At 53.2% G+C, this 57671-nt stretch carries 52 protein-coding genes, 7 tRNA genes and 4 pseudogenes (2 of these 63 cut by a window edge); 29 read left to right on the forward strand and 34 right to left on the reverse strand.

Features of this window, described 5'->3' with window-relative positions; translation table 11 throughout:
- The 6 genes in view from ACJ69_RS11970 to prmB are tightly spaced (at most 60 nt apart) and all read right to left on the reverse strand, a layout consistent with a single transcriptional unit that may run on beyond the window.
- On the reverse strand, positions 1–260 hold the 5' portion of the coding sequence (locus ACJ69_RS11970; protein WP_029740204.1) for a YfcL family protein. Its footprint begins 19 nt before the window's first position; 260 of the gene's 279 nt are visible here — the first part of the coding sequence; its start codon is at positions 258–260; the stop codon falls past the left edge of the window.
- Between the two features lie 13 nt (positions 261–273).
- Entirely contained in the window at positions 274–819 is a 546-nt protein-coding gene (locus tag ACJ69_RS11975; protein WP_029740205.1) for an elongation factor P hydroxylase, read from the reverse strand.
- Positions 819–1628, reverse strand: coding sequence for a sulfite exporter TauE/SafE family protein (locus ACJ69_RS11980; RefSeq protein WP_038417370.1), 810 nt, complete (start codon positions 1626–1628; stop codon positions 819–821). The genes ACJ69_RS11975 and ACJ69_RS11980 overlap by 1 nt, the downstream gene beginning before the upstream one ends.
- The gene (mepA, locus tag ACJ69_RS11985; protein ID WP_059347098.1) at positions 1628–2452 is read right to left on the reverse strand and encodes a penicillin-insensitive murein endopeptidase; all 825 of its coding nucleotides are present in this window, start codon (positions 2450–2452) and stop codon (positions 1628–1630) included. Before mepA ends, ACJ69_RS11980 begins: the two co-directional genes overlap by 1 nt.
- A gap of 2 nt (positions 2453–2454) precedes the next feature.
- Positions 2455–3540: a chorismate synthase gene (gene aroC, locus ACJ69_RS11990; RefSeq protein WP_059347099.1), complete on the reverse strand. Its 1086-nt coding sequence runs from the start codon at positions 3538–3540 to the stop codon at positions 2455–2457.
- A 60-nt stretch (positions 3541–3600) separates the two neighbouring features.
- On the reverse strand, positions 3601–4533 hold the full coding sequence (gene prmB / locus ACJ69_RS11995; protein WP_008502612.1) for a 50S ribosomal protein L3 N(5)-glutamine methyltransferase: 933 nt from the start codon (positions 4531–4533) through the stop codon (positions 3601–3603).
- Positions 4534–4678: 145 nt separating this feature from the next.
- Here prmB and smrB point away from each other — a divergent pair, with 145 nt between their 5' ends.
- The gene (gene smrB, locus ACJ69_RS12000; RefSeq protein ID WP_033146105.1) at positions 4679–5230 is read left to right on the forward strand and encodes an endonuclease SmrB; all 552 of its coding nucleotides are present in this window, start codon (positions 4679–4681) and stop codon (positions 5228–5230) included.
- Positions 5231–5276: 46 nt separating this feature from the next.
- Here smrB and sixA read toward each other — a convergent pair whose 3' ends face one another.
- The 4 genes from sixA to ACJ69_RS12020 all read right to left on the reverse strand — a co-directional run bounded on the left by sixA (position 5277) and on the right by ACJ69_RS12020 (position 9991).
- The gene (gene sixA / locus ACJ69_RS12005) at positions 5277–5762 is read right to left on the reverse strand and encodes a phosphohistidine phosphatase SixA (RefSeq protein ID WP_032659231.1); all 486 of its coding nucleotides are present in this window, start codon (positions 5760–5762) and stop codon (positions 5277–5279) included.
- A 209-nt stretch (positions 5763–5971) separates the two neighbouring features.
- Entirely contained in the window at positions 5972–8119 is a 2148-nt protein-coding gene (gene fadJ / locus ACJ69_RS12010; RefSeq protein WP_059347100.1) for a fatty acid oxidation complex subunit alpha FadJ, read from the reverse strand.
- Entirely contained in the window at positions 8119–9429 is a 1311-nt protein-coding gene (gene fadI / locus ACJ69_RS12015) for an acetyl-CoA C-acyltransferase FadI (RefSeq protein ID WP_059347101.1), read from the reverse strand. Before fadI ends, fadJ begins: the two co-directional genes overlap by 1 nt.
- A 277-nt stretch (positions 9430–9706) precedes the next feature.
- Positions 9707–9991 (reverse strand): YfcZ/YiiS family protein, encoded by a 285-nt coding sequence (locus tag ACJ69_RS12020; RefSeq protein ID WP_024907659.1) that lies wholly within the window; start codon positions 9989–9991, stop codon positions 9707–9709.
- A 372-nt stretch (positions 9992–10363) separates the two neighbouring features.
- Here ACJ69_RS12020 and fadL point away from each other — a divergent pair, with 372 nt between their 5' ends.
- Entirely contained in the window at positions 10364–11686 is a 1323-nt protein-coding gene (gene fadL, locus ACJ69_RS12025) for a long-chain fatty acid transporter FadL (protein WP_032659239.1), read from the forward strand.
- Positions 11687–11730: 44 nt separating this feature from the next.
- Here fadL and mlaA read toward each other — a convergent pair whose 3' ends face one another.
- Positions 11731–12483, reverse strand: a complete 753-nt coding sequence (gene mlaA / locus ACJ69_RS12030) for a phospholipid-binding lipoprotein MlaA (RefSeq protein ID WP_023312585.1) — start codon at positions 12481–12483, stop codon at positions 11731–11733.
- A gap of 315 nt (positions 12484–12798) precedes the next feature.
- Between mlaA and ACJ69_RS12035 the strand changes: the two genes are divergently transcribed.
- The 11 genes from ACJ69_RS12035 (at position 12799) to ACJ69_RS25275 (ending at position 20862) form a co-directional block, all read left to right on the forward strand.
- Positions 12799–13728 carry a formate/nitrite transporter family protein gene (locus ACJ69_RS12035; protein ID WP_029740160.1) on the forward strand — a complete coding sequence of 310 codons (930 nt, stop codon included), beginning with the start codon at positions 12799–12801 and terminating at the stop codon, positions 13726–13728.
- Positions 13729–13803: 75 nt separating this feature from the next.
- A tRNA-Arg gene (locus tag ACJ69_RS12040) sits at positions 13804–13878 on the forward strand.
- Positions 13879–14063: 185 nt separating this feature from the next.
- Complete coding sequence (locus ACJ69_RS12045; RefSeq protein WP_054830123.1) at positions 14064–15341, forward strand: tyrosine-type recombinase/integrase; 1278 nt, start codon at positions 14064–14066, stop codon at positions 15339–15341.
- Positions 15342–15432: 91 nt separating this feature from the next.
- On the forward strand, positions 15433–15678 hold the full coding sequence (locus tag ACJ69_RS25265; protein ID WP_153251355.1) for a hypothetical protein: 246 nt from the start codon (positions 15433–15435) through the stop codon (positions 15676–15678).
- A gap of 28 nt (positions 15679–15706) precedes the next feature.
- Positions 15707–16404 (forward strand): IS1-like element IS1A family transposase gene (locus ACJ69_RS12050; protein WP_103215986.1). Its coding sequence is split into 2 segments (ribosomal slippage): positions 15707–15956 and positions 15956–16404, totalling 699 coding nucleotides; the frame shifts between segments, so codons are not numbered across the junction.
- 65 nt (positions 16405–16469) lie between these two features.
- Entirely contained in the window at positions 16470–17840 is a 1371-nt protein-coding gene (locus ACJ69_RS12055) for a hypothetical protein (protein WP_059347102.1), read from the forward strand.
- Positions 17841–18818, forward strand: coding sequence for a DUF6708 domain-containing protein (locus ACJ69_RS12060; protein ID WP_059347103.1), 978 nt, complete (start codon positions 17841–17843; stop codon positions 18816–18818).
- 59 nt (positions 18819–18877) lie between these two features.
- Positions 18878–19051, forward strand: a complete 174-nt coding sequence (locus tag ACJ69_RS25270) for a hypothetical protein (RefSeq protein WP_155616778.1) — start codon at positions 18878–18880, stop codon at positions 19049–19051.
- Between the two features lie 73 nt (positions 19052–19124).
- Entirely contained in the window at positions 19125–19856 is a 732-nt protein-coding gene (locus ACJ69_RS12065) for a DUF6708 domain-containing protein (RefSeq protein ID WP_320204345.1), read from the forward strand.
- Positions 19857–19858: 2 nt separating this feature from the next.
- Positions 19859–20125, forward strand: coding sequence for a PAAR domain-containing protein (locus ACJ69_RS12070; RefSeq protein ID WP_032659264.1), 267 nt, complete (start codon positions 19859–19861; stop codon positions 20123–20125).
- A complete protein-coding gene (locus ACJ69_RS25275) occupies positions 20125–20862 on the forward strand; it encodes a hypothetical protein (protein WP_153251352.1) in 738 nt (245 codons plus the stop codon). Before ACJ69_RS12070 ends, ACJ69_RS25275 begins: the two co-directional genes overlap by 1 nt.
- On the opposite strand, the gene ACJ69_RS12080 is transcribed toward ACJ69_RS25275, so the two are convergent.
- A protein-coding gene (locus tag ACJ69_RS12080; protein ID WP_103215986.1) for an IS1-like element IS1A family transposase occupies positions 20797–21494 on the reverse strand; the annotation gives its coding sequence in 2 pieces (ribosomal slippage) (positions 20797–21245 and positions 21245–21494; 699 coding nt in all). The genes ACJ69_RS25275 and ACJ69_RS12080 overlap by 66 nt on opposite strands.
- Positions 21495–21544: 50 nt before the next feature.
- Positions 21545–22513 (reverse strand): toxin VasX, encoded by a 969-nt coding sequence (locus ACJ69_RS12085; RefSeq protein ID WP_407027168.1) that lies wholly within the window; start codon positions 22511–22513, stop codon positions 21545–21547.
- 6 nt (positions 22514–22519) lie between these two features.
- Here ACJ69_RS12085 and ACJ69_RS12095 point away from each other — a divergent pair.
- Positions 22520–23727, forward strand: a protein-coding gene (locus tag ACJ69_RS12095; protein ID WP_116799391.1) for an IS3 family transposase whose coding sequence is annotated in 2 segments (ribosomal slippage) — positions 22520–22841 and positions 22841–23727 — 1209 coding nt in all. Because the reading frame shifts where the segments join, the coding sequence is not laid out codon by codon here.
- Here ACJ69_RS12095 and ACJ69_RS25280 read toward each other — a convergent pair.
- The 12 genes and pseudogenes from ACJ69_RS25280 to ACJ69_RS25505 all read right to left on the reverse strand — a co-directional run bounded on the left by ACJ69_RS25280 (position 23719) and on the right by ACJ69_RS25505 (position 37217).
- The gene (locus ACJ69_RS25280; protein WP_153251350.1) at positions 23719–24075 is read right to left on the reverse strand and encodes a toxin VasX; all 357 of its coding nucleotides are present in this window, start codon (positions 24073–24075) and stop codon (positions 23719–23721) included. The genes ACJ69_RS12095 and ACJ69_RS25280 overlap by 9 nt on opposite strands.
- A gap of 1 nt (position 24076) precedes the next feature.
- Positions 24077–24937, reverse strand: coding sequence for a DUF4123 domain-containing protein (locus tag ACJ69_RS12100; RefSeq protein ID WP_054830072.1), 861 nt, complete (start codon positions 24935–24937; stop codon positions 24077–24079).
- Positions 24938–24946: 9 nt separating this feature from the next.
- A complete protein-coding gene (locus ACJ69_RS25980; RefSeq protein ID WP_407027169.1) occupies positions 24947–25603 on the reverse strand; it encodes a DUF2345 domain-containing protein in 657 nt (218 codons plus the stop codon).
- A pseudogene (locus tag ACJ69_RS12105) lies at positions 25600–27319 on the reverse strand (type VI secretion system Vgr family protein); the annotation flags it as partial. The gene ACJ69_RS25980 and the pseudogene ACJ69_RS12105, both read right to left, overlap by 4 nt.
- Positions 27316–29970 (reverse strand): type VI secretion system ATPase TssH, encoded by a 2655-nt coding sequence (gene tssH, locus ACJ69_RS12110; RefSeq protein WP_059347108.1) that lies wholly within the window; start codon positions 29968–29970, stop codon positions 27316–27318. The gene tssH and the pseudogene ACJ69_RS12105, both read right to left, overlap by 4 nt.
- 158 nt (positions 29971–30128) lie before the next feature.
- The gene (gene hcp / locus ACJ69_RS12115) at positions 30129–30620 is read right to left on the reverse strand and encodes a type VI secretion system effector Hcp (RefSeq protein ID WP_023325816.1); all 492 of its coding nucleotides are present in this window, start codon (positions 30618–30620) and stop codon (positions 30129–30131) included.
- A 5-nt stretch (positions 30621–30625) separates the two neighbouring features.
- Positions 30626–32332, reverse strand: a complete 1707-nt coding sequence (locus ACJ69_RS12120; protein WP_059347109.1) for an OmpA family protein — start codon at positions 32330–32332, stop codon at positions 30626–30628.
- On the reverse strand, positions 32329–33018 hold the full coding sequence (tssL, locus tag ACJ69_RS12125; RefSeq protein ID WP_054830071.1) for a type VI secretion system protein TssL, short form: 690 nt from the start codon (positions 33016–33018) through the stop codon (positions 32329–32331). Before tssL ends, ACJ69_RS12120 begins: the two co-directional genes overlap by 4 nt.
- Positions 33015–34357 (reverse strand): annotated as a pseudogene (tssK, locus tag ACJ69_RS12130) (type VI secretion system baseplate subunit TssK). The gene tssL and the pseudogene tssK overlap by 4 nt, the downstream one beginning before the upstream one ends.
- A gap of 14 nt (positions 34358–34371) precedes the next feature.
- A complete protein-coding gene (gene tssC / locus ACJ69_RS12135; protein ID WP_029741365.1) occupies positions 34372–35916 on the reverse strand; it encodes a type VI secretion system contractile sheath large subunit in 1545 nt (514 codons plus the stop codon).
- A gap of 32 nt (positions 35917–35948) precedes the next feature.
- Complete coding sequence (gene tssB, locus ACJ69_RS12140; protein WP_059347110.1) at positions 35949–36446, reverse strand: type VI secretion system contractile sheath small subunit; 498 nt, start codon at positions 36444–36446, stop codon at positions 35949–35951.
- A 633-nt stretch (positions 36447–37079) separates the two neighbouring features.
- Positions 37080–37217, reverse strand: coding sequence for a hypothetical protein (locus ACJ69_RS25505; RefSeq protein ID WP_162791110.1), 138 nt, complete (start codon positions 37215–37217; stop codon positions 37080–37082).
- A gap of 12 nt (positions 37218–37229) precedes the next feature.
- On the opposite strand from ACJ69_RS25505, the gene lpxP reads away from it, so the two are divergent.
- Both lpxP and ypdK read left to right on the forward strand, forming a co-directional pair.
- The gene (gene lpxP / locus ACJ69_RS12145; protein WP_029741363.1) at positions 37230–38150 is read left to right on the forward strand and encodes a kdo(2)-lipid IV(A) palmitoleoyltransferase; all 921 of its coding nucleotides are present in this window, start codon (positions 37230–37232) and stop codon (positions 38148–38150) included.
- A gap of 358 nt (positions 38151–38508) precedes the next feature.
- Positions 38509–38580: a membrane protein YpdK gene (ypdK, locus tag ACJ69_RS25285; RefSeq protein WP_099458937.1), complete on the forward strand. Its 72-nt coding sequence runs from the start codon at positions 38509–38511 to the stop codon at positions 38578–38580.
- 52 nt (positions 38581–38632) lie between these two features.
- On the opposite strand, the gene alaC is transcribed toward ypdK, so the two are convergent.
- Positions 38633–39871, reverse strand: coding sequence for an alanine transaminase (gene alaC / locus ACJ69_RS12150; RefSeq protein WP_023308710.1), 1239 nt, complete (start codon positions 39869–39871; stop codon positions 38633–38635).
- A gap of 388 nt (positions 39872–40259) precedes the next feature.
- On the opposite strand from alaC, the gene ACJ69_RS12155 reads away from it, so the two are divergent.
- Positions 40260–41966, forward strand: coding sequence for a sensor histidine kinase (locus ACJ69_RS12155; protein ID WP_059347111.1), 1707 nt, complete (start codon positions 40260–40262; stop codon positions 41964–41966).
- Positions 41967–41969: 3 nt separating this feature from the next.
- Entirely contained in the window at positions 41970–42695 is a 726-nt protein-coding gene (locus ACJ69_RS12160; protein ID WP_023308712.1) for a LytR/AlgR family response regulator transcription factor, read from the forward strand.
- A gap of 35 nt (positions 42696–42730) precedes the next feature.
- On the opposite strand, the gene glk is transcribed toward ACJ69_RS12160, so the two are convergent.
- Positions 42731–43696 (reverse strand): glucokinase, encoded by a 966-nt coding sequence (gene glk, locus ACJ69_RS12165; RefSeq protein WP_059347112.1) that lies wholly within the window; start codon positions 43694–43696, stop codon positions 42731–42733.
- A 205-nt stretch (positions 43697–43901) separates the two neighbouring features.
- Between glk and ACJ69_RS12170 the strand changes: the two genes are divergently transcribed.
- A complete protein-coding gene (locus ACJ69_RS12170; protein ID WP_029741361.1) occupies positions 43902–45137 on the forward strand; it encodes an ion channel protein in 1236 nt (411 codons plus the stop codon).
- On the opposite strand, the gene ipdC is transcribed toward ACJ69_RS12170, so the two are convergent.
- Positions 45138–46796 (reverse strand): indolepyruvate decarboxylase, encoded by a 1659-nt coding sequence (ipdC, locus tag ACJ69_RS12175; protein ID WP_059347113.1) that lies wholly within the window; start codon positions 46794–46796, stop codon positions 45138–45140.
- Between the two features lie 185 nt (positions 46797–46981).
- Between ipdC and mgrA the strand changes: the two genes are divergently transcribed.
- Together mgrA and ACJ69_RS12185 are read left to right on the forward strand one after the other, a co-directional pair.
- Positions 46982–47980: an L-glyceraldehyde 3-phosphate reductase gene (gene mgrA, locus ACJ69_RS12180; RefSeq protein ID WP_054830073.1), complete on the forward strand. Its 999-nt coding sequence runs from the start codon at positions 46982–46984 to the stop codon at positions 47978–47980.
- A gap of 127 nt (positions 47981–48107) precedes the next feature.
- Complete coding sequence (locus ACJ69_RS12185; protein ID WP_054830070.1) at positions 48108–48464, forward strand: DUF2502 domain-containing protein; 357 nt, start codon at positions 48108–48110, stop codon at positions 48462–48464.
- 32 nt (positions 48465–48496) lie between these two features.
- Here the strand turns inward: ACJ69_RS12185 and ACJ69_RS12190 are convergent.
- A pseudogene (locus tag ACJ69_RS12190) lies at positions 48497–49734 on the reverse strand (Nramp family divalent metal transporter).
- Between the two features lie 348 nt (positions 49735–50082).
- Here ACJ69_RS12190 and ACJ69_RS12195 point away from each other — a divergent pair.
- Positions 50083–51270 carry a NupC/NupG family nucleoside CNT transporter gene (locus ACJ69_RS12195; RefSeq protein WP_008501591.1) on the forward strand — a complete coding sequence of 396 codons (1188 nt, stop codon included), beginning with the start codon at positions 50083–50085 and terminating at the stop codon, positions 51268–51270.
- A gap of 43 nt (positions 51271–51313) precedes the next feature.
- Here the strand turns inward: ACJ69_RS12195 and ACJ69_RS12200 are convergent.
- The 3 genes and pseudogenes from ACJ69_RS12200 to ACJ69_RS12210 all read right to left on the reverse strand — a co-directional run bounded on the left by ACJ69_RS12200 (position 51314) and on the right by ACJ69_RS12210 (position 53912).
- Positions 51314–53506 (reverse strand): annotated as a pseudogene (locus ACJ69_RS12200) (EAL domain-containing protein).
- Between the two features lie 213 nt (positions 53507–53719).
- Positions 53720–53795 (reverse strand) — tRNA-Ala (locus tag ACJ69_RS12205).
- 41 nt (positions 53796–53836) lie between these two features.
- Positions 53837–53912: transfer RNA gene (locus tag ACJ69_RS12210), tRNA-Ala, on the reverse strand.
- Positions 53913–54129: 217 nt separating this feature from the next.
- Here ACJ69_RS12210 and ACJ69_RS12215 point away from each other — a divergent pair.
- Both ACJ69_RS12215 and ACJ69_RS12220 read left to right on the forward strand, forming a co-directional pair.
- Positions 54130–54492: a YfeC-like transcriptional regulator gene (locus ACJ69_RS12215; RefSeq protein ID WP_029742102.1), complete on the forward strand. Its 363-nt coding sequence runs from the start codon at positions 54130–54132 to the stop codon at positions 54490–54492.
- A 1-nt stretch (position 54493) separates the two neighbouring features.
- The gene (locus ACJ69_RS12220) at positions 54494–54877 is read left to right on the forward strand and encodes a YfeC-like transcriptional regulator (RefSeq protein ID WP_059347114.1); all 384 of its coding nucleotides are present in this window, start codon (positions 54494–54496) and stop codon (positions 54875–54877) included.
- A 51-nt stretch (positions 54878–54928) separates the two neighbouring features.
- On the opposite strand, the gene gltX is transcribed toward ACJ69_RS12220, so the two are convergent.
- The gene (gene gltX, locus ACJ69_RS12225; RefSeq protein ID WP_029742100.1) at positions 54929–56344 is read right to left on the reverse strand and encodes a glutamate--tRNA ligase; all 1416 of its coding nucleotides are present in this window, start codon (positions 56342–56344) and stop codon (positions 54929–54931) included.
- A gap of 258 nt (positions 56345–56602) precedes the next feature.
- Here gltX and ACJ69_RS12230 point away from each other — a divergent pair.
- From ACJ69_RS12230 to ACJ69_RS12250, 5 genes are all read left to right on the forward strand, one after another.
- Positions 56603–56678: transfer RNA gene (locus ACJ69_RS12230), tRNA-Val, on the forward strand.
- Between the two features lie 41 nt (positions 56679–56719).
- A tRNA-Val gene (locus ACJ69_RS12235) sits at positions 56720–56795 on the forward strand.
- Between the two features lie 29 nt (positions 56796–56824).
- Positions 56825–56900 (forward strand) — tRNA-Val (locus ACJ69_RS12240).
- 4 nt (positions 56901–56904) lie between these two features.
- Positions 56905–56980: transfer RNA gene (locus tag ACJ69_RS12245), tRNA-Lys, on the forward strand.
- A gap of 186 nt (positions 56981–57166) precedes the next feature.
- On the forward strand, positions 57167–57505 hold the full coding sequence (locus ACJ69_RS12250; RefSeq protein ID WP_029740388.1) for a FlxA-like family protein: 339 nt from the start codon (positions 57167–57169) through the stop codon (positions 57503–57505).
- On the opposite strand, the gene ACJ69_RS12255 is transcribed toward ACJ69_RS12250, so the two are convergent.
- On the reverse strand, positions 57502–57671 hold the end of the coding sequence (locus ACJ69_RS12255; protein WP_059347833.1) for a LysR family transcriptional regulator. 766 nt of this gene lie beyond the right edge of the window; only the last 170 of its 936 coding nucleotides appear in the window; the start codon falls outside the window, past its right edge; it ends in the stop codon at positions 57502–57504. The genes ACJ69_RS12250 and ACJ69_RS12255 overlap by 4 nt on opposite strands.

The raw sequence follows: 57671 nt of genomic DNA on the forward strand, positions 1-57671 counted from the left end.
TGGAACAAAGTGTCCCACATGCCCAGCACCAGCGACTGGTCGCGCGGAGAGAGCTCCCCGGCCAGAATGGCTTTTTCCAGGCTGCGAGTGACTTCAGCGTGAACGGCGTCGGCAGAGTGATCGTCACCCGCTTCCAGCTCGGCTACCGCGAGCGTCAGGTGACCACGCAGATAACCGCTGGCGAACAGCTCATCATCACTGGCGTGTTCCACCATGTCATCAATTAACGCCAGAATGCGTGATTCAAATTCTGCGATCATCTTCTTTCCTCTGTTAAAGATCTTCCGGCCAAGGGAAGCATTCCGCCGTGATAACCGGCGTGTGGTAATAATTCTGTAAGGCCTCGATCAGGCGTGCCGGACGTTCCGGGATGCCTTTCTCAAGATATTCCATCACCTGCGCGTGAACGCGGCGCTGGAAGACGATACGGTCCGGCTCGAAGTCGCCTTCGAGGTTGTCACAGCTGACGTTGAACGGGAAACCCGCCGCGACGCAGAATAGCCATTCCAGCGCCTGCGGCTTCACTTCCACATCCTCAAACTGCCCCTGAGTAGCGGCATCACGTCCGTCCGGGCAGTACCAGTAACCGAAGTCCACCAGCTCGCGCCGCGCTTTCCCCGCAATGCACCAGTGCGAAATCTCGTGCAAACCGCTGGCATAAAAGCCGTGGGCAAAGACGATGCGGTTATACGGAACCTCTTCATCAGCAGGAAGATAGATCGGTTCGTCGTCGCCTTTAATCAGACGGGTATTAAAATCGTCAGCAAAACAGCCGTCGAAAATCTCAATCAGCTGTTCGTATTTATGCGTACTGTTCATTAGTGCATCCCCAACCAGGTGAGGATCTCCTGTCCATGGCTGTCATAAAGAAGTTTGGCGCTCATTACGGCCGAGACGATGACGATCATCGGGCGAATAAGTTTTTGTCCTTTGCTTAACACCAGTCGCGAGCCCGCGCGCGCGCCCAGGAACTGCCCTGCCATCATCACAAATCCGGTTGCCCAGATGACCTTACCGCCGATGATAAACAGCAGCAGACCGCCGACGTTTGAGGTCGCGTTGAGCACTTTGGCATGGGCGGTGGATTTGGCGAGGTTAAACCCGGCCAGCGTCACGAACGCCAGCGCATAAAATGAACCCGCCCCCGGCCCGAAGAAACCGTCGTAAAAACCCACGCTGCCCCCGGCAATCAGGGCAAACGGCAGGCCGTACAGGCGACGCTGGCGGTCTTCTTCACCGAGCTTTGGCATCAGCAGGAAGTAAAGCCCGATGCAGATGACCAGAATCGGCAGGATCTGGCGCAAAATATCGGACTGCACGTGCTGAACCAGCAGCGCGCCCGACGTGGAGCCGATAAAGGTCATCAGGATATTGAGCTTCTGATCGGCCAGGCTTACCACCTTACGGCGGATAAAATAGAGCGACGCCGAGAGCGAGCCGCCGCAGGCCTGAAGCTTATTGGTAGCAAGCGCCTGCGCCGGGCTCATGCCCGCCGCCAGCAGAGCGGGCACGGTTAACAACCCGCCGCCGCCCGCGAGCGCGTCGATAAAACCGGCCAGCATGGCCACAAAGAACAGCACCACCAGCAGCAGCGGTGACACCATAAACAGATCGACGAAATTATCCATTAAAGTACATGCTCATCCAGTAGCGCCTGGCAGGAAGGCGGCAACGGAGGCGGTGTCTTCTTCTCAGGCTTAGAGGTTCCAGGTTTTGCCGGCTCAAACCAGCTTTGCAGTTCCGCACCGCAGCCATCGCCTGGCGGTGGTAGCGGCTGATCTTCACATTCGAGGCTATTCGCCGGGCAGCGCAGACGAACGTGCATGTGCGCACGATGCTGGAACCACGGGCGCACTTTGCGCAGCCAGTCGCGATCGGTTCCGGCGTCCAGGCAGAGCTGCTGCTTGATGGCAGGGTTAACGAAAATCCGCGTGACGTCGTTATCTTCAGCCGCCAGCTTGATCATGCTGGAAACATCTCGCGTCCAGAGTGATGGCACAACGCGCTTACCGTCGCTCGCCACCAGATCCAGCGCATGCGGTTTCAGCAGTTGGGCGGAGGTCCATCGCGCTTTCGGCAGCTGCAGGAAGATATCAACATCCAGTCCGGTCTGGTGGCTGGCGTGCCCACCGTTAAAACGACCGCCGGCAGGCATTCCCATATCGCCAATCAGCATCGTGCCCAGCCCCAGGTTATGCACCTGATTGCCCAGACGCTGGATGAACAGCACCAGGTCCGGGTGGCCGAAATAACGTCGCTGATCGGTGCGCATCACCTGATAGGTATCAGACTGGAGAGGAAGCTCCTGGGCACCGACGATACAGCCGTTGGAAAAGGCGCCAATGGACTGCGCGCTCCCCGCCACCGGATGGGTGATTTTTTGCCATGGCGTCGCGGCCAGACTGGCTCCACTGGCAAGCAGCGCCAGCAGAGCAATTGCGGTTTTTTTCATGTTTACCAGCGTGGAATGGTGGTCGTCACATCCGCATTCTGCGCGCGCTGGCGCAGGAAGTGATCCATCAGCACGATCGCCAGCATCGCTTCTGCGATCGGCACCGCGCGGATCCCCACGCACGGATCGTGACGTCCTTTGGTGATCATCTCAACTTCTTCGCCATCGCGGTTAATCGTGTGGCCCGGCACGGTAATGCTGGAAGTTGGCTTCAGCGCGATATTGGCAACAATCTGCTGCCCGCTGCTGATACCGCCCAGGATGCCGCCCGCATGGTTGCTCTGGAAGCCCGCCTTCGTGATTTCGTCGCGGTTCTGACTGCCGCGAAGCTGAACCACGTCAAAGCCGTCGCCAATCTCTACGCCCTTCACCGCGTTGATGCTCATCAGCGCGTGGGCAATGTCAGCGTCGAGACGGTCAAATACCGGCTCGCCCCAGCCAGCCGGGACGCCGTCGGCCACCACGGTCACTTTCGCGCCAATGGAGTCGCCCTCTTTTTTCAGGCCGCGCATCAGTTCGTCCAGCGCCTCCAGCTTGTCGGCATCGGCGCAGAAGAACGGGTTTTGTTCAACCTGATCCCAGTCCTTCATCGCCAGCGGAATGTCGCCCATCTGGGTCAGACAGCCGCGGATAACGATGCCAAATTTCTGCTGCAGGTATTTCTTAGCAATCGCCCCTGCCGCCACGCGCATCGCGGTTTCACGCGCGGAAGAACGTCCGCCGCCGCGATAGTCGCGGAAGCCGTACTTTTGTTCGTAGGTGTAGTCAGCGTGGCCCGGACGGAAGACGTCTTTGATGGCGCCGTAGTCCTGGGAGCGCTGATCGGTGTTTTCGATCAGCAGACCGATGCTGGTCCCGGTGGTGCGACCTTCAAAGACGCCGGAGAGAATTTTGACCTGGTCCGGCTCGCGACGCTGCGTGGTGTAGCGCGAGGTGCCCGGACGACGGCGGTCGAGGTCGTGCTGTAAATCGGCTTCGGTCAGTTCGATGCCTGGCGGTACGCCATCAACGATACAGCCCAGCGCCAGCCCGTGCGACTCGCCAAATGTGGTCACGCGGAATAACTGTCCAATACTGTTTCCTGCCATCACGGCTCCGATGTTGTTGTTTGTGTTTGAGCGTTGTGAAACGGGCCGAAGCCCGCTGGATTAATCTTTATAGATGCTGAAGTGTTCGCGCGCGTCGAGCAGCTGCGCTTTGGTCAGCATAAAGACGCCGTCACCGCCGTTGTCGAACTCAAGCCAGGTGAACGGCACATCCGGGTACTGCTCTATCAGATGTACCATGCTGTTGCCCACTTCACAAATCAGAACGCCGTCATCGGTCAGGTAATCCGGCGCGCAGGCCAGAATGCGGCGCGTCAGCTTCAGGCCGTCAGAGCCTGACGCCAGACCCAGCTCCGGCTCGTGACGGTATTCGTTCGGCAGATCGGACATGTCTTCCGCATCGACGTACGGCGGGTTGGTGACGATCAGATCGTACTGCAGCGTCGGCAGATCGCGGAACAGGTCGGAGCGAATTGGCGTAACGTGATGGATCAGGCCGTGCTCTTCGATGTTGTGTTCGGTCACGGCCAGCGCGTCGGTGGAGATATCGACGGCGTCCACTTCCGCTTCCGGGAAGGCGTACGCGCAGGCAATCGCGATGCAGCCGCTGCCGGTACACATATCCAGAATGTGCTGTGGCTGATGGCCGATCAGACCTTCAAAGTGGTTGTTAATCAGCTCGCCAATCGGCGAGCGCGGCACCAGCACGCGTTCATCGACATAGAACTCGTGGCCGCAGAACCAGGCTTTGTTGGTCAGGTAGGCGACCGGAATGCGCTCGTTCACGCGGCGGATCACGCGCTCAACGATGCGGTGTTTTTCGCTGGAGGTCAGGCGCGCGGTGCGCATGTCTTCCGGAATATCCAGCGGCAGGTAGAGAGACGGCAGCACCAGCTGCACGGCTTCATCCCACGGGTTATCGGTACCGTGACCGTACCAGATATTGGCGGCGCTGAAGCGGCTAACCGACCAGCGCAACATGTCCTGTATGGTATGCAGCTCGTTTACTGCTTCATCGACAAATATTTTATCCACTCTTTCCTCCAGGGCATGCTCGCATAATTTTCGGCGGCTAGTTTGCCATGAAGACGGCGATAAATCAGCAATGACGCGTCGCGCTTGAGGTTAAAAAATGCGTTTAGTCGGGTACACTGTCGGAAATACGAGATGAGAATGACGAATGAAAAAGAAAACATCGCTCAGCGAGGAGGATCAGGCGCTCTTCCGTCAGCTGATGACCGGGACGCGTAAAATCACGCAGGACACCATCGTCCATCGCCCGCTGCGTAAAAAAATCAGCGAAGTACCGGTCAAACGCCTGCTGCAGGAGCAGGCCGATAACAGCCACTATTTTTCAGATGAATTTCAGCCGCTGCTCAACACGCAAGGGGCTGTGAAGTACGTACGCGAAGACGTCAGCCATTTTGAGCTGAAAAAATTACGCCGCGGAGATTATTCGCCGGAGCTGTTTCTCGATCTGCACGGTTTAACGCAGATGCAGGCGAAACAGGAGCTGGGGGCGTTGATCGCCGCCTGTCGCCGTGAACATGTTTTTTGCGCCTGCGTGATGCACGGCCACGGTAAACATATCCTTAAGCAACAGACGCCGCTGTGGCTGGCTCAGCACCCACACGTCATGGCTTTTCATCAGGCACCGAAAGAGTACGGCGGAGATGCCGCGTTGCTTGTGTTGATTGAAGTGGAAGAGTGGCAGCCGCCAGAGTTGCCCTGACAGAATGGCGGGAAGCACATTGCGCCCCGCCATATCGCACGTCACGTCAGATCGCTTTTGCCATCTTCAGGTTGCACGGACTCATTTGCCAGTTGAAGACACCTTTGCCCGTTTCGTCGAGAGAAACATTGGCAATGGCGGATGTCGTGAACATCGGCGGTGTCTCGCCCGGACACAGCTCAGATACCAGATAGCCAACCAGTGGCAGGTGGGAAATGACCAGCGCGGAAGCGACACCTTCATTGCACAGCGCCTGAAGATAAGCGCTGACAAGGCCTACATCGCCACACGGGGTGAGTTCAGGGAGAACATCCACACTGGTCGGCAGGTTCATACACTCCCCTACCACATCCAGCGTCTGTTCTGCACGCAGGAACGGACTCACCAGAACGCGTTCGATGTCCACTTTTTGACCGTTAAGCCAGGTCGCCATCAGACGAGATTCGTCGCAGCCACAGACGGTCAAAGGACGTACTGAGTCACTGGCGGCATCGAGTGCCGCGTCGCCGTGACGCATGATAAAAACTTGCATATTGCACCGCTTTTGTTAACCAGAATCACCGGCGTTAACTACCCGCGATAAATGCTATGAGGTAGAAAACCCGATGGCCGGGCATTGTGCCTGATCCATTCGGTGAATGAAACGCTGTTTTTTACCTCAATGGCGTAAGTATAGTCAATCTCTGTTTACAAAATCGCCAGAACAGGTCCATTCACTTCAGGATTTACCCTTCTTTGACCTCAGCTTACGAGGACAGTTTCCCTTGCAGGCCAAAATGTCTGGCCGCGTTCCGCCATCTGCAATAATTCGTCACACGGTGTAAACCGTGGACCATATTGCGAAGCCAGACGTTGCAGGATAGCAACCACTTCACCCGCGCCGAGCGAATCCATGTAACGGAACGGACCGCCAAGGAACGGCGGGAAACCAATGCCAAATACCGCGCCGATGTCACCATCGCGTGCGCTCTTGATCACCTGTTCACCAAAGCAGCGCGCCGCTTCATTGAGCATCATCATTACGCAGCGCTCAGCGCACTGAACGGCGGACAGTTTTCCCTGACCGGTGGTCGAAATAAGCCCATAAACCGAAGGGTCGACCTGTTTCTTGCTTTTACGCCCTTTCGCGCCGTAAAGATAGAAACCGCGTTCATTTTTTCTGCCTTTGCGATCGTCCTTCAAAATCGCAGAAACAATGTTTGCAGGTGGGCTAAAACGATCGCCATAGGCGGCTTCCAGCACTGGTATAATTTTAGTGCCGGTATCTATTCCCACCTCATCCAAAAGTTGGATTGGGCCAACGGGGAAACCAAACTTTACCAGCGCCTCGTCGACATGTTCGATTTTCTCGCCTTCCGTCAGCAACCGCATTGCTTCATTAATGTAGGGAGCCAGAATGCGGTTAACGTAGAAGCCGGCTTTGTCCGCTACCACTATCGGGGTTTTGCCCTGTTTTTTCGCCAGCTTCACCACGGTGGCAACAGTTTGCGGACTGGTTGTCGCGTGCGGAATAACTTCCACCAGCGGCATTTTTTCGACCGGGCTAAAGAAGTGCAGCCCAATCACCTGCTCCGGACGCGCGGCTTTCGCCGCGATATCGCCAATCGGCAATGACGACGTATTGGAGGCAAAAATGGTATGCGGGGCGCAATGTTGCTCAACGTCTGCCACCATCTGCTGCTTAAGCGCCAGATCTTCAAACACGGCTTCAATCACCAGATCGCGGTGCGCAAAACCGCTGTAATCCGTCGTACCGGAGATCATCGCCAGGGTTTTATCACGCTCGCTTGCCTTGATATGGCGGCGCTTGACCTTTTGATCAAGGTTCTGCCAGCTGTACTGCAGCGCGTGGTTGATCCCCTTAGGATTAATGTCTTTGATTCGTACAGGCAATTTGCCTTTGCTGGCGGTAACAAAAGAGATTCCGCCGCCCATGAGCCCCCCACCCAGTACGCCAATGGCACGCAGCGGCGCAGGCTGCGCCTCGCTGCCCGGATCTTTTTTCACGTCCGTGCTGGCGAAGAAGATGCTGCGCAGCGCCTGTGACTGCGGCGTCATCGCCAGTTCGCCAAAGGCTTTGGCCTCCGCGGCATAGCCGCTGCTGCTGCCCTGCGACAGCCCGGTTTCGATTACTTCAAGGATCCGCTTTGCCGCCGGGTAATTGCCTTTGGTTTTTTGTTCGGTCTTTTTGCCCACCATGTTGAACAGGAGCGTTCTCCCCAGCGGACCGGCCAGCACGCGCTCACGCACCGGCAGAGGACGTTTTGCCTGACGCCCTTTCAGCGCAAGCTCAACGGCGGCCTCCAGCAAAATGGACTGCGGCACGACGTCATCGACCAGACCGGCTTTCAGCGCCTGACGGGCGCGCAGCTGTTTACCGGTTAAGATCATCTCCAGCGCCGTGCTGACGCCCACCAGACGCGGCAGCCGTTGCGTTCCGCCGGAGCCAGGCAGCAGGCCCAGCTGCACTTCCGGCAGGCCCAGAATCGTTTTCGCATCGTCGGTGCAAATCCGGCTGTGACAGGCCAGCGCCAGTTCAAGCCCACCGCCCAGGCAGGCACCGTGGATCGCGGCAATGACCGGGATCGGCAGGCCGTTAATCTCCGCCATCACCTGCTGGCCCTGACGCGCCAGCTCTTCGGCTTCCAGAGCGCTTTGCGTCCGGGCGATCATGTTGATATCCGCGCCGGCGATAAAGTTATCCGGCTTGGCAGAGATAAAGACCAGACCACGAATCGCTTTGTTGTCGCGGATCTGCTTTAGCATCGCGCGCACCTGAACACCAAATTCGGCCTTCAGGGTATTCATCTTTTCATCAGGCACATCAATAGTGATAACGGCCACGTTATCGAGGCGAACCGTCAGATTAAATGCAGATGGCATATCCATTATTCAGCCTCCAGAACCATTGCTGCGCCAAGGCCACCCGCCGCACAGGCGGTAACGAGGCCAAACCCGCCGCCGCGGCGACGGAGTTCATGTAATGTTTGCGTGATCATCCTCGCCCCTGTGGCGGCAAACGGATGACCGTAGGCGATAGAGCCGCCCAGCACGTTGAATTTACTCTGATCGACTTCGCCAGTGGCATGAGCGCGTCCCAGCACATAGCGCGCGAAACGCTCGCTTGCGAGCAGCTGTACGTTTGCCAGGGTTTGCGCGGCAAACGCTTCGTGCATATCAATCAGGGTTAAATCAGCCAGCGTCAGCCCCGCGCGCTCCAGCGCCAGCGGCGTGGACCACGCCGGACCTAACAGCATGTCCTGCCAGACATCAATGGCGGTGAAGGCATAGCTGCGTAAATACCCCAGGGGAGTGATGCCCAGCTCCTTCGCGCGGGATTCGGTCATCAGGATCACGGCTGCTGCGCCATCCGTCAGCGGCGTGCTGTTCGCCGCCGTCACCGTGCCGTGTTTGCGGTCAAACGCAGGGCGCAGTTTGGCGTAATCCGCCAGCGTTGAGGTGCCGCGAATATTGTTATCTTCCGCAAGCGGTTCACGGTAAGGCGGGATGTAAGCCGTCATCACCTCGTCGGCAAGTTTGCCTTCCGACCAGGCCTTCGCAGCGAGCTGGTGCGAACGATGCGCCAGAGCATCCTGCTGTTCACGGGTGATGCCATACGTTTTAGCCATCTGCTCGGCGGTATCGCCCATGCGCAGGCCGGTGGAATATTCCGCGACGGCAGGTGGTACAGGCATGAGGTCGCGCAGGCGTAAACGTGAGAAGAGTTTGAGTTTCTGACCCGTCGTGCGGGCTTTATTGGCATCCACCAGAATGCGCGCCAGTTTTTTACTGACCCCAATCGGCAGCACCGAAGAGGAGTCCGCCCCACCCGCAATCCCGGCGCGAATCGTGCCCGCCATCAGGCTTTCGGCGACGTTAGCCACGGCCTGGAAGCTGGTTGCGCAGGCGCGGCTGACGCTGTAGGCATCGGTATGCACGTTCATCCCGGTACCGAGGACGATTTCACGCGCAATATTGGGGGCTTCAGGCATCTGCACAACCTGACCAAATACCAGCTGTTCAATGACCTCAGGCGGAATTTCGCTGCGAGCCAGCATCTCCCCCACTACCATTTTCCCCAGGTCGACGGCCGGTATGCCATGAAACGCCGTTGCCTGACGCGCAAATGGCGTGCGCAATCCACTGACTATGGCAATGCGATCGCCCTGACGGGTAATAAGCGGTAATGCCTGACTCATAACACTCCCCTGTAAAAAATTTTCGCAAAAATAAAGTGGTCTGACCTGATAATAGTCTTAACCATTTTTTTACATTCAGCCAATCGGGGAAACGAAAAAGTGCGAGCTAAAACACAGAGAAGAAAAAGAAAATGCCCCTGCATAGCAGAGGCATTTGTGCGGTTTGTTGCCGGGTGCGCAAGGTAAAAGCAAAACGGTAACCCGTAGGTTACCGTTTTTAATGTTTGCACCCTCTTCCGTGAGAGAGGGTCGGGGTGACGGCTTCAGGCCGCAGAAATTAACGCAGGCCCAGCTGGAAAATCAGCGTTTCTGCTTCGCAGGCGAAGACAAAGTCGATGTCCAGCTTCACGCCGCCTTCCACTTCGGTAAAGGTAGACTTGATTTCACACGGATCGGATTCAACGTCACGCGCACGCTTGCTCAGCGCGGTCAGGGTCTCTTCCGCTTCGGCACGGTTGGTGAATACACGGCTGTAAGAGGCGGTGCAATCGGTGTTGTCCATGATGGTCCCAACATCCATACAGCAGCAAACCGGGGTTTCATCAGCACTGCATTTACTCATAGCTCAATTTCCTCTGTATTCGCGCAGCGCGCGAGATAAACACGATGCTGCTATTTTACGCCCCGGCGCGGGCGCTCTCCAGCCGTTAATGGCGCAAAAGGGGATAAGTGACCAATATCACACTAAAAAATGATCTAAAACAAAAACCACCCTTTTGGGTGAGTCGTGATGGTCACAATTTTGCCAACCAGATCTCGTTTCACGAAACATGTTTGAAAATATTAATAAACAAACTTGCAACATTCCGGCTGGTCAGACCTATACTCTGGCCACTGGTCTGATTTGTCTGTCATACCTCAGACCCTACACTTCGCGCTCCTGTTACGGTATGTAACAATTATTGAATAAAAATAACTCAATGAGGTTATGGTCATGAGCCAGAAAACCCTGTTCAACAAGACTGCGCTGGCAGTCGCAGTGGCACTCGTCTCCACTTCCGCCTGGTCAGCGGGCTTTCAGTTAAACGAATTTTCTTCCTCTGGCCTTGGCCGTGCGTATTCCGGGGAAGGCGCTATTGCTGATGATGCGGGTAACGCGAGTCGTAACCCCGCGTTGATCATGATGTTCGATCGTCCGACTTTCTCTGCCGGTGCAATTTTTGTCGATCCAGGTGTTGATATCTCGGGCCGTTCTCCGACAGGTGCCGATCTGAAATCGGATAACATTGCCCCAACGGCATGGGTTCCAAACATGCACTTCGTGGCGCCGATTAACGACCAGTTCGGCTGGGGCGCATCCGTGACCTCTAACTACGGTTTAGCAACCGAGTTCAATAACGACTATGCAGCTGGGGCGTTTGGCGGTAAAACCGACCTGGAAACCCTGAACCTGAACCTGAGCGGTGCTTACCGTCTGGATAATCACTGGAGTTTCGGCGTTGGCTTTGACGCTGTGTATGCTAAAGCGAAGATCGAACGTTACGCGGGCGACCTGGGCAAAGTCGTCGCTGGCTCAGGCGCACTACCACCAGCCCTGGCACAGCGAGTGGCTGGTATCCCGGCAGATACTCAGATCGCTTATCTGAAGGGCGATGAGTGGGGCTTTGGCTGGAACGCAGGCATCCTTTATGAACTCGATAAAAACAACCGTTACGGCTTTACCTACCGTTCAGAAGTAAAAATCGACTTTGATGGCGATTACAAAAGCAGCCTCCCTTCTGCTTATAACCAGATCCTCGGCAACTTCGGTCTTCCGATGGGGACCAATGGCCAAACCACTGGCGGCTCTCTGAGCCTGCACTTACCAGAAATGTGGGAATTGTCTGGTTATAACAAAGTGGCGCCACAGTGGGCAGTTCACTATAGCCTGACCTATACCAGCTGGAGCCAGTTCCAGGAGCTGAAGGCGACCAACAGCAACGGCGACACGCTCTTCTATAAAGATGAGAGCTTCCGTGATGCTTACCGCATCGCGCTGGGGACCACCTACTATATGGATGACAACTGGACATTCCGTACCGGTATTGCCTTCGATGATAGTCCGGTACCAGCAGACAAACGCTCTATCTCGATTCCGGATCAGGACCGCTTCTGGCTGAGCGCTGGTGCGACCTATGCATTCAACAAGGATGCTTCTATTGATGCGGGCATATCTTATATGCACGGTCAAAAAGTTAACTTCAAGGAAGGTCCGTATGAGTTCTCTTCCGAAGGTAAGGCCTGGCTGTACGGCATGAACTTCAACTACGCGTTCTAATCGCGCTGGAATCAAAAAAGGTGAGCATTGCTCACCTTTTTTATTTACTCCGAATCGATATCTTTTAGTTCGTTTTCGATCGCCTTCGCGTTTGGATTCTCTTCCGGCTTCAGCTTGCCGCCGTTGGCAATAAAGTCATGATTCTGGAAGTACGCTTCACGCACCATAATGTACGGGTCAGAAGACTGGCGCAGCAGGCCATCAGAGTCGAGCAGTTGCGCGCGAGTTTCAATCCCTTCCACCGTCCATTTACCTACCGACAGCGGCCAGGTCAGCCATGACAGGACCGGATACAGCGTATCCACCATATCGCCGCCATCATCACGGAGGGTGAAACTACCGTAGAACGGTAAATGCACGTACGGACCATACCCGACGCCGTAGTGTCCCATCGTGCTGCCAAAACGGTGCGGCTGTTCACGCTGCAGTTTCTGGTTAGCCATACCTGCAACATCAATAAAGCCCCCCATCCCCAGAATGGAGTTCAGGAAGAAGCGGGTAAAGTGGACCATCCCCTGATAAGGGTCGCCCTGCAGGAAGTAGTTCACCATTACCGCAGGCTCTTCGAGGTTGCTGGTAAAGTTACTTAACCCGTTACGCGCAGGTTGTGGAACATAATCGCGCCATGCTACTGCCACCGGACGAACCACATACGGGTCCAGTACGTTGTAGTTGAAGCTATACATTGAGCGGTTAAATCCTTCGAGAGGATCGGAGCGTCCCGTTTGCTCACCGGAGCTGGCGCAGCCCACAAGCATCGTCGCGCCAAGCGCAAGCGCCGACAGCCGAAGTTTCATAAATATCTCCCTGTTCAGTATGGCTATCGTTGATTGCCATCCGTAACGGAGCCGTTGACGCTCCGTCTGTAAACGTGCAAGCGATTGTAACAGCACGTTTACCGATGTCTATGAGCACAATTACGGGCAGTAATCACCGTGACTCTGATCTCAGCATAGCCTGGCTTTAGGAATTCGTTTCGCTGGCAATTTTATAATGTCTTTGAAAGAGATGTATCACCTTTGTTGTCATTGCAGCCAAATTAAGAGCATCCCCACAGGCATCCCGATAAAAGCCGCTACGCTTAACAGAAAGATCAACCTCCGGGAGCAGATATGAAAGATGTAGGTGAAGAGAAAATTGGCGAGAGCACTGAGGAACTTGAAATTGAAAGCGAGGAGAAAGCGCGCGGCGAGAAGATAGAAATTGATGAAGATCGCCTCCCCTCCCGCGCAATGGCCATCCACGAGCATATACGCCAGGATGGTGAAAAAGAGATGGAGCGCGACGCGATGGCCCTCTTCTGGTCAGCCATCGCTGCCGGGCTATCAATGGGCGCATCTCTGCTTGCGAAAGGGATATTTCATGTGCAGCTGGAAGGCGTACCCGGTGGATTTTTACTGGAAAACCTCGGCTATACCTTCGGCTTTATTATTGTCATCATGGCCCGCCAGCAGCTGTTTACCGAAAACACGGTGACCGCCGTTCTGCCGGTGATGCAAAACCCCACACTCGGTAATTTCGGCTTATTGATGCGGCTCTGGAGCGTGGTCCTGCTGGGTAATATCATCGGCACGGGCATCGCGGCATGGGCGTTTGAATATATGCCGATCTTTGATGAACCCACCCGGGATGCGTTTGTGAAAATCGGCATGGACGTAATGAAAAACACGCCGGTCGAGATGTTCTCAAACGCCATCATCTCTGGCTGGATTATCGCCACGATGGTCTGGATGTTTCCTTCAGCGGGAAGCGCCAAAATTGTGGTGATCATATTGATGACCTGGCTAATTGCGCTGGCGGACACCACGCATATTGTGGTCGGTACCGTTGAAATCCTCTATCTGGTCTTTAACGGTACGCTTCACTGGAGCGATTTCTTCTGGCCGTTTGCCCTTCCGACGCTGGCGGGAAACATCTGCGGCGGAACATTTATCTTCGCGCTGTTAAGCCATGCCCAAATTCGTAACGACATGTCGAACAAACGCAAAGCTGAGCTTAAGGCACGGGAAAATGATGATAAATCGACAAAAAAATCGACCTGAATGGTGACTCTTTGAGCAGTCAGGCGGCGATGCGCTTAACGCAAAGTGTAAATAAGGCTATACTCGTGCCGCCTCGTCCCCTTAGTTAAATGGATATAACGAGCCCCTCCTAAGGGCTAGTTGCAGGTTCGATTCCTGCAGGGGACACCATTGAGTCATTTCACAACACTTCAGCTCACTTCACAACATCAGTAATACCAAGCCTTCCAGCAGAAACCACACTTACACAGCGTTCAATTACCTTCATGACATTACAGCACTCTGATGGTATAAGTGATGGTACTATTCAGTTCGATATCCAGATACCATCAATTACCTCATGAGGGGTGTCATTTATGGCTATAAACGAGCTTTCACCCAAACAGATCGAGAATGCCAAGCCACGAGACACCGATTACAAAATATCCGATGGTGGCAGTCTGTATCTCTTGGTCAAAAAGACCGGTGGCAAATACTGGCGCATGAATTATCGCTTTGCTGGTAAGCAGGCGACATTAGCATTAGGCTTGTATCCGGATGTTCCGCTGACAACAGCCCGTAAACGCAGAGATGAAGCCAGACAGCTTCTTGCCGAGGGCAGAGACCCACGTGAAACAAAAAAAGCTGAAAGTACTGAACCAACGTCACCAACTTTCGAAGCTATAGCCCGTGAGTGGCACGGCGGAACGATGGGGCATCCTGTGTGGAAAGAGATCACCCGTAATAAGATATTGAGGGAAATGGAAAACCACATATTTCCTCTCATCGGTTGCAAACCCATCGACACCTTAAAAACACGGGATCTGCTACCTTTGCTTATTAGCATGAACGAACAAGGCATTGGTGCTACTACGGGAAGAGTAAAGACCACAATGAGCAGCGTATTCCGCTATGCGGTTCAGCGTGGAATTGTCGAGTACAACCCAGCTCATGACCTGAAAGGTGCTTTGACGAGTCCTAAAACTAAACACCGCCCCGCTCTACCTCTGGATCGTCTGCCAGAATTGATGGCGAAAACTGAAACCTACACAGGCAGATCTCTCACCAAACTCGCCGTGTTACTTTCTCTTCATACATTTGTTCGTTCAAGCGAACTTCGCCATGCTCGCTGGGACGAGATAAACTTTGAAACTGCCATGTGGACAATCCCTGGTCAGCGAGAAGAAATTGCAGGCGTAAAATTCTCTGAACGTGGGGCTAAAATGGGCAGTGGGCATGCAGTACCACTGTCTTCGCAGGCAATTGACGTATTGAAATCGATTAAAAACATCAGCAATGAATACACACTGATTTTTCCTGGCGATAGCAATCCCTATAAGCCTATGAGTGAGAACACGGTTAATAAAGCGCTCCGTACTATGGGTTATGATACGCAGGCCGATATTTGCTTACATGGTTTCCGGGCAATGGCCTGCTCTGCTCTTACCGAATCAGGATTGTGGTCAAGAGATGCCGTAGAGCGACAAATGAGTCACCAGGAACGCAATGAAGTACGTGCGGCTTATGTTCACCTGGCGCAGCATATGCAGGAGCGCCGCCGAATGATGCAGTGGTGGTCAGACTATCTTGAAGCAAACTCGGATAATCATGTCGCACCATACGACATGAAGAAATTACGGGTAGTTGGTAGCTAATGAGTAAGACTGGGGCTAGCCCGGCCAGGCGAAAAGCAGTAACACCTGATGCCTGCCACAGTTTTCATCAGGTGCACGCGAGGGTGACGTGATGGATAGCAACGTCTGGAAAGAGAACCGAATTGCGCCTTTAGAATACTGCTCATTCGAAAGAGCTGCTAAATTGCTTAATTGCGAATGTGAAGACTTAATTCACTGGAATAAAACAGGTGCTATCTCAATAGCTTTTGAGCCAAAAAATTTAGCTGGTGATTTGTCTGTTAGTTTTTACGAAAATGCCGCTGATAATATTGAAAGATATAACCTCTCGGGTGATGCTGCCAACTTACTGATTTAGTGTATGATGGTGTTTTTGAGGTGCTCCAGTGGCTTCTGTTTCTATCAGCTGTCCCTCCTGTTCAGCTACTGACGGGGTGGTGCGTAACGGTAAAAGTACTGCCGGACATCAGCGCTATCTCTGCTCTCACTGCCGTAAAACATGGCAGTTACAGTTCACATACACCGCCTCTCAACCCGGTACGCACCAGAAAATCATTGATATGGCCATGAATGGCGTTGGATGCCGGGCAACCGCCCGCATTATGGGCGTTGGCCTCAACACGATTTTACGTCACTTAAAAAACTCAGGCCGCAGTCGGTAACCTCGCGCATACAGCCGGGCAGTGACGTCATCGTCTGCGCGGAAATGGACGAACAGTGGGGCTACGTCGGGGCTAAATCGCGCCAGCGCTGGCTGTTTTACGCGTATGACAGGCTCCGGAAGACGGTTGTTGCGCACGTATTCGGTGAACGCACTATGGCGACGCTGGGGCGTCTTATGAGCCTGCTGTCACCCTTTGACGTGGTGATATGGATGACGGATGGCTGGCCGCTGTATGAATCCCGCCTGAAGGGAAAGCTGCACGTAATCAGCAAGCGATATACGCAGCGAATTGAGCGGCATAACCTGAATCTGAGGCAGCACCTGGCACGGCTGGGACGGAAGTCGCTGTCGTTCTCAAAATCGGTGGAGCTGCATGATAAAGTCATCGGGCATTATCTGAACATAAAACACTATCAATAATTTGGAGTCATTACCTGAAAAGTGGTATTGAATATGTCCAGACGCTGAATTACTGCATTGCCGGGATGCAGGACAAAGTGGGGGTCATTCGTCATTTTAATGATTTGTTGTCAGGGACACCCACGGATGTAACAAATATACTGGCTCGTGCTTTAATATTAAATCAGGATGTTCTGGCTGAAAAGTTAGCTAAAGCTACTGAAGGCTTTTCGGACTGGTTTGCCATTCCCTGGAATGGTATCGCCGATGCTTTTAAAGATGGTATCGAAAAAATGCGTGACAATGCTGCCGGTGTGGCAGGAATATTCATCGGGTTACTTTCAGGTATATTAACAAAACAGATCGCACAGGCATTAGAATCAAACAAAGTCTACGGCTGTTTAGTTGCGATGGGTGCAATAACAAATAAGGCACTGGTTCCTTTAGAAAAAACAGGGAAATATAAAGAGTTTGTTTCTGAAGTTGTCATGCAACTGGCTAAGGAAAGCGGGCTGGACAGCAGAGTAAATAAAGACAGCTTACGACATTATGTCAGACGGGAGTTGAGACGACTCAGGATCGACGGGTTGCCAGTGGAAGTGGAGGAAACAAAAAAATTCCTGGTTATGGTTGATATTGACAAAGTGCACGAGATGGCATCGCTGCCACCCAAAGAGCGTGCTATTGCATTGAGTAAATTACTTCGAACCTCGGCAGACGTTGAAGCTCAGCAATTTAGCCGCTGGCAGGGCGCTGTCCAGCGTGGAGTCACAAAAGCCGGACAGGCTATGCCATTTACATTAGGGGTATGTTCCGGGATTCTTCAGGTTGCAGCACTTTTTATTTCTGCTGATATTCACAATAAGAAAACGCTCACTGCCGATCAGGGAGAAGCGCATTCCCGATTTTGGGCGGGCGTATTAGGCCTTGGAAGCACGACATTAGGCATTATTGAGACCGGTATTAAACAATTTCGGTTATTTGCCAATGCTGCGTCGAGGCTCCGGGTTTTCAGTTCTGAAACCTTTCTCAGATGGGTTGGTTATGTGGGGAAAGCATTAGGCGTGGTGGCTGGAGTGATTGCTGCGGGGTATGATTTATATCATGCATTCAATGAATTAAATAAAGGGCATATTGGACTTTTTGTTGCTTACGGTATGTCAGGGCTCGCTGGTTTGTGGCTTGCAGTTGCTGTAGTTTGGGCGATACCTGTGATAGGAACGTTTATAGCAGTTGCGATTTTGATAGGCACTACTATTTATCTTGCGTTTCAGAATCGCGATAACATTCAAAAATGGCTGGTGCAGTGCTTATGGCGACGAATACCTGTTGGCACTGATTATACGAAGGAAAATCAAGAAAAATATAAGAAGATAGAAGCTGCAGAACTGCCTGTATGGCCAACCATGAAAATGGAAATGGATGAGCTTAAGTTAGCTCTGGGAGTGGAGGGATAAATGGATTATTACGGTCTTTTTCCTAAGTTTAAATTAAACCGGTCTCTTAGTGATGATGAGAGAACGCATCAGCTAAAACAACATCAGGCAACTGAACTGGATGGACAATCAATAGTCCCTGATATGAAGGTTATAACACTTAACACCCATTATCTTGAACTTGTTGACAAATATTACTCAGCGAAGGGTTTCGGTGGGTTTGTCGCTGCATTTGGCTTTTTTTCTACGTCATTACTGTACCTCGCTGTGTTGATTGACACCGTTCCCTATCTCAGATGGCAATTTTCTGGTAGTGAAAAAATACTATTGATTTCTACTTTAATGTTGATTCCCGCCATTCTGTTTTCATTCAAGCTTCTAAAAACAGAATGGTTTTCCTGGACACATTATCCCATTCGCTTTGACAGAAAAAACAGACTGGTGCACGTATTCCGGTTAAATGGTTCAGCCTACAGCGTTCCCTGGGATAGCGTTTTTTTCACCACTGGACTGAGCCACAGAAAAGATGCGAACAAAGACTACTACATCAGCGGTCATGTGCTGGCGGATGATAACAAAACCGTGATTGACACCTTCTGTCTGCCGGCCACGCATTCGGACAGGGAGCAGCTTGAAAGGCACTGGGAGTTTGTCCGACGTTACATGGAAGAAGGGCCTGAGTCCGTCATTGGTGTTGTTGATTTTTGCCTGCCCATCGCAAAAAAACGCGAGGGCTATCGCTTTGGTCTGCTCTATCTTTTATCCGGCTTTAACGGCGCACCATTATTTCTGTTTCCGTTCCTGTTTGTGCTGGCCTTTATTTTCAGCGTTCCGCGCTACCTGGCGATGGTGACAAGCAGAGTGCCCGTCTGGCCTGAGAGTATTGAGTCACTGTGCCGGGTCGATAAAGATGACCCTTATCGGGTCGATGCTTCTTGTAATCCTGAGCATCCATGGCGGAATATTTTCATGAAACCATCAGCAAATAACAGGAAATAAAGATGAAAGGTATATTGGAATGGGGTGAGGTTAAATTGGCTCCGGGAGTGTAGAATAAAATGGATTATTACGGTCTTTTTCCTAAGTTTAAATTACATCGGTCTCTTAGTGATGAAGAGAGAACGCATCAGCTAAAACAACATCAGGCAACTGAACTGGATGGACAAACTTTAGTTCCTGATATGAAAGTGATAACACTCAATTCCCACTATCTGGAGTTAGTTGACAAATAATACCCAGCGAAGGGTTTCGGTGGATTGATCGCTGCAATTTGTTTTTTTTGGATTGTCGCTATTTTACTTGGTTGTGCTTATTGGAACCATTCCTTATCTCAGGTGGAAGATTTCGGGAAGTGAAAAAGAACTTTTGATTTTTACTTTAATGTTAGTTCCGGCAATTCTGTTTTCATTCAAGCTTCTTAAAATAGAATGGTTTGCCTGGACTCATTATCCCGTTCGCTTTGACAGAAAAAACAGACTGGTGCACGTATTCCGGTTAAATGGTTCAGCCTACAGCGTTCCCTGGGATAGCGTTTTTTTCACCACAGGACTGAGCCACAGAAAAGATGCGAACAAAGACTACTACATCAGCGGTCATGTGCTGGCGGAAGATAACAATACCGTGATTGACACCTTCTGTCTGCCGGCCACGCACTCGGACAGGAAGCAGCTTGAAAGGCACTGGGAGTTTGTCCGACGTTACATGGAAGAAGGGCCTGAGTCCGTCATTCGGGTTGTTGATTTTTGCCTGCCCATCGCAAAAAAACGCGAGGGCTATCGCTTTGGTCTGCTCTATCTTTTATCCGGCTTTAACGGCGCACCGTTATTTCTGTTCCCGCTCCTGTTTGTGCTGGCATTTATTTTCAGCGTTCCGCGCTACCTGGCGATGGTGACAAGCAGGGTGCCCGTCTGGCCCGAGAGTATTGAGTCACTGTGCCGGGTTGATAAAGATGACCCTTATCGGGTCGATGCTTCTGGTAATCCTGAACATCCATGGCGAAATCTTTTCAGGAAACCATCAGCAAACAACAGGGAATAAAGATGAAGGGTATCATTCGTATCGGTGATAAAACCACCGGGGGCGGCCAGGTTATGGATGGCTCAAAGAAAATGAAATTTGCCGGTATTGGTGTGGCGCGTAAAGGCGATCCGGTCAGTTGCCCGATATTAGGCCACAGCCCTTCTTTTATCGCTGAAGGGCATCCAACTATGAAGGATAATGGCGTACCAGTTGCGTTTCACGGATATAAATGTACCTGTGGATGCACACTGATCGCTTCTTTAAGTAATGCGACTACGAGTAAATAATGCCCGTTGAACTTACCTGTATTCCACCACGTGCAAAACGACAATCTGCACCATCCTTTAAGCGCTGGGTGATACTCCTGGTTGTACTTATTATGGCCGGAGCGGGGATCACCGCCTTTTTCTGGCCTACGAGCTCGCCCACTCATACGGCTACGTTCTGGTTTTGTTTTCTTGGAATCCCCTCAGTCATTGGTGGGGTTGCATTTGCGTTTCGCTGGCTGATTTATCTTGCTGGGGAATGGCTGGCAGATGGCTGGGATGCTGCCAGGGAGTGGGATCTTGCTCAGGACATTCGGTCCGGTCAGCGTAGTCTCGGTATGTTTGGTTACGTAGTTCACCTGCCGCATGTCATTTCCTCTGAATCCATTTCGCAACAGATGCAAGTACCTGAAGGTATTATATTGCCAGCAAAGGTGGACGAGACAGGCGAGTTGCTTATCCACCACGCCAGTTTTAGCGATATGGGATTACCTGTACTGGTGAGAGTAAAAGAACGAATAAACTCTTTGCTAAGGGAGACTGCGCTACAAAACGTATTTCAACGCATGCCCCAAAAGTCTCCCCTGGCTGTGTTATTTCAGTTCAGCCCGGATATATCTTTATCACCCGAAGAGCTCGCCGTGATAAAGCAACTGGTGCAAAACAGCATTGGTTTCGGTAATGACTCCAAATTATTGATAGTGTTTTATGTTCAGATAATGCCCGATGACTTTATCATGCAGCTCCACCGATTTTGAGAACGACAGCGACTTCCGTCCCAGCCGTGCCAGGTGCTGCCTCAGATTCAGGTTATGCCGCTCAATTCGCTGCGTATATCGCTTGCTGATTACGTGCAGCTTTCCCTTCAGGCGGGATTCATACAGCGGCCAGCCATCCGTCATCCATATCACCACGTCAAAGGGTGACAGCAGGCTCATAAGACGCCCCAGCGTCGCCATAGTGCGTTCACCGAATACGTGCGCAACAACCGTCTTCCGGAGCCTGTCATACGCGTAAAACAGCCAGCGCTGGCGCGATTTAGCCCCGACGTAGCCCCACTGTTCGTCCATTTCCGCGCAGACGATGACGTCACTGCCCGGCTGTATGCGCGAGGTTACCGACTGCGGCCTGAGTTTTTTAAGTGACGTAAAATCGTGTTGAGGCCAACGCCCATAATGCGGGCGGTTGCCCGGCATCCAACGCCATTCATGGCCATATCAATGATTTTCTGGTGCGTACCGGGTTGAGAGGCGGTGTATGTGAACTGTAACTGCCATGTTTTACGGCAGTGAGAGCAGAGATAGCGCTGATGTCCGGCAGTACTTTTACCGTTACGCACCACCCCGTCAGTAGCTGAACAGGAGGGACAGCTGATAGAAACAGAAGCCACTGGAGCACCTCAAAAACACCATCATACACTAAATCAGTAAGTTGGCAGCATCACCCACTTTTCAATTCCTGGGTATCAAAATTATGCTTAAAATATTCGAGCAATACGCTGCCCTTTATCCACTCAAGATACATTTCAGTACGTGGGCTTACGATTCTGTCATTATACTGCTGTAAAATTTGATTAAATTTCTTCTGAAAACCAGCCACTTTTGATGGTTCATAGTATTGTTCATACTCCGCCCACCTCCTGGCTGCCTCAGATTTTACTTTCCGATCACCGATCGAGGTATACATATTATCCGGAACATCACCGTTCACGCTATAGCCAAAGGGGCCATAAAGCGCATTGCGTTCCTGGCTCTCATTCTTCTCAATAGCGTCACGTTCAAACTGACGATTCATCGATTCTTTCAAACCAGTAATTGCAGAAGCCAGAGCAAGCTCCCTTTGATATTCGGCTTTTTTGTAGACGTTTTTTTGCAATTCAAAGTCTATAACGGCGGAGAGATCCTGCAAGACTGCAGGTGGATCCTGCAGCACAATCATTGCCCCTTTATTTGGGTAAAGCTTGTCTGCCGATTTTTTAATTAAAAGGGCTTCAAATGTCGTGGCAGCTTTCCATGGTGCAGGGGACCATATCCTGCCGCTGCTGTTTTTTCCTTCACTGCTGTATTCCGCCACAGTTTCAGTCAGCGCTGATATTGCAATAACCTGGTCCGCCTTACCGCTATTAATCCAGCCATCCATGTCAAAAGGTTGCATATACTGGATGCGATAAGACGCTTCTTCATGCTTTGTGCGGACCACTGGTGTCCATTCCACTTCGGACCAGCAGAACCAGAACACGCCGTTTTTCATGCCCAAGGGCTTTACCGGGAGCGTTATCAGTGATGCACTCGCAAGTTCTTCTGGCTGAGTAACGCATGGCTTAGTGATGTAGCCCCCTGAAACACCGGACAGTAGCTGTATCTCCAGATAAGAGATAGGCTTGAATATATGTCTAACACTAACGCCAATTTTGAGATGACCGGGATCCTGTTAGGGCAAGAAGCCCGTAAACGTAAAACTCCTCAGGAGAAGATCGCCATTATCCAGCAGACGATGGAGCCGGGCATGAATGTCTCCCATGTCGCCCGCCTGCATGGTATCCAGCCCAGCCTGCTGTTTAAGTGGAAGAAGCAATATCAGGAAGGCAGCCTCACCGCCGTTGCGGCCGGAGAGGAAGTCGTTCCTGCTTCTGAGCTTACTGCTGCTCTGAAGCAGGTCCGGGAACTTCAGCGCCTTCTGGGCAAGAAGACGATGGAAGTTGAGATCCTGAAAGAAGCCGTGGAGTACGGCCAGTCGCGAAAATGGATAGCGCACGCGCCCTTGTTGCCAAAGGACGGGGAATAGCCCTGGTCAGCCGCACCATGGGCGTGTCGCGTGCGCAGCTGTCACTGCGGATTAACCGTTCTGCCGACTGGCAGGACAGGCGCTGTAACCGGCGTAATGACGAAGCAGACGAAGAAATACTGTCGGCTATCCTCGACATCATCAGCGATATGCCGAGTTATGGTTATCGACGCGTGTGGGGCATCCTGCGCAAGCAACGTCGCACAGAGGGACAGCCACCTGTGAACGCCAAACGGCTTTACAGGATAATGAGCGAGCATAACCTGTTGTTGTTGCATGACAAACCAGAGCGACCGAAGCGTGAACATAAGGGCAAGATAGCGGTGGCAGAAAGCGATATGCGCTGGTGTTCAGATGGCTTCGAGTTCGGCTGCGACAACGGCGAAAAACTGCGGGTAACGTTCGCGCTGGACTGCTGCGACCGTGAGGCCATAGACTGGGCAGCAAGCACGGGAGGCTATGACAGTTCGACCGTGCAGGATGTGATGCTGAGGTCGGTGGAAAAGCGCTTCGGCGACAGGCTACCGGAAACACCAGTGCAGTGGCTGACGGATAACGGTTCAGCGTATACCGCGTATGAAACGCGGAGGTTCGCGAGAGAGCTGAATCTGGAGCCCTGCACAACAGCGGTGAGCAGCCCGCAGAGTAATGGCATGGCCGAACGGTTCGTGAAAACGATGAAAGAAGACTATATCGCGTTCATGCCAAAACCGGATGTGAGAACAGCACTGCGAAACCTTGCAGTAGCGTTCACGCATTACAATGAAAACCACCCGCACAGCGCGCTGGGATATCACTCCCCGAGGGAATACCGGCGGCAGCGGACATCGTTAACTTAAGATACAAAAGCTGTCCGGAGATGGAGGGTCAAGATCAGTAACGCATGGCTTAGCCTTACCATTTGCAATATCAGTAGGCACATCTCCATTTTCAGGCAGCGGGTAATAATATCCTTCGCAAGTGACAAAATAATTTATCCAGCGGTTACCTGACTCAGACCAGATGTATAAATAGCCCTCACGCAGCAAGCGTCCCGTCCATGCAGTTTCGCCCTTTGCTACTGCAGGTACGGTGACGCTACCTGGCAAAAGAGGTAATGCATCATCCTTTGCCACAACCGCCGGGCGAACGGGTAAAAGTGGCAACCCATAGCGGGTACAGAATTTACAGCCTTTTTGTGTGCTCATATTAATTGTTCCATGCATTATTATAAGGCTGCATTTGGGTCATCTCCTGCCAGAGATGTTCATCCCAGTTACTGGTTACATCACGATAATAGTCAGGAGCCTGTCGGGACTGTGCCAGAAATGCCGCCATCTTCGGAGCGATCCAGAAACCTTCTGGCTGCATTAATCCATGCAGCGCAAATGCAATACGATCTTCCTGAGTGGGCAGTCCACATGTCATTGCCTGCACAAGCAATGCATCTATTTTTCGACTACTTTGCTGGCGCTGCGCCATATTGGCATTGCGTGGCAGTTTTTCCAGGACAAGGTTTATCTGCCCACAACGCTGTAATTGCGCCAGCGGAATTTCTGTTTGGTCTCCGGGCAGGCAAGAAACTCGAGCCGGGAACGCCAGTGTGTGCCACTCTCCCTCCAGCCAGAATGTCCAGTACGGTATTTCCTGGGCGGGTAGCTGGTTAAACAATTGCCATGGGCTCAACATCCAGTGCAGATGAAACAACACTCGCGGATCGTAATAACGCAAGATATGTCCCCTTTGGTTTGCATCCCTTAAAAACAGGGCATTAACCAGCAAATTGCGTACAATCTTAACCGGACGTGGACTGGACAGTAAAAGGGGACAATTCGGCGGTGAAGTTGGGTCTGCACACCGTGAAAGGTCTGCCATAAATGTTCTCCACTCGCCAGGTGGAAGCTCATGCAACGGTATCAGCCACGGGTAAAGATGGGCCTGTGGTACCAGCATCGGCGAAACCAGTTCGATATGCGGCCAGCTTTCCGGCAGTTCTGGCACCCGCATACGGTCAATTATTGCATATTGATGGTCCGCCAGTTGAAAAGGCTGCTCCAGGTAATTAATCATCAGTCGTCCTTAACTCAACGGTATGGTCGCATCACCCTTACCTGAAGCTTCTGAAGCCATGGATTCGCAGGCGGTAAATTTCGGATAGGGAACATCCAGTTTCGCTGGCCCCGCATAGTCAAAATCAGCACTTTTTACCTTAAAGCAGCCATTGGTGCCGTGTTCAATTTTGGCCGGGTCAATCGTCAGATAAGAACCACCGCACTGCACGGTGATTTTCTTTTTCGCAGTGATAAGGATTTCATCTTCTGTACTGGTAATGGTTAAACCTTTCGCGGCCGTGATATCAAGCCCATCAGTCTGGGCATGCATTTCGATTTTCCCTGCCGCCGCAACCAGTTTCATTCCCATCTCATGTGCAAACACCACCACCATTTTTTTCGCGACTAAGGCAATACGTTTTAACGCTGATATTTCCGTATTCCCGCCTGCAGTTAATATCTGATTCTGGTTAGCACTGAACTGAATATGCTGAGGCGTAGAAAGTGCAATCCCTGCTGGTGCACCCGCCACAATCACCGGCTGTTGCAGGGCATCCACACTTTGCTGTAAGAAACTTTGTTGTGTGTCATTATCCAGTGAATCGATATTTGCAGTTTCCAGGAGACTGGAGAGTGATTCAGCCAAAGACAGGGCGTCGGATAGCTGGCGTTTAACCGCTGCCATATCCAGCACCTGCCCCTGCGCCTTCGTCTGGCCATCAGCGCTGATAAATATCCCTTTCTGCGCCCGTATCGCTCCCCAGCTGTCCGTCCTGAGCTCAAACCCCTCACCGCGCTGCTGCTTTTCAGCATCCACCAGATGCCCGAGGTTGAGCTGGCTCTTGCCGCCATACTCCGTCGAAACCTTGATATGCTCTTTCCCGCGCTCGTCATCAAGGCGGATTTTGTTGTTCGCCGGGGTACGCAGGACGTTGCGTTTGTAATTCTGGATGGTGACGTGGTCGCCGTGGGCCGAGTCGTGCAGCACGCCGGAGATGTACGGCCTGTCCGGATTGCCGTCCTCAAAGCCAATCGCCACCTCGGTGCCCGCCAGCAGCGGCAGGTGCAGGCCGTAGGTGTCGCCGGCATACGGGCGGGACTGGCGCACCCACAGGCTCTCGAATCCGGTTTCCCAGCAGTCCCTGTCAAACAGCATGCTGACGCGGTAGCGGCCGTCTTTATCGATATGTCCGTAGGTGTCGTTCTCGGTGGTGCTCGTGACACGTGCCGGCAGCGTCCCGGCCATCACCGGACGTGAGCCAGGCTCAGGACGGAAGCTGAAATCCGTGCTGTCCGGAATGCCGTCAAAATCAACCGCAAAGTCCTTATCCCGGCGGGCATACGTACGCATCGCCGTGATGACCACGCCATGCGCAAACACGTCTGCCACTTCATACCCGCCGGTGACTTTCAGTACCTGACCCGGCGAGAGGGTCGGACAGCTGGTGATGCCCTGCGCCCGGGTCTGACCATTCAGGTAGCGCTCATGCCGGATGCGGGCATAAAACGCCCCGGACTCGGGCGCCGGATTGAGGTCATACGCGCTGCCCGGCGTCAGATAATTATCGGCATAGTGGTACGCTTCCCCGTACGTGGTCGCGTCCCCCCGGGTGACGTCAACCAGAGTATTCATGTTCTCCGTGGCCTGACGGTAGTTGTAGTCGCGGGTGCTGACCTGCTTCTGCACCACGCTGTGGCGGCTCTCCATCCCCCACACCGAGTCCACACCCTGCGAGTGCTGCCCGGACGGCGGCACCGACGGCAGCGTCAGACCTTTCTCGTAACCCTGCTGGCTATCGTAAAACTCCACCACATCAATATTCAGGCGCGTGTCGGTAGTGAAGCGAAACCAGATGCCCACTTCGCCCAGCAGGCGGGTGATGAAATGCAGGTCGTCCTCGCCGTACTGCATCACCTGCTCGCGGCGCTGGTACTCTTTTGCAAGCGAGAACAGAAAATCCTGACCGCGCATGCCGTGACGCTCGCGCAGGATTTTTTCCACAATTTGCGGGACCGACATGTCCTGGTAAATGGCGTTCTGGTGCGAACGGTCAAGCAGCGCCAGGCGTGGCCGGAGCGTCAGGGCGTAATACGTTTCATCTTTTGAGGTGCCGAGACGTTCAAAACCGGTCACCACCCCCTGAATCACCCGCAGCGGCTGCTGGATTTTGATGCCATAACCCTGGTCAACCGGGGCCTGCAGCGTCAGCGAGCCGGGCTTCATCAGCATCATCTCTTTGCTGATGCCGTGATCGCGGCTGGTGAACTCAACACGGTAGCTGAACGGTCGGCTCAGGGCTTCGTCGCCGTCAAAAGCCAGCACGTCGGGTTCGGCCTCACAGCCCTTCACCACCAGAAGGTGGTGGTTATGGCTGAATCTTAACGGAGGATTGTTGCTCATGCGTTTACTCCCTGTATCCGATCAAACTCCAGGCCGATCCCCTCCTCTTCACTCCAGCTAAGGCTTAACGACGCTGGTTTCTGTCTGGCGGCCATGTGGGTGAGCAATTGCTGGCTCAGCACCGGCAAAATTTGTTGATTTAGCAGACTATCAACGTTACGCGCCCCCGTATCCGGCAACAGGCAGGCGGCAGTCAGCGCGTCATTGAGACTCTCGTCAATTTGCGTGGTCAGCCCGTAGTGGCGGTGCAAGCGCTTGCTGACCTGTGACAGTTTCATTTCCACAATGGTACGCATGGCAGCTTCAGCCAGCGGACGGTAAATCACCGTCTGGAAGCGGGCGAGTAACGCGGGCTGGAAATGATCGCGCAGGATTGGGCGCAGCAGTTCGTGTAGGTCTGCTTCCGTGGCTTCCGGGTTTTCATCCAGCAGCTGCATCAGGTGGTCGCTTCCGAGATTGGAAGTCATCAGGATGACGGTATTGCGAAAGTCGATTTCGCGCCCTTCGCCGTCGCGCATAAATCCGCGGTCGAAGACCTGATAGAAGAGGTTCATCACGTCACGGTGCGCTTTTTCGACTTCATCGAGCAAAACCACACTATACGGGCGCTTGCGTACGGCTTCGGTCAGAATACCGCCCTGGCCGTAACCGACATAACCCGGTGGCGAGCCTTTCAACTGCGACACCGTGTGCGGCTCCTGATACTCGGACAGGTTGATGGTGATGAGGGATATCTCACCGCCGTACAGCACATCCGCCAGCGCAAACGCGGTTTCGGTTTTCCCCACCCCGCTCGGACCGACAAGCAAGAATACCCCCTGCGGACCGTTCTCGGAGGTAAGGCCCGTTTTTGCCGCACGCAGACGCCGGGCGATGGCCTCAAGCGCCACATCCTGCCCAACCACACGTTTACCGATTTCATTTTCCAGAGTCAGTAGTTCGGTCTGCTCGTCCTTCATCAGTGATGACAACGGCACGCCTGTCCAGTCGGCAATCACGTTGGCAACGGTGCGGACATCCACATCCAGGGAGAGCAGCGGGTTGCTGCGCTGCATCTCGTTAAGCTCCTGTTGCAGCCTGTGAGTCTCACTCTGGCGTGATATATCCTGACGGCTTTCGCGTAGCTGCTCGGTGAGTTTCATCTCCTGACCGTACTGGGTTTCCAGTTCGTCGAGTGTCACTATCTGACGCACTTCTTCCTGCTCAATCTCGCTCAAACGTTCGGCATGACACTGATTGCCAATGGCGATATCTTCCAGTAACGCCTGCTTCTCCATGTCGAGCGCAGCTATACTCGCGCGAAGGCGGGTTAGCTGTTCCGGTACCGTATCGAGACTCATACGCACGCGAGCGGCAGCGGTGTCCAGCAGATCGACCGCTTTATCAGGAAGCTGACGTCCGGTCAGATAACGACGCGAAAGAGTAACTGCCGCACGAACCGCATCGTCGGTGATATGCACATTGTGGTGTTCGGCATAGCGGGATTTCAGGCCACGGAGCATCAGGCAGGCAGTGTCATCGTCAGGCTCATCCACTTTTACCATCTGGAAACGGCGCTCCAGCGCGGCGTCACGCTCGAAGTATTGTTTGTATTCAGACCAGGTGGTGGCCGCAATAGTACGCAGTTCGCCACGCGCCAGCGCCGGTTTCAGCAGGTTGGCCGCGTCTGCACCACCCGCCTGATTACCTGCGCCAATGATGGTATGCGCTTCATCAATAAAAAGCAGAACAGGTACAGGCGATTGCTGCACCGCGTCGATGACGTTTTTCAGACGCTGTTCGAACTCACCTTTCACGCCCGCGCCAGCCTGCAGCAGACCCAGGTCAAGGGCGCGCAGGGTAACCGTTTTGAGGGATTCCGGCACATTACCCTCGGCTATACGCAACGCCAGACCTTCAACCAGTGCAGTTTTCCCCACGCCCGGCTCGCCGACCAGGATCGGATTGTTTTTACGGCGGCGGGAAAGGATGTCCACCATCTGGCGGATTTCTGTGTCGCGGCCAAACACAGGATCGATCTTCCCTTCCTTCGCTTTGGCAGTGACATCGAGGGTGAATTTATCCAGCGCGTTCTGCAGCGCAGGGCTCAGTTCCCCCTCTTTCATTTCCACACCAGCCGGACGTCCGACAAATTCCATCTCACCACCGAGGCTCTGCGCCAGTTCAGCTTCGCGCTGCATTTCCAGACGTTCATCCGATTGCGCATCCAGCAGAGGCCGCAGGCGCTCCAGCTGGCTTTGAGCAAGCGTTAACAACGGCCAAAGACCGTCACAACGTGCCAGTTTTGGTTTTTCCACCAGGGCCATCAGCAGATGGACGCTGCGAATGTGCTCTTCGCTGTTAAGGGAGGCAATCATCCAGGCTTCCTGCATCAGCGTCTGAATGGCATCAGACAGCTGGGGGCGATGGCGCACGGAGCGAGGTTGTCTGTCGAGCCAGCCAAGCAAATCCTGCCAGATGCCATCCATATCCCATTCATAGCGACGCGCCAACACCGTCAGGTCACCTTCCCCCTGTTCCAGCAGTTTTAGCAGCCAGTGCTCCGGCAAAATTTCCGCATGGGCGCGGGTCTGGCAGAGCGACGCCGCGCCTTCCATCGCACGGGCACAGTAAGGGTTCAGACGACGTAACAGGATGGCTGGATTTTCCATGAGACTCTCTCTTTGTCGGTTCCTGGACACGCTACCGCCCCTCGCTGTTCACCAAAGCGCATAAGGTCAGGCAGGCAGATTGTTTTTTCTTTGCTGAGTGCCCGCATCTCAGGCACTCAGCAAAAAACTGCGGACAGGAAAACCTGCCCGCATCAGGATTACGCCGTGGCGCGTTCGTTCCAGGAATCGGAATGAATGATGTTGCCGTCTTTGTAGGTCCAGGTGATTTTTTCGTAACGCAGTTCAACGCGTTCAAGGTGGTTGTGCTTCTCTTTCGAAGGATCCTTGATGTCATACATTTCAGGATTCACTTTCACTACCTTCACGTTTTCCAGTTTGGTGTTGAAGTACTCCACTTCCTGGCCCGCGTCGTTGATTTTGTACCACTTGAACTCAGCGGATTTTAGGGTCTGACCCGTGGTCACCGCCTTGTACAGGTACGGGCTGGAGGAATCGATTTCCTTCGTGAACAGGAACGGCGTGTGGATGCGGGTGCCGGTCAGCTTGCCGGTGTTGTTGTCGGTCGGGATGTACAGGTTATGCTCCTGTGCAACCACTTCGATGCTGCCTTCACGATCCTGAACGTCCACAGACCCTTTAATGTCCGCGCCGCCGTCGTCCTTCAGCCAAAGATAAACAGGAATTGCCATGTTAATTACTCCGTTTTATTTTCTGAGACGCCATCATCCTCCGATGGCGCCAGGTGTTTGCCGGGTATCTGACAGGCACTAGCCTGCGGTACCAGACTGATTTCGACACGGCGGTTAAGCGCACGCCCTTCCGGGGTGTCGTTGGTTGCGACAGGGCGGCTTTCGCCATAGCCCTGCACCGCAAAACAGCTTTCCGGCACGTCTCCGGTATCACGCATCCAGCTGCGCACCGCTTCGGCACGTTTCAGAGACAACGTCTGGTTTAGTTGCGGATTGCCGGTGTTATCGGTATGGCCGGACACGACAATCAGCCAGCCCGGTTTCGCCTTCACGCCGACCAGAGAATTCACCAGCATTTTGGTGGAACCCGCTTTCAGCTCGAACTTGCCGGAATCGAACAGCGACATGCTGTCGAGCCTCACAATTTTCGGCACCGGTTTTGGGGTTGGCTGCGGTTTAGGAGGCGGCGGCACATACGAGCGGATCGCTTCCAGAAGGGGCATCCGTAGACGTTCCCCCTGATAAAGCCCCAGACCCAGTCGGGCCGGTACGCCGTTACGTGCATAGTCATCCAGCAGCGCCGCATTCTCACGAAGGGCCGCTACGGCGCTAGCCTTCGGGCCGTAGTCATCCATGGAGAGGCTGTCATAACGGGCTATATCGAAGCTCACGCGATGCAACAGCTGGCGATTGTTCCAGCCACTGCTGAGCAGCGCGGCGATGGCCGCCAGGGTGAAAAGACCAAGGGCACAGCGCCAGGTGCGGGCACGGGGAGTGAGTCCACTTCCCTCCGGTAGCAGCGGCAGGATGAAATCCGGTAAGGGTGAGATCACCGTACTGTCCGTCCCTACCGGTTGCCAGCCAGCCACCTGCTGCATGGCAGTATGACGCGATAACCACGCCGTCCAGGCTGAAGATGCAAGGCTTCCGGCAAGAATCAGCCCCATTCCCCACAGCTGCGCTGCAGGTGCAATGGTCGGAACATCAGGATTATCATCGATGAATACCGCCTGGACATGCTGATGGAACCAGCTCATCAGGCTGTTCATCAGCACCTGCTGCTCCATCACAGGCGCACCGCCAGTTGAGACCCACGCGGCAATTGAACAAGGCGCATTCGACTCACGCCAGACAGTCCACCCTTCACCCGGAATAGCAGCCTGCCAGAGCATGTCATCCGTCATCGCACTGCCGATCTGACCATTCAAAATCAATGGCACAGAATGTCCCGTTTCTTTACGCAACTGGCTGATTTGCCAGCGCAGAGCCAGCAGACGACTTGTCAGGGCTTCGCTGTCAACGCGTTTCTGCGGGCAGACACTGACCATCACCGACAGCTGACGCCCCCAGTCCGGGCGCTGCCACAGTACCTGACGGGCAACCTGCTCCAGATCATGATGATCCTCAACGCGGATCCAGCATCCCTGCGTGACGATGAGTACTGATGACTGCTGCGGCCAGGTCAGCGGCAGATCGCCACAAACCAGCACCACGGGTTGACGGTAAGAGGATTCAGGAAGGTCATCCAGACGCAGGGTGACATCATGCTCTCCACGAGGTCTGGTGATATACCAGAACACTAAGATGACCCCAAGCATCGCCAGCAGAACAAGCACTGAAGCCAGCCGGGATACCGGCAGAAAGCCCAGGCAGACCACTGCACTAAGCAGAACGGCCCACAGCGCAAGCCCGCGCTGTTGTGCAGGACTCATTTTATAGCTCCCGGCAGCAGGGTCAGCAGCATCTGATCGAGCCAACGATCCAGTCCCCACCAGAGTGCGGCAAGAACAATCACGCTTAGTCCAATACGTGCAGGCCATGATGCGAGCCATCCGCCCATTCCCCATCCGGCACGGCTTTCTGCCAGAACAGGGTGGGTCTGAGGAAAGCTGAACGGCGCGACATGTTCACTGAGTGCGCTGACCAGCTTCTGGCGTTCAGGATCGTTCAGCGAGCGGAAACTTCCCATAAATCCGAGCATTATTACCCGCTGGAAGCAGGTCAGTACGGCATTGTCTGGCGCAGGTTCACGCAGGACATCACGCATCCTGTCACACAGGGTGTCGCCGGCATCCATCGTGCCGAGGAAGTGTCCCTGCAGGGGAATGTCATACCACTGCACACAGGCGTCATCCTCCACACCGCGCCCTTTGACCGCTTCGTCAAGTAATGCACATTGTGCAGTGAGGATATGCTCACAGCTGGCTTCGTCGAGTTCACTCGCTTTCAGTTCGCGCTGAACGCGCTCCACGTCAGCGACGCAACGCTCCCACAAAACCCGACCTTCACCTTCCTGAAACTGCGGTCCATGACGAAGGCTAATGACCTGCAGCCATGTATTCTGCAGCAGTGCGTCAATATCAACAGATACGGCGGCGCCGTGTTTACGTTCACTCATGTTCTCAGTACCGCAAAGAGTTCAAGTTCAGGCTCGCCCAGCATGCCCGGGACGTAAAACATACACGTCCCACTCTGGAGCATCTCAGTCGCCAGAGGATGGGAGAGATCGAGACTGAAATACTGATTTTCCAGGCGCAGCGGAATGGCGGCTGGTACATGGCGCAATGGCATCAACGGCACGCCCACGCGGGAAGAGTTGACGATCCCCCGCACATGGTCAGGACTGCCCACCTTACACTGACGCGGGAACTGTTCCTGCAGTTGCGCTACTGGGATCGGCGAGCGCACAGAAAGATAGTAATCAGCCCCTTCGCGCAGACGCGGGTCGTGGAGTCGAGCCTGCCAGAAGTGCAGTCGTGGGTCATAGTCGAGTGACAGAGACACCACGCGGGACGGCAAGCTGGCTTCAAGCAAATCGCCAAGCAAATCAAACAGCGGCGGAAACACTATATTGAGTTGCTCGTGGTGCCAGATCGGTATAGCGCTCACCTGATGTTCCAGAGAGAAGGTCAGCAGGCTCCCTGCCAGTCGAGAAAGTTCCGGATACAGACGCTCCGGCGGGCTTTGCAGGTTACGCTGGAACTGGCCAAGCACGGGCTCAGCGCTGTTCAGCGCGTTGAGCAGCCAGAACAGTGATACATCGGCCACGGCGAAGTCTGCCATACGCTCATTGCTTTCACGCCGCATCGCCATCAGACGGCACAGACGAGCCCGCAGTTGGGTCATGAGTTGTTCAAGCTGAGTAACCAGCCAACGGCTGCCCTGGAGAGTCAACAGTGGAGGAAGAAACGTCTCGTCTAATTGCCATGTACCCTGCGAGTCTTGCTGAAGTCGGGCGACCGGACAAATCAGGTAATCGCTGTTATTCTGATGCGCAAAACGCAGGGTCAGTTCGGGCTGCATTACGGCAATCTGGCGGGTGTCATCTCCATAAGCATTGCGCACATCCCGCCAGCGCTGACGATATCGCACCGGACGCTCGGCCACTTCTTCGGGTTTCAGGCAGTTGCCGCCGTTCGACCGCAGCAGCGGAGTGCCAGTACCACCGTCACCTCCTGCGATTCGCGTTCAAGCGAAAGGACCGGTGGCAGGGTATCCGCATTATCTGTATCAATCAGCGTACCGTCCTGAAAACGAACATGCAGATGATGGGCCTGCAGACGTCCAAGCCTGAGAGCTTCCGTTTCGAAGGTGGCGTTGATAACCCCCCATGGACAGGAGAGGCCCAGTCGGGCAATACATTCGGCAGACCAGGCCGCATACGCGACCTGTTGCTGAAAATGCTGGGGAGAGACCATAATGCCCCTGCCCCATAACGGTTGTTCCGTTTTCATCAGCTTCCTGCCTGTTTTTACGATTTGGCTTTCGGCATCTGGGAAACCAGCGACAGATTTACATCCATGCCTTCCACCTGGAAATGCGGGACGGCGTACAGCTTCACGCGGAAGAAGCCCGGATTGTCTTCGATGTCTTCCACTACCACCTTCGCGTCGCGCAGCGGGTGAGAAGCCTGCAACTCGTCGCCCGGATCGGTCATTTCGGTCACCAGGCTGCGGACCCACGTGTTCAGCTCCAGCTCCAGCAGTCGGCGGTCCTTAGTGGTACCAATGTTCTCGCGCTGAATCAGCTTCAGGTAGTGGGCGATACGCGACAGAAGGAAGATGTACGGAAGACGGGCGTTGATGCGGCTGTTCGCCGTCGCATCAGCGGTGTCATACAGCGCCGGTTTCTGAGTGGAGTTGGCTGAGAAGAAGCACGCATAGTCGCGGTTTTTGTAGTAGGACAAAGGAATGAAGCCCAGATTCGCGAATTCGAATTCGCGGGTTTCGGGAATCATCACTTCGCTCGGGATTTTTACCTGATTGCCGGTACCGAGATCGTACAGATGAATAGGCAGGTCCTGAACCGCACCACCAGCCTGCGGGCCGCGGATTTGTACACACCAGCCATTATTGATAAAACTACGCACCATGTTTGAAGCGAAGGCAAACGATGCATTAGTCCACAGGTATTTGTCGTGATCCGGACCTTTGACTTCTTCGACATAGTTGAAGCTGCGAACCGGAACGGTGTCCGGGCCATACGGTAAACGTCCCAATACGCGCGGCATGACCAGGCCGATGTAGCGGGCGTCGTCAGTATCGCGGAATGATTTCCACTTGATGTACTCTGCGCGGTCAAAATAGTTACCAATATCTTTAATTGCCGCGACATCTTCCATTGACTCCTTGAGGAAGAATTTCGGGCCTGCTGAGCCGATAAACGGCATATGTGCAGCAGCGGATACTTTGGAGATGTTGCGAAGCAGAGCGACATCCTGCGCTGAAGCATCAAACTCGTAAGCGGAAATCAGTGCCGCAATCGGCTCGCCGCCTGGGGTATCATATTCATCAATGTAGGCGTGTTTATACAGACCACTCTGGATGATTTCCGGGCTGTCTTCAAAGTCCTGGCGCAGATCTTCTTTGGACATACTCAGAAGCTCAATTTTCACGTTCTGGCGAAAATCTGTTTTATCAACCAGTGACTTCACTCCACGCCACAGGCTTTCGACCGCCTGAAACTCGTCATGGTGCATAACCGCGTCCAGCTGGCGGCTGATCTGGTAATCGAGCTCAGCGATGTGATGATCGATCAGGCTTTTATCCAGTTTTTCGACCTTCGCGCCTGCTTTGGTCAGACATTCCAGAAAGACCTGCATACCTGCAGTCAGACGCTCATCAGCGGTCGCATCTGACATCGCCTGCGCATCTTGCCAGAGGTCTAATGCGCTCAACTCGGAGACAGGACTCAGATTGATTTTCTCAAACAGGGAGGCGTAAACCCCACCCGCAGCAGGACGTTCCAGCACCACGCTTTCACTCCCGGCAATATTATTTTGTACAGACATGAGCATTCCTTGATAAATCCGTTAAAACAGCGTGATGGTTACGATTTTCTTGATGCCAGCGCGGATAGTTCATTTCGCAACTCAGCGCTAAGCGACTGGTCCAGAACGATTTTTTCCAGCTCTTTTCGGAAAGTCTGGTTATCCAACAAGTTAGCCTTCAGATCGCGCAGCAAGTTGCGCATCGCCAACATTGCTTTCAGCTGCGGTATCTGAGCAGCCACCTGCTCTGGCGTGAAATCTTTCATGCTCTGAAAAGTCAGCTGAATAGAGTCCTCACCACCATCCTCAGACAGCGTATTTTTAACGGTTAGATTAAGTTTTGGGGAATATTCAGAAAGAACGCTGTCGAAATTATTTTTCGTGATGTTAACTTTCTCACGCTCAGATATTTGAGCAGACTCCTGACCATTACTGAAATCACCCGCAATCAGTAATTTCAACGGTAATTCCATTTTCTTGCTTGCCCCGCCCGTATGCAGGTCAAGCTTCAGGTTTATACGTGCCTTAGGCACCTCATTCTGAAAACTGTCAGCCATTTCATCATCCCTCTGTGTTTTTGCTACGCCAACTTCACGGTGTCGTTCTTGATGCGCAATATTAGAATAATGATCGACGTAAAATCAAATATACAGATCATTTATCCGCAATGAGAAATTTCTTAAGAATTTTACACCAAGACATTATTGCGAATTATCCATTTGCCTTAGTAAAAGACACTGCTTTCTTCATGCGAAGCGAATATTTGTATCGTAAAAAGGATCGCAAACAGAGAGATGCTAATAAAACCATCTTGTTTTGATTTATATCACGAAATGATATCAAAAAAAGACGAATGAACAGCGATAGGTTATTGCGAGAAGATAAAAGTCAGAGGTTAATGAATAAATATAAGCGACGAATTGATTGATGGCATAAATAATAGATAAGAATTTTCACAAAGAAAATTCTTATCTATTATCCGAAGGGAAAATAAAACGCATATGCAGGTCCGAAAATAAACACTGCTGCTCTTTTGTCGGCCTACTCCTGCTTACGCAAAGGCTTCAGTTCTCCCCTCAGGCATGAAGGCTGCTCTTACTTCTGGAATTTATACAGTGTAAAATCAAACACCTCCCGAATCGCCGCTTTTTTAATCAAAAACGAGTAATAGCACATATCGTATAACGGTGCTACATTACGCCGCCCGCCCAAATCAGCAGTGGCCAGGCAACGCCGTAAAGTTCGGTAAAGTCTGCAACCATCACCTTGAAGAACGGTCTTATCGGCACGTCGTATCGCAAACTCTGCGCTACCTTTACAGGCTTCACATAGGTTCTACTATTTTGTCTCAATCCAAATTTCAACGTGCGTTTTTACACCCGCGTTACTGGTTTACATGGTTTGGTCTTGGCGTACTCTGGCTGCTGGTTCAACTTCCGTACCCTGTCCTGCGCTTGCTGGGGTCGAAACTGGGCAGCGCTTCCCGCGTTTTCCTGAAACGTCGCGAATCCATCGCGCGTAAAAATATTGAACTTTGTTTCCCGCAGTACAATGCCGAAGAGCGTGAGAAACTCATTGCTGAAAACTTCAAGTCTATCGGCATGGCGCTGCTTGAAACAGGCATGGCCTGGTTCTGGCCGGATGAGCGTGTCCGCAAATGGTTTGATGTTGAAGGGCTGGATAACCTTAAACGCGCGCAGATGCAAAAACGCGGCGTGATGGTTGTCGGCGTCCACTTTATGTCACTGGAGCTGGGCGGCCGCGTGATGGGGCTTTGCCAGCCAATGATGGCAACCTACAGACCGCACAACAGTGCGCTTATGGAATGGGTGCAGACGCGAGGCCGCATGCGCTCCAATAAGGCGATGATCAGCCGTAATAACCTGCGCGGTATGGTCGGTGCTCTCAAGAAAGGAGAGGCCGTCTGGTTTGCCCCCGATCAGGATTATGGACGTAAAGGCAGCAGCTTTGCGCCTTTCTTTGCGGTGAAAGATGTTGCGACGACTAACGGTACTTTTGTCATTTCACGTCTGTCTGGTGCCTCCATGCTGACCGTGACGATGGTGAGAAAAGCAGATAAGTCAGGTTATCGTCTGCACATCTCCCCTGAAATGGCTAACTATCCGGAAAACGAATGCGAAGCCGCAGCGTTTATCAATAAAGTCATCGAAACTGAAATCATGCGCGCGCCAGAGCAGTATCTGTGGATGCACCGTCGTTTCAAAACCCGCCCTCTTGGCGAAACCTCGCTCTATATTTAGCCCTTCATGAAGGTTAGTTTCGCTAAGAAACTAACCTTTTCAATCACCTGTCCTTCCGCTGAGTAAGCGTCTTTTCAATGCGTCGCCCAAAGTGAATTTATTGCGAAGCGAAATCAAACTGTCGCCGTTCCACGACACTCGTAAGTAACGGAAATTATTTAAAAAAATCCCTCTTGTCACCCCTCATTTTTAAGCGTACATTAGCGCCGTCTGGCAACATGAAAGCACAGAATTCTGAGCTGGAGTTGACGGCGTAACGGGAAAATTCTCATTTCCGTTTGGACCGGATTTCAGTTCTCTATAATCAGGTGGACTCTGTTTTTAAATGCGTACCACAAGATACGCGGAGCGATGAAACGTGAAATATTTCTTTATGGGCATTTCGGTGATTGTTTTAGTCTGGGCCGGAACCTTTGCCCTGATGATCTAGTGAAGAACATGCTGTCAAAAAAACAGGAGCCATCGGCTCCTGTTTTTTTATGTTATGACGACGCGGGGTGTTCAGCGACGCTCTTTGAGGTGAGAAGACCGTCGGCCCGGAACATGCTCTTGATGCCCCTCACCGCCTGACGGATACGGTCGCTGTTTTCAATCAGGGCAAAACGCACATGCGTGTCGCCGTAATCACCAAAGCCAATGCCCGGTGACACACACACCTTCGCATCCTGCAGCAGTTTTTTGGCAAACTCCAGCGATCCCATCGCCGCATACGGCTCCGGAATTTTCGCCCAGACGTACATGGACGCTTTCGGCATTTCCACCATCCAGCCCGCTTCATGCAACCCCTTTACCAGCACGTCGCGGCGGCGCTTATACTGGGCGGCAATCTCGTGAACACACTGCTGATCGCCTTCCAGGGCAGCGATAGCCGCGACCTGCAGCGGCGTGAAGGTACCGTAGTCGTGATAACTCTTAATGCGCGCCAGGGCACTCACCAGCGTTTTGTTACCCACCATAAAGCCAATACGCCAGCCCGCCATGTTGTAGCTTTTTGACAGGGTGAAGAACTCTACCGCCACATCACGCGCGCCCGGGACCTGCATAATCGACGGGGCTTTCCAGCCGTCATAGACGATATCAGCATAGGCTAAATCGTGAACCACCAGCACGTCATAACGCTTGGCCAGGGCTACCACTTTCTCGAAGAAATCGAGTTCCACGCACTGCGCCGTTGGGTTCGAGGGGAAACCGAGGATCATCATCTTGGGTTTCGGATAGCTTTCGCGAATCGCACGTTCCAGTTCGTTAAAGAAATCGACACCTTCCACCAGGGGCACAGAACGGACCTGCGCTCCGGCAATCACCGCGCCGTAGATATGGATCGGGTAGCTTGGATTAGGCACCAGCACCGTATCGCCATGATCCAGCGTAGCCAGCATCAGGTGTGCCAGCCCCTCTTTCGAGCCGATGGTGACAATCGCTTCACTTTCCGGATCGATATCAACCTGATAGCGATCCTGATACCAGCGCGAGATCGCGCGACGTAACCTGGGAATGCCGCGAGAGGTTGAGTAGCCGTGCGTATCCGGGCGCTGGGCTACCGTGCAGAGCTTCTCAACGATATGCGGTGGCGTTGGGCCGTCAGGGTTACCCATGCTGAAATCGATAATATCTTCGCCGCGCCGACGCGCAGCCATTTTCAGTTCAGCAGTGATATTGAAAACATAAGGGGGGAGACGATCGATACGCGTAAAACGGCGTTCAGGACTGAATTCAGCCATAGATTCCTCAGATTAACGTTAGCGCCCGGACCGTCCGAGCGACGCTGCCACCGATGTGGCATGTTTAGAAAATAACCTGAAAAAAATCATGCTGTCGAGAGGGAAATGAAAAAAAAAGCGATCGTCTGAAAACAGGAACCCGGCTGCGCCTAAAAGCGGAAGCCCCTGTTTCGGGATCGGCTTTCTGATAGCTGTTATTTAACAGAATGATATCAAGCCAGTTACCTGACGATGCGCCGGTAAGAAAAAAAACAGGACGCCTCGGTCATCGCCAGATAATCCCCTTTCATAATTATGGTTTTTCCTCATTTGATAAACCTGACGGATAGCTGGTCAATACGCGCCAGGTTTTTTATCATGGTTCTTTCCCGTTTTCCCAGGTCTACTCGTGCACGAAATATTCACTATGCTGCTGGCGGTTTTTGACCGCGCGGCATTAATGCTGATTTGCCTGTTCTTCCTCATTCGCATTCGCCTGTTTCGCGAGCTGTTGCACAAATCAGCCCACTCGCCAAAAGAGCTGCTGGCCGTTACCGCCATTTTTTCGCTGTTCGCCCTGTTCAGCACCTGGTCCGGCGTGCCGGTAGAAGGTTCGCTGGTTAACGTGCGCATTATCGCCGTCATGTCCGGCGGGATTTTGTTTGGTCCGTGGGTGGGCGTCATCACCGGCCTGATTGCCGGGACGCACCGCTACCTGATTGATATCGGTGGCGTAACGGCGGTGCCGTGCTTTATCACCAGCATTATCGCCGGGATGCTTTCCGGCTGGATCAGCCGCAAAATCCCGAAAAAACAGCGCTGGCGCGCCGGGATCGTCGCAGGCATGGTGTGCGAAACGCTGACTATGATCCTTGTCGTCGTCTGGGCCCCCACCACCGCGCTGGGGCTAGATATCGTTTCGAAAATCGGTATTCCGATGATACTGGGCAGCGTGTGCATCGGCTTTATCGTGCTGCTGGTGCAAAGCGTTGAAGGGGAAAAAGAGGCCAGTGCCGCCCGTCAGGCCAAGCTGGCGCTGGATATCGCCAACAAAACGCTGCCGCTTTTCCGCCACGTGAACGCGGAATCGTTGCGTCAGGTCTGCGAAATTATCCGCCACGACATCCACGCTGACGCCGTCGCCATCACCAATATTGACCACGTGCTGGCCTACGTTGGCGTCGGGGAGCACAACTATCGCGACAACGATGACACCATAAGCCCGACCACCAGACAGGCGATTAACTACGGTAAAATCATTATTAAAAACAATGATGAAGCCCACCGAACGCCGGAAATTCACTCGATGTTGGTGATTCCGCTGTGGGAGAAAGGCGTCGTGACGGGCACGCTGAAAATTTATTACTGCCACGCGCATCAGATCACCTCGACGCTGCAGGAGATGGCCATCGGCCTGTCGCAAATTATCTCCACCCAGCTTGAGGTTTCGCGGGCGGAGCAGCTGCGCGAGATGGCAAATAAGGCAGAGCTGCGCGCGCTGCAGAGTAAAATTAATCCCCATTTCCTGTTTAACGCGCTGAACGCTATCTCCTCGTCCATTCGCCTTAATCCGGACACCGCGCGCCAGCTGATTTTTAACCTGTCGCGCTATCTGCGCTACAACATCGAGCTGAAAGATGACGAGCAGATCGACATCAAAAAAGAGCTTTATCAGATCAAGGACTACATCGCGATTGAGCAGGCCCGCTTTGGCGACAAGCTCACGGTCATTTACGATATTGATGAAGAGGTCAACTGCGTGATCCCGAGCCTGCTTATCCAGCCGCTGGTCGAAAACGCGATTGTTCACGGTATTCAGCCCTGTAAAGGCAAAGGCGTCGTCACCATCAGCGTCACCGAAAGCGGCAACCGGGTGCGGATTGCCGTGCGCGATACCGGCCACGGGATTGATCCAAAAGTCATTGAGCGCGTGGAGTCTAACGAGATGCCGGGGAATAAAATCGGTCTGCTGAATGTGCACCACCGGGTCAAGCTGCTTTACGGCGACGGGCTGCATATTCAACGTCTTGAGCCGGGTACCGAAATTGCTTTTTACGTCCCGAATGAGCGCTCGCTCGCGCATACGACGACATCACTATTGCCCCAGGTGGAGTAACCCATGAAAGTTATCATCGTAGAAGATGAATTCCTGGCTCAACAGGAGCTCACCTGGCTTATCAAAACCCACAGCCAGATGGAGATTGTGGGTACATTTGATGATGGTCTGGACGTGCTGAAATTTTTGCAGCATAACCGGGTCGATGCGATTTTCCTGGATATCAATATCCCGTCGCTGGATGGCGTATTGCTGGCGCAAAACATCAATCAGTTTGCCCATAAGCCGTTTATTGTGTTCGTTACCGCCTGGAAAGAGCACGCCGTAGAGGCCTTCGAGCTGGAGGCGTTTGACTATATTCTTAAGCCTTATCAGGAGTCGCGGATTGTCAGCATGCTGCAAAAGCTGGAGGCCGCCTGGCAGCAGCAAACCGCCCCTGCCAGCCCGACGGTACGCGAAAACGACACCATAAATCTGGTCAAAGACGAGCGCATCATCGTGACCCCGGTCAACGATATCTACTACGCCGAAGCGCACGAAAAGATGACGTTTGTCTATACCCGGCGGGAATCGTACGTGATGGCGATGAACATTACCGAATTCTGCAGCAAGCTCCCGGCTGCCCACTTTTTCCGCTGCCACCGGTCGTTTTGCGTGAATTTAAATAAGATCCGCGAGATCGAACCCTGGTTTAACAACACCTACATTTTGCGTCTGAAGGATCTGGATTTTCAGGTGCCGGTAAGCCGCAGCAAGGTGAAAGAGTTTCGTCAGCTGATGCACCTGTAAAGAAAACGCCCTCTCCTGCGGGAGAGGGCTCTTCGTCAGAGGATTTGACCGAGAACCTGACGCAGATGGGCCCCGGAACCCAGCAGCCCTGGATTGTCATGCACGATCAGATAAACCGGAATGTCCTGCACGTAGCTTCTGAAACGCCCTTTATCTTCAAACCCGCCGCGGAAGCCCGAGGCTTTAAAAAAGTCGAGGAAGCGCGGTACGATCCCGCCCGCAATATAGACCCCACCGAAGGTGCCCAGCGTCAGCGCCAGGTTGCCGCCGAAACGTCCCATGATCACGCAAAACAGCGACAGGGCACGACGGCAGTCAATGCAGCTGTCCGCCAGCGCGCGTTCGGTGACGTCTTTTGGCTGCAGGTTTTCCGGCAGACGACCGTCTGATTTCACAATTGCGCGGTACAGATTCACCAGTCCCGGACCTGAAAGAACGCGCTCGGCGGAGACGTGGCCGATCTCAGCGCGTAACTCTTCGAGGATAATGCCCTCTTCTTCGCTGTTAGGCGCAAAGTCTACGTGGCCGCCTTCACCCGGCAGGCTTACCCAGCGCTGAGCAACATGCACAAGATGCGACACGCCGAGGCCGGTACCGGCCCCGTAAACCGCAATCGGCTTGCCTTCGACCGGTTCAGCGCCGCCAAACTGGATCAGATGCTCTGGCTTCAGCATTGGGATCGCCATAGACACCGCGGTGAAGTCATTGATGATTTCAAGGTGCGAAAAATCGAGGTTTTTTTTCATCTCGGCGATGGAGAATGCCCAGGTATGGTTGGTCATTGCGACCCAGTCGCCGGTTATCGGGCAGGCTATCGCGATGCAGCCGTCTTCAACGCTCACCTGATGCTCTTCCAGATAGACGCGGACAACGGCTTCAAGGCTTGGATAATCCAGCCCGGAATAGGTTTTCGCCCGGGAAATCTCACCGCTACTAACATCGCACAATGCGAGGCGCGCGTTCGTGCCGCCCACATCACCTACCAAAGCATACTTTGTCATTCTTCTACTGCTCCGCTAAAGTCAGAATAAATCTTTGGGACACTGTAAATTCAAGGCGTGATAACAACAACGGCCATAAGGTGAATGCCCATGGATTATCGATCTTCGTCACAGAATAACTTTACCGTTTCAGCACCTTTTGCACTATTGCCATAAAGCTTAATGTGCAAAGTAACGTAATACCGTTTTGTACAAGGAAATCATCATGCTCCACCCGCGAGCCAGAACCATGCTGTTGCTGGCAATTCCGGCGCTAATTATTGGCGTGGCCTCAAGTCTGGTGCTCATTGTCGTGATGAAAGTCGCGTCGGTGCTACAAGCCATGTTATGGACGGCGCTTCCGACAAAACTGGGGGTCAGCGCTGATTCTCCTGCCTGGATCATTGTGATGCTGACGTTGACCGGTATTGCGGTAGGCCTGGTGATCCGTTTCAGTCCCGGCCATGCCGGCCCCGATCCGGCGCAGGAACCGCTGATTGGCGCCCCGGTTCCCCCTTCGGCACTGCCCGGGCTGCTCATTGCGTTGATTATCGGTCTGGCCGGCGGCGTCAGCCTGGGGCCGGAGCATCCGATAATGGCGGTGAATATTGGCCTGGCGGTTTTCCTCGGTTCACGCATTTTGCCCCGCGTCGGCGCGCTGGACTGGACCATCCTCGCCTCCGCAGGCACCATCGGGGCGCTTTTCGGCACGCCCGTCGCTGCCGCACTGATCTTTTCTCAGACGCTCAGCAGCAATAACGACGTCCCGCTGTGGGATAAGCTGTTTGCCCCGCTGATGGCAGCAGCCGCTGGCGCGCTGACGACCAGCCTGTTTTTCCATCCCCACTTCTCACTCTCCCTCCCCCACTACGGCCAAATGCAGATAGCCGATATTTTCAGCGGTGCCATCGTCGTCGCGATCGCCATCGCGCTGGGAATGGTGGCGGTATGGTGTCTTCCTCGCCTGCACCGGCTGATGCATAAACTTAAACACCCGGTGTTAGTTCTGGGGGCTGGTGGTTTGATCCTAGGTATTTTAGGGGCAATCGGCGGGACGGTGACGTTGTTCAAAGGTCTGGACGAGATGCAGCAGCTGGCCTTCAGCCAGGTGTTTAGCGTCTCCGACTATCTGCTGTTTGCCTTGATTAAGCTGGCCGCGCTGGTGGTGGCTGCAGCCTGCGGTTTCCGCGGAGGACGCATTTTCCCGGTGGTCTTTGTCGGCGTAGCGCTGGGGCTGATGCTGCACGAACACGTCGATGCGGTGCCTGCGGCCATTACCGTCTCCTGCTCTATTCTGGGGCTGGTTCTGGTGGTCACACGCGACGCCTGGCTCAGCCTGTTTATGGCGGCGGTAGTGGTACCCGATTCGACGCTTTTCCCCCTGCTCTGTATCGTGATGTTGCCCGCCTGGCTCCTGCTGGCGGGCAAACCGATGATGATGGCCTGGCGAAACGACAAGTAATCAGGCGCTATTGCGCGCTTCCAGCGCTTTAGTAATCGCCCCCAGCAGCGGCGGGATATCGGCCTTCGGCAGCATCACCTCAATCAGCGAGAGCCGCTCGTGGTGCGCGACTTTTTCCAGTACGTCCGCCAGTTCCTCCGCTTCACTGACTCGCCAGCTCTGGGCCTGAGGATCAAGGCTCAGGGCCTGCGGGATTTGCGTCCAGTTCCATAGCGCAATATCGTTATATCGCTGTTCCGGCCCGTGGATCGCTCTTTCCACCGTGTACCCTTCGTTGTTAAGGACCAGAATGATCGGGTGTTGTTTATCCCGCAGCATCGAGCCAAGCTCCTGTATGGTGAGCTGCGCCGCGCCATCCCCCGTCAGCACAATCACGCGCCGGTTTGGGCAGGCGGTTTGCGCGCCAAACGCTGCGGCCAGGGTGTAGCCGATCGATCCCCACAGCGGCTGGACGATAAAATTCACATCAGCCGGAAGACGAAGGTCGATCGCGCCGAAGGCCGAGGTGCCCTGATCCGCAAGGATGATGTCTCCCGGGCGGATAAACGTCTGCAACGTTTTCCAGAAATTATCCTGCGTCAGCGAGCCATCAGGCTGCGGATATGCCATCGCGCTTTGAGACGACGGTACCGGCGTATCGTGCACGTGCTGTTTACACAGCTCCACCAGCGTTTCGATCGCCTGAAGCATGGGGATGCCGGTAAACCAGACGTCACCGACGCGTGAGGCATGAGGCTGAACTTCAATTGTTTGTGACGGGGTTAACTGATGCGTGAAGCCAGCGGTCAGGGTATCGGTAAATCGCGTCCCGATGCACAGCACCGTGTCAGCCCCTTCAATCGCCTCTTTTACCGCACCGGCGCTTGCCGAACCGCTATACGTGCCGTAAAACCCGGCGTGACGCTCGTCAAATATGCCTTTACCCATCAGCATAGTGGCGTGTGCCATCGGCACGTCCTTGACCCATTTCTGTAGGGCATGCTTCAGGCCATGGCGCAGGACAAGGAAATCGGCCAGCAGCGCCGTACGCTTGCTCATGGCCAGCCTGTTCTCAGCGGCGTCCCGGAACGCTTTCAGGCAGGCGCTATCGGCATGCGTGTGCCTGAAAGTGAGAGCGTTTACAGGAGGCGTGGCGGCTTTTTTTGCCACATCCGCAGGCAACATCAGATAGCCTGGGCGACGCTCCCGGAGCATGGTAGTTAATACCCGGTCAATCTCATAGCAGGCGTTTTGTTCAGTCAGGATCGCCTGTGCAACGGTGATCGGTTCGCTCATATGGTAAAAATGACGAAACTCACCGTCGCCCAGCGTATGGTGCAGCAACTCTCCTCTTTGCTGTGACGCAGTGCCCGGCGCGCCTACAATATGCAGTACCGGAACGTGCTCGGCGTAGCTGCCCGCGATGCCGTTCATGGCGCTTAACTCTCCTACACCAAATGTCGTCAGCAGCGCGGCAAAGCCCTTACATCGGGCGTATCCGTCCGCGGCATAGGAGGCATTTAACTCGTTGGCACAGCCCACCCAACAGATATCCGGGCTGTCTATCACATGGTCGAGAAACTGCAGGTTATAGTCGCCCGGCACGCCAAACAGATGATCGGCTCCACAATCTGTAAGACGGTCCAGCAGGTAATCGGCGACGCAGTATGGGGTACGCATGAACAGGTATCCTTCTAATGTTGACCTCACCTTGAGTATTAAATAAGCGTGATGACTGTCCAGAATTGGCGATAAGAAGAGCATGGAAAGAATGCTTTACAAAAAAGGCTGCGCTATGCTGCTTTTTTTCACGTTAATGTAAACGCATACACTGATTTTTTTCTTCAGCGCCAGAGGTCATGAGAATGGGTTATCAGCCGGACAAAAATCGTTATCGGACAATGGAGTATCGTCGCTGCGGGCAAAGCGGACTCAGGTTGCCCGCCATCTCGCTTGGGCTGTGGCATAACTTTGGCGACACCACGCTTATCGAAAACAGCCGTCAACTTTTACAGCGCGCGTTCGATCTGGGCATTACGCATTTCGACCTTGCCAACAACTATGGCCCGCCGCCGGGATCGGCCGAACGTAATTTCGGCCGTATTTTGCAGGAGGATTTCCTGCCCTGGCGCGACGAGCTGATCGTCTCTACCAAAGCAGGTTATACCATGTGGGATGGCCCTTACGGCGACTGGGGGTCACGCAAATATCTGCTGGCAAGCCTCGATCAAAGCCTGAAGCGCATGGGGCTGGAGTATGTGGATATTTTCTATCATCACCGTCCTGACCCGCAAACGCCGCTGCTGGAAACCATGAAAGCGCTTGACCATGTCGTGCGCCAGGGAAAAGCCCTGTATGTCGGGTTATCCAACTACCCTGCGGAACTGGCCCGCAAGGCGTTTGATATTCTTGACTATCTCGGTACGCCCTGCCTGATCCACCAGCCGAAATACTCTCTGTTTGAGCGTGCGCCGGAAGCGGGACTGCTGGACGTGCTACAGGAAAAAGGGGTTGGCTGTATTCCCTTCTCGCCGCTGGCCGGTGGACAATTGACCAACCGCTATCTCAACGGCATTCCGGCAGACTCACGCGCGGCAAGCGGCAGTCAGTTCCTGAACCCTGACCAGATCACCGAAGAGAAGCTGGAGAAGGTAAGAAAGCTGAACGCCATGGCGGAAGAGCGCGGTCAGAAGTTGTCCCAGATGGCGCTGGCCTGGGTATTACGCCATGAGAACGTGACGTCAGTGCTGATTGGGGCAAGTAAAACGTCTCAGATTGATGACGCCGTGGGGATGCTGCAAAACCGCCATTTCTCTGCTGAAGAACTGGTCCGTATTGATACGATCCTGAACAGCTCAAATTAAAATCACTTTTAGCAAAAAGTGCTTTCATTCCGCAATTCGGAGTTGAGGCGATGAAACGAGGCTTTACCAACTCGTAATATTGCGTTAACAGGCCCCACAAGTGCCCCGATCGTGAAGGAGAAAGAGTATGTTCAGGTCACTGATTCTTGCAGCGGTATTACTGGTTTCAGCCCCGCTGATCGCCAATGCGGGCGAAATCACCCTGTTGCCATCAGTAAAATTACAAATTGGCGATCGTGACGACTACGGCAGATACTGGGATGGTGGCTACTGGCGCGACCGTGACTACTGGAACCGTCACTATGAGTGGCGCGGAGACCGCTGGTGGAAACATGATAACGGCAGACACCGCGGCTGGTATAAAGACAACGCGTATGAGCGCGGCTACCGTGAAGGATGGAACGATCGTGACGACCATCGTGGCGGCTGGGATCGCGGCGGAAGAGGACGCGGCGGCCACGGTCATGGCCACGGTCACCATTAATGCAAAAAGGAGCCTCTCGGCTCCTTTTTCTTTTAGAGTCCCAACGCGGTGCCAACCAGCAGCCACAGGTTCAGCGCCACTACCACTACCACGATGGCCCATCCGGCCCGTTTCACCAGCGGTGAGTTGACCAGTTCGCCCATCAGGTTTTTGTTGCTGGTAAAAATCAGCAGCGGCACCAGCGCCAGCGCGATACCAAAACTCAGCAGCACCTGGCTCATGACCAGAATTCGCGTAGGATCGAGCCCCATCAGGATCACGATAAATGACGGGAGCATGGTGACGGAGCGACGAACCCACAGCGGAATATGGAAGCGGACAAACCCCTGCATCACCACCTGGCCTGCCAGCGTGCCCACCACCGTAGAAGAAAGACCGGCAGCCACCAGGCTGAGACCAAATATCGTGGCGGCAGCATGGCTCAGTAAGGGCTCCAGCGTAAGATAAGCCTGGTCGAGATCGGCAATACCGGTGTGGCCGTTAAAGTGGAAAGCGGCAGCAGCGGTAGCCATCATCGCCAGATTTACAAACCCCGCGATGGTCATGGCAATCGCCACGTCCCATTTGGTGGCGGAGTAACGCTCTTTGCGAGTCCCACCGTGGAGATGCTGAGTCAGCGAGGAGTGCAGGTAAATCACATGCGGCATGATGGTCGCCCCCAACACCCCGGCGGCCAGGAACACCGCTTCCGAGGTTGGCAGGCTTGGGATTGCCATACCTTTCCCGAGCTGAACCAGATTCGGCTGTGAGAAAATCAGCTCGACGATATAGGCCGCCGCGACAAACAGCAGCAGACCGCCGATAACCTTCTCCAGCGGCTTTTGACCCCGACGCTGCAGCATCAGGATCAGGAAAGTGGCAATCCCGGTCAGTACCGCCCCCTGCAACAGCGACACGCCCAGAATCAGCTTAAAGCCGATCGCTGCGCCGATAAATTCAGCGAGATCAGTGGCCATGGCGATGATTTCCGCCTGAACCCAGTAGAGCCAGACGGCCGGACGCGGATAATGGTCGCGAATTTGCTCCGCCAGGTTTTTACCGGTGGCAATCCCAGCTTTGCGGAGAGCATCTGAATCAGCATCGCCATCAGGTTAGCCCAGACGACCACCCACAGCAGCTTATAGCCGAAGCTGGCCCCGGCCTGAATATTGGTCGCAAAGTTACCTGGATCGATATAGCCAATGGCAGCGATGAACGCAGGTCCCATTAATGCGAACCGCAACTTGCGCGCGGCTCTGCCACTGCTACCCTCTACGCGACTGTTTGTCATTTCTGCCTCTGAAATATAGCCTTTGCTATGTTTAATGCTATCAAAATGAGAATGATTATCAAGATCATTTGTGATGTTTACAGTGATTTCTCTGATAGCTTTGAACGATAGACGGGCGGGTAAGTGGGGCGATCTAACAGAAACTGAAATCGCGCGCGCTTTTGTGAAGACTAGCACACAAACTTAACTTTTCACTCATTTACCTAACATAACAAAAATGTATTGTGGATCACTATTTTTGAGACTCGTCACAGGATGTAACTATAGTGTGTCCTCGATCTCGTTTTCTTTTCGCTTGTTACATAGAATGTGCACGAAAATTAAACCTGCCTCATATTTGGAGCAAATATGGACCGCGTCCTTCATTTTGTCCTGGCACTTGTTGTCGTTACTGCACTTGCATTGCTGGTCAGCACAGACCGCAAAAAAATTCGTATCCGTTATGTTGTCCAGCTGCTGGTCATTGAAGTTTTACTTGCGTGGTTCTTCCTGAACTCCAACGTAGGTCTCGGCTTCGTAAAAGGCTTCTCCGAAATGTTCGAAAAACTGCTCGGATTCGCCAATGAAGGGACCAACTTTGTCTTCGGTAAAATGAACGACGAAGGTCTGGCGTTCTTCTTCCTGAAGGTTCTCTGCCCTATCGTCTTCATCTCCGCGCTGATCGGTATTCTGCAGCACATCCGCGTTCTGCCGTTCGTTATTCGTGGAATTGGTTTCCTGTTATCCAAAGTGAACGGCATGGGCAAGCTGGAATCCTTCAACGCCGTCAGTTCCCTGATCCTCGGTCAGTCTGAGAACTTCATCGCGTATAAAGATATTCTCGGCAAAATGTCCCGCAACCGCATGTACACCATGGCGGCAACCGCAATGTCTACCGTGTCCATGTCTATCGTGGGCGCGTATATGACCATGCTGGAGCCAAAGTATGTTGTTGCGGCACTGGTTCTGAACATGTTCAGCACCTTTATCGTTCTGTCGCTGATCAACCCGTACCGCGTTGACGCAAGCGAAGAGAACATTCAGATGTCAAACCTGCACGAAGGCCAAAGCTTCTTCGAAATGCTGGGTGAGTACATTCTGGCGGGCTTCAAAGTGGCGATTATCGTTGCCGCCATGCTGATCGGCTTCATTGCGCTGATTTCTGCGCTGAACGCTCTGTTCGCTGCGGTGCTGGGTATCTCCTTCCAGGGTATTCTGGGCTACATCTTCTACCCTGTTGCATGGGTGATGGGTGTTCCTGCTCACGAAGCGCTGCAGGTGGGCAGTATCATGGCAACCAAACTGGTTTCTAACGAATTCGTTGCGATGATGGATCTGCAGAAAATTGCCAGCACGCTCTCTCCGCGCGCGGAAGGCATTCTGTCCGTGTTCCTGGTTTCCTTCGCGAACTTCTCGTCCATCGGGATTATCGCGGGCGCAATTAAAGGTCTGAACGAAGAACAGGGCAACGTGGTTTCTCGCTTTGGCCTGAAGCTGGTTTACGGCTCTACGCTGGTGAGCGTTCTGTCTGCTTCTATCGCAGCACTGGTACTCTGACGTTTAGCGTTAAACAAAACCGGGAGCCATGCTCCCGGTTTTTTTATGCCCGCAATTCTTCCAGCGGTTTGGGTTTGCCTATCAGGTAGCCCTGCAGGTAATCCACGCCGAAACGAAGCAGCATCTCCCGCTGCGCCGGTGTTTCGACGTATTCCGCTACGACGCACAGCGATTTCGTCTTCGCCAGATTACACATCGACTGCACGATCATCGCATCCATATCATCAGTACAAATGTCTTTAATAAAGCAGCCGTCAATTTTAATGATGTCTGCCTGCAGGCGTCTGAGGCGCTCGTAGTTGGCGTAGCCGGTACCAAAATCATCTATGGCAATCCGGAAACCGTAATCCCGCAGCTGCTGAATATTGTGGATGCTGCAGCCTGAATTTGAGAAGGCCTGCTCTTCGGTAATCTCAATCACGACGGACTGAGGCGCAACGCCATACCGTTCAAAGAGCGCACAAATCTCGGACGCCACCTCTTTTTGCATCAGCGTGAGCGGCATCAGATTAACGGAGAAACGGGCGCCAGCCTGCGTTGAAGGGTGATCGCGCAGCCACAGCAGTAATTTCTCCATGACGCACATATCAAACCGGTGGCTGAGGTTGAACTGGGCAATCAACGGAATAAAGCGGTCAGGAGTGAAGATCTCGCCCTCGCTCTCCATACGTGCCAGAATTTCGTAGTAGCCGCTCCCGTCCGCCTTCTGGATCGGTTGCGCGTATAAATGGAACTGGCCCACCTCCAGCGCATGCTTAATCCGCGCCAGCATCAGGACTCGCTCTGTCGTCTGCCCTGATGCCGCCTCAAGGCTATTCGTGAGCGCAAGCACGTTGTTTGTTGTTCCGCAGGATTGCTCAGCCAGCCAGCTCAGTTGCCCCAGCGTGTGGTGCAACTTTTCGCCGTTTTCCACCATTCCCCATGACGCGCCAAATTCAATATCCAGCCTGGTGTTGTTCCAGAAAATCTTACGGCTGTTCAGTCGATCAACCATATGCTGGAGGCGCTCAGCGGTTCCCGGGCCCAGTAATACCAGCACAAGCTCGCTTCCGGGGAGCTGGAAGAGCGTCTCATCTTTTTGCAGGAGAGGCTGCAGCGACGTGGCGATCGTACGTTTGCAATGGACCCGCATGAGGATCCCATAATGGCGGCTCAAAAATTCCAGGTTATCCATACGCAGAATGCTAACTTTTGCATCCGGGTGAATCTCAAGATAATCCTCCAGCGCACGAATATTGGGCAATCCGGTCAGCGGATCGGTGAGCGCCCTCCCCTGCCAGCCCCGCTTAAGCCACTCGCTGCGCTGATAAATGCGCGACATGTAAAGCAGACAGATCGCGAACGAGATAAGCACGGACAGAATAAAAGAGAGCGAATGGCCCGATTCCACCCCGTTAAGGAAGTTGTAGTTGTAGGTCAACAGCAGGAGCGCAGATACAGCCCACAGCAGAGAAATCAGCGCATAGGTCAGCCGGCTTATCGCTAAGGTAAAAAGAATAAAAATCAGCGGCATCAAATAGCCCGCAATGACGGGAGATTCAAAAGGACCACATAAAATGACGAGAATGAAACTTAAAAGCATCAGCCAGACAAAAATATATAATGAATTCTTGTGAAAAAACACGGGCTTCACGCTTCGTCGTCAGAAATTTATTGCATAACGAGGATTAATTATCATTCTTAACGGGTAATAGAACATCATGGTAAAAATCAATGCCGCACATATCAGGCTTTGTATATCCACAACGTTATAAATAACCGTCCCTTCGCCGAAAAAGGTCGAAATTGTCACCGGAAAATCAAACAAATAGCCGGCCAAATACATCGACAGTTTAATACCTATCGGCACCATAAAACCGAGCCAGAATATCCGTAATCCGATGTGCTTGTTAGGGATGCAGTAACGCCAACGCTTACCCAGCATGATACGCAGAAGGCCGCACGCCGCGAACAACGCAAAGGTCTGACAGAACAGTAATACTGAATATTGTAGCGGCGCTAAATTTACATAGAATAAATTAGTGACAGTAAAACCTAACAAAATGGGAAGAATAGCCCTGCGCCCAAATAGCAGAATCACCGCCAGCATTACGCTTAAAGGTAACCATGCTAAATAAACGTCGTGACCATTAACAATTGCGCGGGGAGAGAGATAACGGGAGACAGGTACCGAAATCAGGCACAGAGCCAGGGCAATCATAAATATCTTTACATTATTGTAAGTTTTTCTATTCATTAACCAGGGCGTTATTTTCCGAGAGAATTATTGACCGGATGGATAATATGTTTATTAATTGCGCGAATCAAGTTCAAGTCTATTTTTAGACTGGTTTATTGATGCCGATTGAGGTGAGGTACAGAAATACCTTCTTTTTGATAACAAAATAGGGTGGCGGGTGTTACAAACACATAAAAAAAACCCTCGTCTTTTGACGAGGGTTTACAATTTTGGTGGAGCTAAGCGGGATCGAACCGCTGACCTCTTGCATGCCATGCAAGCGCTCTCCCAGCTGAGCTATAGCCCCACATGTTACTTTACTGACCGCACTCTGTTGGGTTCAGAGTTTGGTGGAGCTAAGCGGGATCGAACCGCTGACCTCTTGCATGCCATGCAAGCGCTCTCCCAGCTGAGCTATAGCCCCATCGTAAAGCTGTCATGTTGACGGGCGGCATAATATGAATTCCGCTGCGGAGTGTCAACGGCAAAATCAATCTCAGCCATTCAATCGCCGAAAAATCATGCAAATGAATCACTTTGCGAGCCTGCTCGCAGCCAGGAGTTAAGCCTGTCACGTTTTCACGTAAAACGGTGCTATAAAATGAGCCGTTAATTAACCCCACTGATATTCAGGAAATTGCATGATCAAGGAACGAATGACGCCAGAAGAGTTAGCCCTCCTCACTGGCTATAGCCGCCAGACCATCAATAAATGGGTACGCAAAGAGGGTTGGATTACATCACCAAAACCAGGCGTCCAGGGCGGGAAAGCTCGCCTGGTACATGTGAACGAAAAAGTCCGTGACTTTATCCGCAGCGCACGTCGGGCAAGTGAAACGTCCGAACTGCCAGAAGGCGTCAGTCATGATAGTTCGCTTCACACGCTGCTCCTGACGCTGGCCAATGAAATGACGCCGGAAGAGCAGAAGCAGATGACATCGCTGCTAATGCGGGAAGGGATTACCGGCTTGTTGCAACGTTTAGGGATTCGCGATCAGAACTGATATGAAAAAACTACGCAGTAAAATGACCACGGAAGAGCTGGCGGAGAGTTTGGGCGTTGCCAGACAAACGGTTAATCGCTGGATACGCCAGCAGGGATGGAAAACCGAAGGCCTCAACGGCGTGAAGGGTGGTCGCGCGCGGCTCATTCATATTGATGCGCGCGTGAAGGAACATATTATGAGTCTCCCGGCGATCCGTAACCGTCAGGCGTTTTACCATCTCGCTGAGGTCACCGCTTTATACAGTGAACCCTCTTCAAACCTGTCTCCGGGCATTATTGAGACGCTTGAGAGTATGACTCAGCCAGAGCAGAGGCGTCTGGACGCTTTATTGAAACGCGAAGGCATACACGGCTTTCTTACGCGGCTCGGTCTCACGGAATAAGAGGCATAAAAAAACGGCAGGTTACCCTGCCGTTTTTTATCTGAGGCCTAATTACTGCTGATTTTCACGTTCAGCGATAAAGTCCAGCGCCTTGTTAATGCGCGCCACGCTGCGTGACTTGCCGATCGCGTGAACCGTCACATCCAGCGCCGGAGACTGACCCGCCCCGGTCACCGCAACGCGCAGTGGCATACCGACTTTACCCATACCGACTTCCAGCTCGTCTGCCGTCGCCTGAATGGCGTGATGCACATTCTCAGCGGTCCACTCGGTAAGGGCCGCCAGCTTGTCGCGCACCACTTCCAGCGGCTGACGCGCAACCGGACGGAGGTGCTTCTTCGCGGCGTCCGCGTCGAACTCATCAAACTCTTCATAGAAGTAGCGGCAGCTTTCGGCAATCTCTTTCAGCGTTTTGCAGCGCTCGCCGAGGAGTTTCACCAGGTCCGCCAGCTCAGGGCCAGTGCGGGTATCAATCTTTGCCTGCTCAATGTGCCACTGCAGATACGTCGCTACATATTCAGGCTGCATGGTATTGATATAGTGATGGTTCAGCCACAGGAGCTTGTCGGTATTAAATGCGCTCGCTGATTTGCTTACAGAGCTCAGAGAGAACAGTTCGATCATCTCTTCGCGGCTAAAGATCTCCTGGTCACCGTGGGCCCAGCCCAGACGCACCAGATAGTTCAGCAGCGCTTCCGGCAGATAGCCGTCGTCGCGATACTGCATAACGCTTACCGCACCGTGACGTTTAGACAGTTTTTTCCCGTCGTCACCGTTGATCATGGAGACGTGCGCATAGACAGGCACAGGGGCGTTCAGCGCTTTCAGGATGTTAATCTGGCGTGGCGTATTGTTGATATGATCTTCACCACGGACAACGTGGGTAATTTCCATATCCCAGTCGTCAACCACAACGCAGAAATTGTAGGTTGGAGAACCGTCGGTACGACGGATGATCAGATCGTCCAGCTCCTGGTTGCTAAATTCAATTGGGCCACGGATCTGGTCGTCAAAGATCACCGATCCCTCTTGCGGGTTAGCAAAACGCACCACGCAAGGCTCATCAGCAGCATGCTCGCTATGGTCGTGGCGGCAGCGGCCGTCATAACGCGGCTTTTCACCGTTAGCCATCTGCGCTTCACGCAGTTCATCCAGACGCTCTTTAGAGCAGTAGCATTTATACGCCGTGCCCGCGACCAGCATCTCATCAATGACAGCGTTATAGCGGTCAAAGCGTTTGGTCTGGAAGTAAGGACCTTCATCCCATTCCAGATTCAGCCAGTTCATCCCATCCATAATGGCTTCAATTGCTTCTGGCGTGGAGCGCTCAAGATCGGTGTCTTCAATACGCAGCACGAACTCACCTTTGTTGTGGCGTGCGAAAAGCCAGGAATAGAGAGCGGTACGTGCACCACCGACGTGCAGATAGCCTGTCGGGCTCGGCGCGAAGCGAGTTTTGATTTTCATGAAATGGCCTTACGTTATAAAGATGCCGGCAATCGGCAAATTCTGGGGAAAAAACGATGGGCAATATTCTATCACTGTGGGGGGAATCCTCAATGTTGATCCCTTTATCGTGACCGAGTTTGCGATTTTTGTTTAGAAATCATGCGCCACAGCCCGTTTCGCGATCGTTTTGTTTAATTTTACGACGAACGAATAAAAACTTTAGAAAATGCGTTGACTCATTTTCAACTCTCCCTATAATGCGACTCCACACAGCGGGGGTGATTAGCTCAGTTGGTAGAGCATCTCCTTTACACGGAGGGGGTCGGCGGTTCGAGCCCGTCATCACCCACCATCTACTTCGGTAGACTCGCAGTGTAGATAAGAATTGAGATTGGGCGATTAGCTCAGTTGGTAGAGCATCTCCTTTACACGGAGGGGGTCGGCGGTTCGAGCCCGTCATCGCCCACCATTCTCACCTTATCGCAGCAGTTCCGAAATGGGCGATTAGCTCAGTTGGTAGAGCATCTCCTTTACACGGAGGGGGTCGGCGGTTCGAGCCCGTCATCGCCCACCATTTCGGGTCGTTAGCTCAGTTGGTAGAGCAGTTGACTTTTAATCAATTGGTCGCAGGTTCGAATCCTGCACGACCCACCAATGTAGAAAGGCGCCCTAAAGGCGCCTTTTTGCTATCTGCAGTTTTTCTACTTCCGGCTTCCAGTAACTTTACCGCACCATCAATACTGATTGTGTATCGATGCAACTCCCTGCCAGATATGGCAGTTTTGCTCAAGCTAATCCCGTCGGTGCCGATACCTCTGTTTTATAACGCGAGGAAAAAGTATGACGACCATTCAGGCTTCAACCCAACAGATTCAAACCAGCGGCGCGAGTGGAACTTCGAGCAGTAACGATATCTCTGCGCAAATCACCCGCATTCTCGACAAGATCAAAAAGCTGACTCAGCAGTTAAAAGAGCTGGCGAACAGCCCTGTCAGCACCGATGAGAAGAAGAAGCAGCAGGAACTTATTCAGACCCAGATCAAAGTGCTGCAGGCGCAGCTCGCCGCGCTGCAGCGCCAGCAGGCCGAAGAGGCCCAGAAGAAGCAGGATCAAAAGCTGGGCAAAGTGGAAGGGGTAAATAGCCCGTCAGACACTAATCAGATTGATATCTACATCTAATCTTCTGATGCGTTAAACAGTGGGTCGCGTATGCGGGCTTCGGTTAATCGTTGTGCCTGGATACGCACCACTTCCCAGATAGCCTGCGCCGCCCCAGAGAGTGAACGATTTTTTCGCCGCACCAGCATCAGCTTTCGCTCGACAACGGGCGTTAATCGCCTGACGG

Source organism: Enterobacter asburiae (genome assembly GCF_001521715.1).
GTDB classification, from domain to species: domain Bacteria; phylum Pseudomonadota; class Gammaproteobacteria; order Enterobacterales; family Enterobacteriaceae; genus Enterobacter; species Enterobacter asburiae.

Bases quoted from the DNA above. Each gene is read 5' to 3' on its own strand.
- tssL (WP_054830071.1), bottom strand. From the start codon at position 33,018: ATGAGTGAACGTAAACACGGCGCCGCCGTATCTGTTGATATTGACGCA.
- ACJ69_RS12220 (WP_059347114.1), top strand. From the start codon at position 54,494: ATGAAAAAACTACGCAGTAAAATGACCACGGAAGAGCTGGCGGAGAGT.
- ACJ69_RS25275 (WP_153251352.1), top strand. From the start codon at position 20,125: ATGCCCGTTGAACTTACCTGTATTCCACCACGTGCAAAACGACAATCT.
- ACJ69_RS12215 (WP_029742102.1), top strand. From the start codon at position 54,130: ATGATCAAGGAACGAATGACGCCAGAAGAGTTAGCCCTCCTCACTGGC.
- ACJ69_RS12020 (WP_024907659.1), bottom strand. From the start codon at position 9,991: ATGAGTAAATGCAGTGCTGATGAAACCCCGGTTTGCTGCTGTATGGAT.
- ACJ69_RS25280 (WP_153251350.1), bottom strand. From the start codon at position 24,075: ATGAGCACACAAAAAGGCTGTAAATTCTGTACCCGCTATGGGTTGCCA.
- sixA (WP_032659231.1), bottom strand. From the start codon at position 5,762: ATGCAAGTTTTTATCATGCGTCACGGCGACGCGGCACTCGATGCCGCC.
- ACJ69_RS12070 (WP_032659264.1), top strand. From the start codon at position 19,859: ATGAAGGGTATCATTCGTATCGGTGATAAAACCACCGGGGGCGGCCAG.
- gltX (WP_029742100.1), bottom strand. From the start codon at position 56,344: ATGAAAATCAAAACTCGCTTCGCGCCGAGCCCGACAGGCTATCTGCAC.
- aroC (WP_059347099.1), bottom strand. From the start codon at position 3,540: ATGGCAGGAAACAGTATTGGACAGTTATTCCGCGTGACCACATTTGGC.
- ACJ69_RS12185 (WP_054830070.1), top strand. From the start codon at position 48,108: ATGTTCAGGTCACTGATTCTTGCAGCGGTATTACTGGTTTCAGCCCCG.
- ACJ69_RS12045 (WP_054830123.1), top strand. From the start codon at position 14,064: ATGGCTATAAACGAGCTTTCACCCAAACAGATCGAGAATGCCAAGCCA.
- ACJ69_RS25980 (WP_407027169.1), bottom strand. From the start codon at position 25,603: ATGGCAGCGGTTAAACGCCAGCTATCCGACGCCCTGTCTTTGGCTGAA.
- fadL (WP_032659239.1), top strand. From the start codon at position 10,364: ATGAGCCAGAAAACCCTGTTCAACAAGACTGCGCTGGCAGTCGCAGTG.
- alaC (WP_023308710.1), bottom strand. From the start codon at position 39,871: ATGGCTGAATTCAGTCCTGAACGCCGTTTTACGCGTATCGATCGTCTC.
- ACJ69_RS12160 (WP_023308712.1), top strand. From the start codon at position 41,970: ATGAAAGTTATCATCGTAGAAGATGAATTCCTGGCTCAACAGGAGCTC.
- fadJ (WP_059347100.1), bottom strand. From the start codon at position 8,119: ATGGATATGCCATCTGCATTTAATCTGACGGTTCGCCTCGATAACGTG.
- ACJ69_RS25265 (WP_153251355.1), top strand. From the start codon at position 15,433: ATGGATAGCAACGTCTGGAAAGAGAACCGAATTGCGCCTTTAGAATAC.
- tssB (WP_059347110.1), bottom strand. From the start codon at position 36,446: ATGGCTGACAGTTTTCAGAATGAGGTGCCTAAGGCACGTATAAACCTG.
- ACJ69_RS12055 (WP_059347102.1), top strand. From the start codon at position 16,470: ATGCAGGACAAAGTGGGGGTCATTCGTCATTTTAATGATTTGTTGTCA.
- ACJ69_RS25270 (WP_155616778.1), top strand. From the start codon at position 18,878: ATGGATTATTACGGTCTTTTTCCTAAGTTTAAATTACATCGGTCTCTT.
- mepA (WP_059347098.1), bottom strand. From the start codon at position 2,452: ATGAAAAAAACCGCAATTGCTCTGCTGGCGCTGCTTGCCAGTGGAGCC.
- tssH (WP_059347108.1), bottom strand. From the start codon at position 29,970: ATGGAAAATCCAGCCATCCTGTTACGTCGTCTGAACCCTTACTGTGCC.
- hcp (WP_023325816.1), bottom strand. From the start codon at position 30,620: ATGGCAATTCCTGTTTATCTTTGGCTGAAGGACGACGGCGGCGCGGAC.
- ACJ69_RS12195 (WP_008501591.1), top strand. From the start codon at position 50,083: ATGGACCGCGTCCTTCATTTTGTCCTGGCACTTGTTGTCGTTACTGCA.
- ACJ69_RS12060 (WP_059347103.1), top strand. From the start codon at position 17,841: ATGGATTATTACGGTCTTTTTCCTAAGTTTAAATTAAACCGGTCTCTT.
- ACJ69_RS12170 (WP_029741361.1), top strand. From the start codon at position 43,902: ATGCTCCACCCGCGAGCCAGAACCATGCTGTTGCTGGCAATTCCGGCG.
- ACJ69_RS12250 (WP_029740388.1), top strand. From the start codon at position 57,167: ATGACGACCATTCAGGCTTCAACCCAACAGATTCAAACCAGCGGCGCG.
- ACJ69_RS12035 (WP_029740160.1), top strand. From the start codon at position 12,799: ATGAAAGATGTAGGTGAAGAGAAAATTGGCGAGAGCACTGAGGAACTT.
- ACJ69_RS11975 (WP_029740205.1), bottom strand. From the start codon at position 819: ATGAACAGTACGCATAAATACGAACAGCTGATTGAGATTTTCGACGGC.
- fadI (WP_059347101.1), bottom strand. From the start codon at position 9,429: ATGAGTCAGGCATTACCGCTTATTACCCGTCAGGGCGATCGCATTGCC.
- ACJ69_RS12100 (WP_054830072.1), bottom strand. From the start codon at position 24,937: ATGATTAATTACCTGGAGCAGCCTTTTCAACTGGCGGACCATCAATAT.
- mgrA (WP_054830073.1), top strand. From the start codon at position 46,982: ATGGGTTATCAGCCGGACAAAAATCGTTATCGGACAATGGAGTATCGT.
- ipdC (WP_059347113.1), bottom strand. From the start codon at position 46,796: ATGCGTACCCCATACTGCGTCGCCGATTACCTGCTGGACCGTCTTACA.
- mlaA (WP_023312585.1), bottom strand. From the start codon at position 12,483: ATGAAACTTCGGCTGTCGGCGCTTGCGCTTGGCGCGACGATGCTTGTG.
- ACJ69_RS11980 (WP_038417370.1), bottom strand. From the start codon at position 1,628: ATGGATAATTTCGTCGATCTGTTTATGGTGTCACCGCTGCTGCTGGTG.
- smrB (WP_033146105.1), top strand. From the start codon at position 4,679: ATGAAAAAGAAAACATCGCTCAGCGAGGAGGATCAGGCGCTCTTCCGT.
- ACJ69_RS12120 (WP_059347109.1), bottom strand. From the start codon at position 32,332: ATGAGTCCTGCACAACAGCGCGGGCTTGCGCTGTGGGCCGTTCTGCTT.
- glk (WP_059347112.1), bottom strand. From the start codon at position 43,696: ATGACAAAGTATGCTTTGGTAGGTGATGTGGGCGGCACGAACGCGCGC.
- tssC (WP_029741365.1), bottom strand. From the start codon at position 35,916: ATGCTCATGTCTGTACAAAATAATATTGCCGGGAGTGAAAGCGTGGTG.